The sequence below is a fragment of the Streptomyces sp. MAI_2237 genome (assembly GCF_054189285.1).
Window position 1 is genome coordinate 114,873 of sequence record NZ_JAJPGQ010000009.1, and the last position, 56,028, is coordinate 170,900.

Annotated in this window: 57 protein-coding genes and 4 pseudogenes (2 of these 61 running past the window's edge); 26 read left to right on the plus strand and 35 right to left on the minus strand. The window is 69.5% G+C overall.

Annotation, left to right across the window (positions count from 1 at the left end; all coding sequences use genetic code 11):
- The 3 genes in view from LN251_RS35790 to rfbD are tightly spaced (at most 32 nt apart) and all read left to right on the plus strand, a layout consistent with a single transcriptional unit that may run on beyond the window.
- On the plus strand, positions 1-460 hold the 3' end of the coding sequence (locus LN251_RS35790; RefSeq protein WP_458248330.1) for a glucose-1-phosphate thymidylyltransferase. The gene continues 608 nt to the left of window position 1, outside the view; 460 of the gene's 1,068 nt are visible here — the last part of the coding sequence; the start codon falls outside the window, past its left edge; it ends in the stop codon at positions 458-460.
- On the plus strand, positions 457-1,440 hold the full coding sequence (rfbB, locus tag LN251_RS35795; protein ID WP_458248331.1) for a dTDP-glucose 4,6-dehydratase: 984 nt from the start codon (positions 457-459) through the stop codon (positions 1,438-1,440). Before LN251_RS35790 ends, rfbB begins: the two co-directional genes overlap by 4 nt.
- A 32-nt stretch (positions 1,441-1,472) precedes the next feature.
- Positions 1,473-2,345, plus strand: a complete 873-nt coding sequence (gene rfbD / locus LN251_RS35800) for a dTDP-4-dehydrorhamnose reductase (RefSeq protein ID WP_458249486.1) — start codon at positions 1,473-1,475, stop codon at positions 2,343-2,345.
- 165 nt (positions 2,346-2,510) lie between these two features.
- On the opposite strand, the gene LN251_RS35805 is transcribed toward rfbD, so the two are convergent.
- Together LN251_RS35805 and LN251_RS35810 are read right to left on the minus strand one after the other, a co-directional pair.
- Entirely contained in the window at positions 2,511-3,512 is a 1,002-nt protein-coding gene (locus LN251_RS35805) for a M56 family metallopeptidase (RefSeq protein ID WP_458248332.1), read from the minus strand.
- A 4-nt stretch (positions 3,513-3,516) separates the two neighbouring features.
- Entirely contained in the window at positions 3,517-3,927 is a 411-nt protein-coding gene (locus tag LN251_RS35810) for a BlaI/MecI/CopY family transcriptional regulator (protein ID WP_458249487.1), read from the minus strand.
- Between the two features lie 678 nt (positions 3,928-4,605).
- Here LN251_RS35810 and LN251_RS35815 point away from each other — a divergent pair.
- Positions 4,606-4,851, plus strand: a complete 246-nt coding sequence (locus LN251_RS35815; protein ID WP_458248333.1) for a hypothetical protein — start codon at positions 4,606-4,608, stop codon at positions 4,849-4,851.
- A gap of 162 nt (positions 4,852-5,013) precedes the next feature.
- Here LN251_RS35815 and LN251_RS35820 read toward each other — a convergent pair whose 3' ends face one another.
- Positions 5,014-5,802, minus strand: coding sequence for a hypothetical protein (locus tag LN251_RS35820; protein ID WP_458248334.1), 789 nt, complete (start codon positions 5,800-5,802; stop codon positions 5,014-5,016).
- Positions 5,799-6,125 (minus strand): hypothetical protein, encoded by a 327-nt coding sequence (locus tag LN251_RS35825; RefSeq protein WP_458248335.1) that lies wholly within the window; start codon positions 6,123-6,125, stop codon positions 5,799-5,801. The genes LN251_RS35820 and LN251_RS35825 overlap by 4 nt, the downstream gene beginning before the upstream one ends.
- A gap of 496 nt (positions 6,126-6,621) precedes the next feature.
- On the opposite strand from LN251_RS35825, the gene LN251_RS35830 reads away from it, so the two are divergent.
- Positions 6,622-7,206 (plus strand): DinB family protein, encoded by a 585-nt coding sequence (locus tag LN251_RS35830; protein WP_458248336.1) that lies wholly within the window; start codon positions 6,622-6,624, stop codon positions 7,204-7,206.
- A 160-nt stretch (positions 7,207-7,366) separates the two neighbouring features.
- On the opposite strand, the gene LN251_RS35835 is transcribed toward LN251_RS35830, so the two are convergent.
- The 9 genes and pseudogenes from LN251_RS35835 to LN251_RS35875 form a co-directional block, all read right to left on the minus strand.
- Positions 7,367-7,921: a hypothetical protein gene (locus LN251_RS35835; RefSeq protein ID WP_458248337.1), complete on the minus strand. Its 555-nt coding sequence runs from the start codon at positions 7,919-7,921 to the stop codon at positions 7,367-7,369.
- 92 nt (positions 7,922-8,013) lie between these two features.
- A complete protein-coding gene (locus LN251_RS35840; protein WP_458248338.1) occupies positions 8,014-8,427 on the minus strand; it encodes a DUF1707 SHOCT-like domain-containing protein in 414 nt (137 codons plus the stop codon).
- Between the two features lie 9 nt (positions 8,428-8,436).
- Complete coding sequence (locus tag LN251_RS35845) at positions 8,437-9,006, minus strand: ArsR/SmtB family transcription factor (protein WP_458248339.1); 570 nt, start codon at positions 9,004-9,006, stop codon at positions 8,437-8,439.
- A 140-nt stretch (positions 9,007-9,146) separates the two neighbouring features.
- Positions 9,147-9,444, minus strand: a pseudogene (locus LN251_RS35850) (ATP-binding protein); the annotation flags it as partial.
- Positions 9,445-9,672: 228 nt separating this feature from the next.
- Positions 9,673-10,182, minus strand: coding sequence for a hypothetical protein (locus tag LN251_RS35855; RefSeq protein ID WP_458248340.1), 510 nt, complete (start codon positions 10,180-10,182; stop codon positions 9,673-9,675).
- A gap of 381 nt (positions 10,183-10,563) precedes the next feature.
- A complete protein-coding gene (locus tag LN251_RS35860; RefSeq protein WP_458248341.1) occupies positions 10,564-11,715 on the minus strand; it encodes an ABC transporter substrate-binding protein in 1,152 nt (383 codons plus the stop codon).
- A 117-nt stretch (positions 11,716-11,832) separates the two neighbouring features.
- Complete coding sequence (locus LN251_RS35865) at positions 11,833-12,213, minus strand: nuclear transport factor 2 family protein (RefSeq protein ID WP_126276500.1); 381 nt, start codon at positions 12,211-12,213, stop codon at positions 11,833-11,835.
- Positions 12,214-12,248: 35 nt separating this feature from the next.
- Positions 12,249-12,655 (minus strand): annotated as a pseudogene (locus LN251_RS35870) (nuclear transport factor 2 family protein).
- A 2-nt stretch (positions 12,656-12,657) separates the two neighbouring features.
- On the minus strand, positions 12,658-13,464 hold the full coding sequence (locus LN251_RS35875) for an MBL fold metallo-hydrolase (protein ID WP_458248342.1): 807 nt from the start codon (positions 13,462-13,464) through the stop codon (positions 12,658-12,660).
- A 571-nt stretch (positions 13,465-14,035) separates the two neighbouring features.
- Between LN251_RS35875 and LN251_RS35880 the strand changes: the two genes are divergently transcribed.
- Positions 14,036-14,638, plus strand: a complete 603-nt coding sequence (locus LN251_RS35880; protein ID WP_458248343.1) for a MarR family winged helix-turn-helix transcriptional regulator — start codon at positions 14,036-14,038, stop codon at positions 14,636-14,638.
- A gap of 776 nt (positions 14,639-15,414) precedes the next feature.
- Positions 15,415-15,576, plus strand: coding sequence for a hypothetical protein (locus LN251_RS35885; protein ID WP_458248344.1), 162 nt, complete (start codon positions 15,415-15,417; stop codon positions 15,574-15,576).
- Between the two features lie 18 nt (positions 15,577-15,594).
- Here LN251_RS35885 and LN251_RS35890 read toward each other — a convergent pair whose 3' ends face one another.
- Entirely contained in the window at positions 15,595-16,539 is a 945-nt protein-coding gene (locus LN251_RS35890) for a nuclear transport factor 2 family protein (protein WP_458248345.1), read from the minus strand.
- Positions 16,540-17,270: 731 nt separating this feature from the next.
- Between LN251_RS35890 and LN251_RS35895 the strand changes: the two are divergent.
- Positions 17,271-18,224, plus strand: a pseudogene (locus tag LN251_RS35895) (IS481 family transposase); the annotation flags it as partial.
- A gap of 208 nt (positions 18,225-18,432) precedes the next feature.
- Here LN251_RS35895 and ypfJ read toward each other — a convergent pair.
- Both ypfJ and mscL read right to left on the minus strand, forming a co-directional pair.
- Positions 18,433-19,320 (minus strand): KPN_02809 family neutral zinc metallopeptidase, encoded by an 888-nt coding sequence (gene ypfJ, locus LN251_RS35900; RefSeq protein ID WP_458248346.1) that lies wholly within the window; start codon positions 19,318-19,320, stop codon positions 18,433-18,435.
- A 467-nt stretch (positions 19,321-19,787) separates the two neighbouring features.
- Entirely contained in the window at positions 19,788-20,231 is a 444-nt protein-coding gene (gene mscL / locus LN251_RS35905; RefSeq protein WP_458248347.1) for a large conductance mechanosensitive channel protein MscL, read from the minus strand.
- 325 nt (positions 20,232-20,556) lie between these two features.
- Here mscL and LN251_RS35910 point away from each other — a divergent pair, with 325 nt between their 5' ends.
- Positions 20,557-20,772, plus strand: a complete 216-nt coding sequence (locus tag LN251_RS35910; protein ID WP_458248348.1) for a hypothetical protein — start codon at positions 20,557-20,559, stop codon at positions 20,770-20,772.
- Positions 20,773-21,530: 758 nt separating this feature from the next.
- Here LN251_RS35910 and LN251_RS35915 read toward each other — a convergent pair.
- The 7 genes from LN251_RS35915 to LN251_RS35945 form a co-directional block, all read right to left on the minus strand.
- Positions 21,531-21,905 (minus strand): hypothetical protein, encoded by a 375-nt coding sequence (locus tag LN251_RS35915; protein WP_458248349.1) that lies wholly within the window; start codon positions 21,903-21,905, stop codon positions 21,531-21,533.
- 877 nt (positions 21,906-22,782) lie between these two features.
- Positions 22,783-23,154 carry an SH3 domain-containing protein gene (locus LN251_RS35920; protein WP_458248350.1) on the minus strand — a complete coding sequence of 124 codons (372 nt, stop codon included), beginning with the start codon at positions 23,152-23,154 and terminating at the stop codon, positions 22,783-22,785.
- A 61-nt stretch (positions 23,155-23,215) separates the two neighbouring features.
- Positions 23,216-23,551 (minus strand): SH3 domain-containing protein, encoded by a 336-nt coding sequence (locus tag LN251_RS35925; protein ID WP_458248351.1) that lies wholly within the window; start codon positions 23,549-23,551, stop codon positions 23,216-23,218.
- Positions 23,552-23,880: 329 nt separating this feature from the next.
- Entirely contained in the window at positions 23,881-24,153 is a 273-nt protein-coding gene (locus tag LN251_RS35930) for a hypothetical protein (protein ID WP_458248352.1), read from the minus strand.
- Positions 24,154-24,293: 140 nt separating this feature from the next.
- Positions 24,294-25,010: a hypothetical protein gene (locus LN251_RS35935; protein ID WP_458248353.1), complete on the minus strand. Its 717-nt coding sequence runs from the start codon at positions 25,008-25,010 to the stop codon at positions 24,294-24,296.
- Positions 25,011-25,154: 144 nt separating this feature from the next.
- The gene (locus tag LN251_RS35940) at positions 25,155-25,658 is read right to left on the minus strand and encodes an RICIN domain-containing protein (RefSeq protein WP_458248354.1); all 504 of its coding nucleotides are present in this window, start codon (positions 25,656-25,658) and stop codon (positions 25,155-25,157) included.
- Between the two features lie 52 nt (positions 25,659-25,710).
- Entirely contained in the window at positions 25,711-26,766 is a 1,056-nt protein-coding gene (locus LN251_RS35945; RefSeq protein WP_458248355.1) for a methyltransferase, read from the minus strand.
- Between the two features lie 108 nt (positions 26,767-26,874).
- On the opposite strand from LN251_RS35945, the gene LN251_RS35950 reads away from it, so the two are divergent.
- Positions 26,875-27,891 (plus strand): helix-turn-helix domain-containing protein, encoded by a 1,017-nt coding sequence (locus LN251_RS35950; RefSeq protein WP_458248356.1) that lies wholly within the window; start codon positions 26,875-26,877, stop codon positions 27,889-27,891.
- Positions 27,892-28,345: 454 nt separating this feature from the next.
- A pseudogene (locus tag LN251_RS35955) lies at positions 28,346-28,600 on the plus strand (protein kinase domain-containing protein); the annotation flags it as partial.
- Positions 28,601-29,104: 504 nt separating this feature from the next.
- On the opposite strand, the gene LN251_RS35960 reads toward LN251_RS35955, so the two are convergent.
- Positions 29,105-29,659 (minus strand): TetR/AcrR family transcriptional regulator, encoded by a 555-nt coding sequence (locus tag LN251_RS35960; protein ID WP_458248357.1) that lies wholly within the window; start codon positions 29,657-29,659, stop codon positions 29,105-29,107.
- Between the two features lie 53 nt (positions 29,660-29,712).
- Here LN251_RS35960 and LN251_RS35965 point away from each other — a divergent pair, with 53 nt between their 5' ends.
- Complete coding sequence (locus tag LN251_RS35965) at positions 29,713-30,561, plus strand: patatin-like phospholipase family protein (protein WP_458248358.1); 849 nt, start codon at positions 29,713-29,715, stop codon at positions 30,559-30,561.
- Positions 30,562-30,963: 402 nt separating this feature from the next.
- Positions 30,964-33,363 (plus strand): SpoIIE family protein phosphatase, encoded by a 2,400-nt coding sequence (locus LN251_RS35970; RefSeq protein WP_458248359.1) that lies wholly within the window; start codon positions 30,964-30,966, stop codon positions 33,361-33,363.
- 519 nt (positions 33,364-33,882) lie between these two features.
- Here LN251_RS35970 and LN251_RS35975 read toward each other — a convergent pair.
- Positions 33,883-34,098, minus strand: coding sequence for a hypothetical protein (locus tag LN251_RS35975; protein WP_458248360.1), 216 nt, complete (start codon positions 34,096-34,098; stop codon positions 33,883-33,885).
- 667 nt (positions 34,099-34,765) lie between these two features.
- Between LN251_RS35975 and LN251_RS35980 the strand changes: the two genes are divergently transcribed.
- On the plus strand, positions 34,766-38,068 hold the full coding sequence (locus tag LN251_RS35980) for a S8 family peptidase (protein WP_458248361.1): 3,303 nt from the start codon (positions 34,766-34,768) through the stop codon (positions 38,066-38,068).
- Between the two features lie 361 nt (positions 38,069-38,429).
- On the opposite strand, the gene LN251_RS35985 is transcribed toward LN251_RS35980, so the two are convergent.
- The 3 genes from LN251_RS35985 to LN251_RS35995 all read right to left on the minus strand — a co-directional run bounded on the left by LN251_RS35985 (position 38,430) and on the right by LN251_RS35995 (position 41,391).
- The gene (locus LN251_RS35985; protein WP_458248362.1) at positions 38,430-38,918 is read right to left on the minus strand and encodes a hypothetical protein; all 489 of its coding nucleotides are present in this window, start codon (positions 38,916-38,918) and stop codon (positions 38,430-38,432) included.
- Positions 38,919-39,142: 224 nt separating this feature from the next.
- On the minus strand, positions 39,143-40,024 hold the full coding sequence (locus LN251_RS35990; RefSeq protein WP_458248363.1) for a S41 family peptidase: 882 nt from the start codon (positions 40,022-40,024) through the stop codon (positions 39,143-39,145).
- 488 nt (positions 40,025-40,512) lie between these two features.
- Positions 40,513-41,391, minus strand: a complete 879-nt coding sequence (locus LN251_RS35995; RefSeq protein WP_458248364.1) for an alpha/beta fold hydrolase — start codon at positions 41,389-41,391, stop codon at positions 40,513-40,515.
- 113 nt (positions 41,392-41,504) lie between these two features.
- On the opposite strand from LN251_RS35995, the gene LN251_RS36000 reads away from it, so the two are divergent.
- Positions 41,505-43,442: an AfsR/SARP family transcriptional regulator gene (locus tag LN251_RS36000; RefSeq protein ID WP_458248365.1), complete on the plus strand. Its 1,938-nt coding sequence runs from the start codon at positions 41,505-41,507 to the stop codon at positions 43,440-43,442.
- Between the two features lie 105 nt (positions 43,443-43,547).
- Here LN251_RS36000 and LN251_RS36005 read toward each other — a convergent pair whose 3' ends face one another.
- Positions 43,548-43,925, minus strand: coding sequence for a MerR family transcriptional regulator (locus LN251_RS36005; RefSeq protein ID WP_458248366.1), 378 nt, complete (start codon positions 43,923-43,925; stop codon positions 43,548-43,550).
- A 63-nt stretch (positions 43,926-43,988) separates the two neighbouring features.
- Between LN251_RS36005 and LN251_RS36010 the strand changes: the two genes are divergently transcribed.
- The 11 genes from LN251_RS36010 to hypE all read left to right on the plus strand — a co-directional run bounded on the left by LN251_RS36010 (position 43,989) and on the right by hypE (position 53,703).
- Entirely contained in the window at positions 43,989-44,777 is a 789-nt protein-coding gene (locus tag LN251_RS36010; protein ID WP_458248367.1) for an SDR family NAD(P)-dependent oxidoreductase, read from the plus strand.
- A 52-nt stretch (positions 44,778-44,829) separates the two neighbouring features.
- Entirely contained in the window at positions 44,830-44,967 is a 138-nt protein-coding gene (locus LN251_RS36015) for a hypothetical protein (protein WP_458248368.1), read from the plus strand.
- A 51-nt stretch (positions 44,968-45,018) separates the two neighbouring features.
- Entirely contained in the window at positions 45,019-45,201 is a 183-nt protein-coding gene (locus LN251_RS36020) for an MmyB family transcriptional regulator (protein WP_458248369.1), read from the plus strand.
- Positions 45,202-45,271: 70 nt separating this feature from the next.
- On the plus strand, positions 45,272-45,364 hold the full coding sequence (locus LN251_RS36025) for a hypothetical protein (protein WP_458248370.1): 93 nt from the start codon (positions 45,272-45,274) through the stop codon (positions 45,362-45,364).
- Positions 45,365-45,777: 413 nt separating this feature from the next.
- Positions 45,778-47,496, plus strand: a complete 1,719-nt coding sequence (locus LN251_RS36030; protein ID WP_458248371.1) for an enoyl-CoA hydratase-related protein — start codon at positions 45,778-45,780, stop codon at positions 47,494-47,496.
- On the plus strand, positions 47,493-48,089 hold the full coding sequence (locus LN251_RS36035) for a hydrogenase maturation protease (RefSeq protein WP_458248372.1): 597 nt from the start codon (positions 47,493-47,495) through the stop codon (positions 48,087-48,089). The genes LN251_RS36030 and LN251_RS36035 overlap by 4 nt, the downstream gene beginning before the upstream one ends.
- 50 nt (positions 48,090-48,139) lie before the next feature.
- On the plus strand, positions 48,140-48,883 hold the full coding sequence (hypB, locus tag LN251_RS36040; protein ID WP_458248373.1) for a hydrogenase nickel incorporation protein HypB: 744 nt from the start codon (positions 48,140-48,142) through the stop codon (positions 48,881-48,883).
- Positions 48,880-51,219 (plus strand): carbamoyltransferase HypF, encoded by a 2,340-nt coding sequence (hypF, locus tag LN251_RS36045; protein WP_458248374.1) that lies wholly within the window; start codon positions 48,880-48,882, stop codon positions 51,217-51,219. The genes hypB and hypF overlap by 4 nt, the downstream gene beginning before the upstream one ends.
- 3 nt (positions 51,220-51,222) lie before the next feature.
- Complete coding sequence (locus tag LN251_RS36050; protein WP_458248375.1) at positions 51,223-51,504, plus strand: HypC/HybG/HupF family hydrogenase formation chaperone; 282 nt, start codon at positions 51,223-51,225, stop codon at positions 51,502-51,504.
- A complete protein-coding gene (hypD, locus tag LN251_RS36055; RefSeq protein WP_458248376.1) occupies positions 51,501-52,643 on the plus strand; it encodes a hydrogenase formation protein HypD in 1,143 nt (380 codons plus the stop codon). Before LN251_RS36050 ends, hypD begins: the two co-directional genes overlap by 4 nt.
- Positions 52,636-53,703 carry a hydrogenase expression/formation protein HypE gene (hypE, locus tag LN251_RS36060; protein WP_458248377.1) on the plus strand — a complete coding sequence of 356 codons (1,068 nt, stop codon included), beginning with the start codon at positions 52,636-52,638 and terminating at the stop codon, positions 53,701-53,703. The genes hypD and hypE overlap by 8 nt, the downstream gene beginning before the upstream one ends.
- A gap of 58 nt (positions 53,704-53,761) precedes the next feature.
- Here hypE and hypA read toward each other — a convergent pair whose 3' ends face one another.
- The 6 genes in view from hypA to LN251_RS36090 are tightly spaced (at most 41 nt apart) and all read right to left on the minus strand, a layout consistent with a single transcriptional unit that may run on beyond the window.
- The gene (gene hypA, locus LN251_RS36065) at positions 53,762-54,109 is read right to left on the minus strand and encodes a hydrogenase maturation nickel metallochaperone HypA (RefSeq protein ID WP_458248378.1); all 348 of its coding nucleotides are present in this window, start codon (positions 54,107-54,109) and stop codon (positions 53,762-53,764) included.
- A gap of 7 nt (positions 54,110-54,116) precedes the next feature.
- Positions 54,117-54,302: a hypothetical protein gene (locus tag LN251_RS36070; protein WP_458248379.1), complete on the minus strand. Its 186-nt coding sequence runs from the start codon at positions 54,300-54,302 to the stop codon at positions 54,117-54,119.
- A 19-nt stretch (positions 54,303-54,321) separates the two neighbouring features.
- The gene (locus tag LN251_RS36075; RefSeq protein WP_458248380.1) at positions 54,322-54,528 is read right to left on the minus strand and encodes a hypothetical protein; all 207 of its coding nucleotides are present in this window, start codon (positions 54,526-54,528) and stop codon (positions 54,322-54,324) included.
- Between the two features lie 41 nt (positions 54,529-54,569).
- Complete coding sequence (locus tag LN251_RS36080; RefSeq protein ID WP_458248381.1) at positions 54,570-55,166, minus strand: DUF5947 family protein; 597 nt, start codon at positions 55,164-55,166, stop codon at positions 54,570-54,572.
- Positions 55,163-55,717 carry a NifU family protein gene (locus LN251_RS36085; RefSeq protein ID WP_458248382.1) on the minus strand — a complete coding sequence of 185 codons (555 nt, stop codon included), beginning with the start codon at positions 55,715-55,717 and terminating at the stop codon, positions 55,163-55,165. The genes LN251_RS36080 and LN251_RS36085 overlap by 4 nt, the downstream gene beginning before the upstream one ends.
- Positions 55,710-56,028, minus strand: the 3' end of a protein-coding gene (locus LN251_RS36090) for a nickel-dependent hydrogenase large subunit (protein WP_458248383.1). Its footprint extends 1,475 nt past the window's final position; 319 of the gene's 1,794 nt are visible here — the last part of the coding sequence; the start codon falls outside the window, past its right edge; its stop codon occupies positions 55,710-55,712. Before LN251_RS36090 ends, LN251_RS36085 begins: the two co-directional genes overlap by 8 nt.

Below are 56,028 nucleotides of genomic sequence, written 5' to 3' on the forward strand. Positions count from 1 at the left end.
CGACCAGAACAAGGACGTCCGCTCGACGACCATCTCCGGCTACTGGAAGGACACCGGGAACGTCGCCGACATGCTGGAGGTCAACCGCTCCGTCCTGGAGACGCTCGAGCCCCACGTCGAGGGCACCGTCGACGACTCCAGCGAGATCATCGGCCGCGTCCGCATCGACGCGGGCGCCGAGGTCCGCGGATCGCGCATCGTCGGCCCCGCCGTCATCGGCCCCGGTTCGGTGATCAGCGGCTCCTACATCGGCCCGTTCACCTCCATCTCCGAGGGCTGCCGGATCGAGGACAGCGAGGTCGAGTACTCGATCGTGCTGCGTGACTCCTCCATCACCGGCGTCCGGCGCGTGGAGACCTCGCTCATCGGCCGCAACGTCGAAGTCACCCCCGCGCCCCGCAATCCGGCGGTCCACCGTCTCGTCCTCGGCGACCACAGCAAGGTACAGATCTCCTCATGACGACAAGAATCCTGGTGACCGGCGGCGCCGGTTTCATCGGCTCCCACTACGTCCGCACCCTCCTCGGCCCCGAGGGCCCCGGCGACGTGGCGATCACCGTGCTGGACAAGCTCACCTACGCGGGCAACCCGGCCAACCTCGACGAGGTCCGCCACCACCCGGACTTCGCCTTCGTCCAGGGCGACATCTGCGACCCCACACTTGTGGGCGAGCTGATGGCGGAGCACGACGAGGTGGTGCACTTCGCGGCCGAGTCGCACGTGGACCGCTCCATCGACGGCGGCGCGGAGTTCGTCCGTACGAACGTGGTCGGCACCCACACACTGATCGACGCCGCGCACCGCGCCGGCATCAAGACGTTCGTACACATCTCCACCGACGAGGTGTACGGCTCCATCGACTTGGGCTCCTGGCCCGAAACCCACCCCCTGCAGCCCAACTCGCCCTACTCCTCGGCCAAGGCCTCCAGCGACCTGATCGCGCTGTCGTACCACCGCACCCACGGCCTCGACGTACGCGTGACCCGCTGCTCCAACAACTACGGGCACCACCACTTCCCCGAGAAGGTCATCCCGCTCTTCATCACGAACCTGCTGGACGGCAAGACGGTCCCGCTCTACGGCGACGGCGGCAACGTCCGCGACTGGCTGCACATCGACGACCACGTCCAGGGCATCGACCTGGTGCGCACCCGGGGACGCGCCGGCGATGTCTACAACATCGGCGGCGGCACCGAACTGTCGAACAAGGAACTCACCTCGCTCCTGCTGCAGGCCTGTGACGCCGGCTGGGACAGCGTCGAGTACGTCGCCGACCGCAAGGGCCACGACCGCCGCTACTCCGTGGACTGCACCAAGATCCGCACGGAACTGGGCTACGAGCCCCGCAAGGACTTCGCCACCGGCCTCGCCGAGACCGTCGCCTGGTACCGGGACAACCGCCACTGGTGGGAGCCCCTGAAGGAGCGCGCGGCACTGTGACCTCCACCTGGCTGATCACCGGCGCGGGCGGCATGCTCGGCACGGACCTCATGGACCGCCTGGCGGCGGACGGAGAGCAGGTCGTGGGCCTGACCCGCGGAGACCTCGACATCACGGATCCGGACGCGGTGCACGACGCCGTCGCGAAACACCGGCCGGACGTGATCGTCAACTGCGCCGCCTGGACCGCCGTCGACGACGCCGAGACCCAGGAGGCCGAGGCCCTGCGGATCAACGGCCACGGCCCCCGCAACCTGGCAGCGGCCTGCGCCGAGACCGGCGCCACGCTGCTCCAGGTCTCCACGGACTACGTCTTCGCGGGCGACGCCGACTCGCCCTACGCGGAAGACGCTCCCACGGCGCCACGGAGTGCCTACGGCCGCACCAAACTCGTCGGCGAGCAGGCCGTCCTGTCCGCCCTCCCCGACACGGGCTACGTGGTACGCGCGGCATGGCTGTACGGAGCCGGCGGCGGCAACTTCGTCCGTACGATGATCAGACTGGAGAGCGTCAAGGACACCCTCGACGTGGTCGACGACCAGCGCGGCCAGCCCACCTGGACCGTCGACCTCGCCGACCGGCTCGTCCGCCTCGGCCGCTCCGCCCTGGACGGCCTCGCCCCGGCCGGGATCTACCACGGCACCAGCGGCGGTGAGACCACCTGGTTCGGCCTGGCCCGGGAGATCTTCGGACTGCTCGGCGCGGACACCGGGCGAGTCCGCCCGACAACGAGCGCCACCTACCTTCGCCCCGCCCCCCGGCCGAGTTACAGCGTCCTCGGACACGACCGCTGGGCAGCCGCCGAGGTACAGCCGATCCGGGACTGGCGAGAAGCCCTGCATGAAGCGTTTCCGGCCATGCTCATGGCCGAGCGCCCGCAACCCGACACAAGACGCCCCTTGTGACGTGCGGGGGTTGGCCGGTCCGCTGCTGATCTCAGCTACCCTGCTCGTTCACCTCCAGCAACACCTGCCCGCCGACGCGCCGGACGCCCCGCCAAAGGTCCGGTCGGCGCATTCGGCGTGGCCCCGGCGCCTCGCCGAGGGCTCCCCCAGCGGCTCCGCATGCCTTCAGTGATCATCGGCTCCATGATGATCACAACAAGGCTCCGGCTCATGCAGCCGGCACCCGGCCCCGCCCGTACCGGTCGCCCCGGCGTCCGTGGTGCACTGGGCGCGCTCCGCGGTGTCGACCAGGCTCTCGCTGTCCGAGGCGGCGTTGGCCAGGCACAGGCAGCACAGCGTGAGCAGGAGTGCGCCCGCCACGAAGGGCAGGGAGCGACGCGGAGGCGGCGGAGACAGCAGGGCCTGCACCCGCTGAGGCACCGCCCCGCCGGTCGCGGCCAGGGCGGCAGGCCGTGTCACGGCCGCGGACGCGAGCGCCGCACGTCCGACGGCGCGGGCGACGACCGTACGGCTGCCGACGCGGTCGGCGGCCTCCTCATCGGCCCAACGCTCCAAGGCGAACCCGCCGGCCTCGGCCAACGGTCGCAACAGCGGATTGACGGCCGCCGTCAGCCGCCACACGGTCTGGAACAGATGGTGGCGGCCCCGGAGATGGGCCCGTTCGTGCGCCAGCAACGCCTCCCGCTCCGCGTCACCGAGGCAGCGCAGCATCCCCCGGGACACCACGATCCGCCCAGGCGCCCCGGGCAGCGCGAATGCGTGCGGAACGTCGTCGTCGAGCACCGCCAGTTCGGTGTCTCCGGGCACCCGGCCGCATTCCCGGCGGGCCCACACAAGGTGCCGGACCTGCCGTACGGCCGCCACGCCCAGCGACATCAGCCCGGCCACCAGGGCCAAGGCGCTGACGGCCGCGACGGACAGGAGGACCGGGTCGTGAGTGCGCAGCGCGGCCACCGACCAGTGGCCCTCCTCCGCGACCTCCGGGATCTGCGCGAAGCCGGTGAACGCCAACAGGGCCAGCGAGCCGAGCCAGCCGATCACCGTCACGACCGCCGCGCACGCCAGGGACCACGCGGCGGCCCGCGGTGCGCGCTGCCGAACCATCCGAGGAGCGAGGACCGCGAGGACCGCGGTGACCACGAGGGGGACATAGACGCTGATCGTCACCGGCTCACTGCCCGTCGTCGCGGCCGGCGTCCTGCTCGCCGAGCAGACGGTGCAGCAACTGCTCGTCCTCCCGCGACAGCTCGGACACGAAGCGGGACAAAACCGCCTCTCGGTCCGAGCCACGCTCCAGCAGGCTGTGCATTCGTACGGCTGTCTCCGTGGCCTCGTCCCGGACGGGCGCATAGGCGTTGCCGCGCCCCACGGAGTGACGTACGAGCATCCCCTTGTCGTACAGACGCGACAGGATCGTCAGTACCGTCGTGTAGGCGAGGTCCCCAGGGAGCCGTTCCATGACCTGCCGAGCGGTCAGCGGCTCCTTCGCCGCCCACAGAGCGGCGAGAACACCGCTCTCCAGCTCCCCTCGTGCCCTTCTACCGGTCACCCCGCCGCCGTCCCCGCTCCTTCGGTCGCCCACCTGCTTCACCGCCTTCCTGCTCGGCTGCCACCCTACCGGGAGGTACTACGTGCTGTAGAAGACTGCCTCCCGTTCCTCGTGCTCAAGCTCGGTGACTGCTGCGTGGGCGCAGGACAGGGGCTGCGGGTGACACCGACGGAATCACACGGTTGTTCGCTTCATGGATCGGGGGCAGATCCCGTCCGCCTGACGGGACGACGTGTGCAGCAGGTCGCCGCCGCCTGGTACCGCCACGCTTCCGAGGACGCGGCCAACCTGCTGGAGACATGACTCGTCGACGACGTCGATGACCGCATCCGCGTGACCTGCGGCTCCGACTGGCGCCTGATAGTGGATGGCGCGGCGCCCTTCACGGGCTACGATCTTGGCGAGAGTGGACGGGCTTCAGCGAGCCGACCAAGTCCCGTCCGGAGTCGCGAAGCCAGGCTCCGTTCATGCCGCCTCAGCACCAGCCCAGAGATCACGCTGACGTGACTTGTCGATCATCGACAGCCTGAGCGCACAGCCCTTCCCCGACAAGAACGGCCGACCGGGAGCGGCCGGTCAGTGAAGCGGACCCGGCTTTCACCTGGCCGTACTCCGTGAAAGTCAGGACTTTGGGAGGAACGGAGCACCGAGATCGTTCAGGCAGCCGAACGGGAACTGGAAGCCGACCTTGCCGCGCTGTCGGTCAGCCTCGTGGAACGCTGGGGCACCCCGGAAGCTGTCGACCTGTGGCCCTATTTCGCATTCGACGACCCCGACTCAACTGCCACGAGTCGCGGCCCACTGTGCTTCCTCTGCGGTGTCGCCAGCAGCATGCAGGTGTGGCGGTTGCCGAGCTCGGAGCTATGGGTCGGCCTGACCATCGGCCAAGCCGACCCGGAATGGCCGTTCCAATTGCCGGCGGGCATTGGTGAAACGTCCTCGCTGGACGGCGGGTGACGACTTCTGCGCCCAAGCGGTGACAACCACCGTGCTCAGCTGGGCGGAGAGGTGCAGGTCGCCGCAACAGTCCGGTTGTCCCGTCTCGTCGACCTGGTCCCCGTCTCATATGGTCCGCCCGGTTCGCCCGGGCATCTCAGATCATCTGGTCCGCCAGGGCCATCAGCAGGTGTCGGATCCGGGCGGTTCCGAAAAATGCGTGTCGTGGGAGTCGGCCTGCATGGAGCGGGCCAATTCGAAGACGTGCTGTGCCTGGGCATCGGACAGACGCCGTGCCTCCCACAGCAGTGCTGCGGCATCTGCCGTCTCCGATGACGGAGGCGGCGGAAGCTCGGTCAGATCGACGCTCGTCAGCGCGGCCAGGTCGCCTGTCTCGATCCCCAGCAGGGCAGCGAAGTCCGTCACCAAGCGCGGGGTCAACTCCTTGCGGCCAGAGCCGATCACACCGTAAGTGGCCGCCGACAGATACGTGGGCGTCATGAACGCGAGAGCCATCGCCATGCCCGTCCAGTTCAGATTGCGGTACTGGAGCATGCGGATGACCCAAGCACCCGGGCCGCCGGCGAGGGGCATGATCGGTTTTGGGGCGAAGCTGGAATGCCGCTCCTCCTGCGGCAGTGAGCGGACCAGACCCAGTAGGTCGCGGCGTCCGGCTGCGGGGAGACGCACCGCCTTCGCCACCATGTTCTTCACCCAGATCGCGGCTCCGGCGTCCAGCGGCGCCATGTCGTCCGGGACCGCCAGCCCCGCGAGGATGAACAGATCGACGGCATGGAAGCCCAGTGCGGACCCGAGCCGTCGGAGGATTTCCTGGCTGGGGCTGTCCCCTGCGAGCACAGCGCGGAGCTCGACTGGGTTCAGCCCAGCGCGATCGGCCAGTTCGCGCGCGCCGAGCTCTCTGTGCTCGGCCAGCCGCGCCAGCATCGCGCCGAACCCGAGGTGCTCCGTCATGCCCGCAGACTACTGACCTTTTCGGATTGCCTTCGGGTGGCCTGGTGCGAGGGGCAGTCCGGTTTCGCTGAGCAACCGTCGAGCAGATCGGGATGACGCTGGATGTGAGCGAGGCCGCGGCGGAGGGTGCGGGTGAGGTGGTCGGGGTCGGTGAAGGCGGTGTTGGCCTGGCTGTTGCATCGCAGCAGCCACCAGATGCCCTCGACGGGGTTGAGGTCGGATGCAGAGGCCAGCATAAAGTAGCAGCTGATCCAGTCATGGCTGTCGACGAACTGCCGCATCCGGGCGTTCTTACGGACGTTCAGCCGCGACAGCTCGCCCAACCTGTAACAGGCAAGGGCGGCAATGGAGAGGCGGCGCTGAGAACGCCCCCGCACCCGGGTGACGGGGGTGCGCCCGCGTCGGACCAGGTGCGGGTGGTGGGCGGCGTGACCGAGAACCCCTCCGTGGCAAACACAAGCGACGTCTCCTGCGCAGACTGCTGTGCAGCGCCACTCGCGACACCGGCCTGGTGCGGACAGTCCTCGTGCTGCACATCGAATGGGCCTGTGGTTGAAAAGGCTCAGTACGTCACGGAGATACTGCCCAGCTCGCCGGCGACGCTATGAACACGTAATGGTGGACCCTCGGATGACCAGGAAACCTCCACGAAAAATCACGGCCAAGAAGTGGCCAAGAAGTTGTCTCACGTGGCAAGTTCCACGACACCGCTTTGTAGCGGCTCAGGGCCGTGGCCATGCCACGTTAAGCTCTGCCGGTCGTTGCGGTCCACGTACGGGATCTTGAGGCCGTGAGCAGCCCGTGGCAGGCTCCTACCGCATGATCGACGAATTCGCGAAGGACAACCTGCACGGGAGACTGCGGCGGGACCGCAAGGCGCTGCTCTGGAAGCTCGACGGCCTGTCCGAATACGACGCGCGCCGACCTTTGACAGCGAGCGGGACCAACCTCCTCGGCTTGATCAAACACGTGGCCAGCGTCGAGGCCAGGTACTTCGGCGAGGTCTTCGACCGGCCGTCCCCGGAACCGCTGCCCCGGTGGCAGGACCATGACGGCAGCGATCTGTGGGCGACCGAGGACGAGACGCGCGATCAGATCATCGGGTTCTACCGGCGTACGTGGGAACACTCGGACGCGACGATCAACGAGCTTCCCCTCGATGCCCCCGGCTGCGTGCCGTGGTGGCCTGAGCCTTATACGGACACGAACTTGTTCGCCATCCTGATCCACGTCCTCGGCGAGACGAACCGGCATGCCGGGCACGCCGACATTCTGCGCGAAGGCGTCGATGGCCGAACCGGGATGCGTCCCGAACACGAGGTTAAGATCGACGGGGAAGCCCGCGCCGCCTACTGCAAGAAGATCGAGCAGGCCGCCAGATCGGCCGCATCAGTCAAGGAATAGAAGGCTGTGCGGCGTGACGTGATGTTCGAGCGGCATGATGCCAGCCGTAAGTGCCGGCCTGTCGAAGCCTCCGGTTCCTGACGAGCTCTGGGAGCTGGCTGCCCCGTTACTGCCGTCGTTCACGGCTCGACCGCAAGGCGGCGGGACCGCAGCAGGTTGGCTACGACTCCTCTCTCAGTCGCGCCCAGGTATGAGTGTCCAGGCTGTCATGGGGGCCCATGCGGGAGAGCTCGGCGCCGTCGCGTCCCAAGGCCACGATGACGGGACGGGCTCCACGGCTGCTCTGGGGCGACTTCCATACAGCAACGAGACGGCGCTGCGAGGAAACCTCGATCCGGCGGGCACCGATAAGGACCTGGCCCACGTCCTGTCCGAGGCGTACTTTGACGCAACTGATCCATGGGGCCGCAGCGAGGGAGTGCGGAGGGTCAAGGCTGCGGGTGAGGCTGAGCACGCCCCCGCCATTGCACACGTCGAGCACATCAACGTCGACAGGGTCGTCTCCCGAGCCGCCGCCGCCCCCGACGTACCGCCACTGCTTGCCGAACCACTCAAGAAGCACGATGTGCTCACGCATCCGCGACGACTTCGGACGCCACAGGATCCAGATCGCCCCGACACCGGCAGTGTCGTCGACATCGGCCGACACCACGGTCAGCACGCGCCGCGGCACCCACCACGGTTGCGGCTCCTCTCCCGCCAGCGCCCGCTTCACCACACCCCTCAGAAAACTCTCCCACCGGGGTCCCGCCCACACGGCCTCTCCCCATGCCTGCATGCGCCTGCGATACCCGGCGCGCGAGGGCATCAAGCGCGATGCTGCTGAGGCAAGACCTCTCTGCCTCCAACCAAAAGATCATTACTGGACAGCCCTTCCACGGCCTGGGGTCGTGGGTCTCTTCGATGTGCCGCGCGTTGAGAGATGAGCCAGTAGATGAGCGCCGCAGGTGGCGAGACGCACAGCAGGACGATCAGCAGGCGGGAATCGATCACGTGAGTGTGTGACGTAGGCTGTTCCGCCTCGCCTGGCAGGTCCCTCAAGAGGGCATGGAGTTGCTCGCGGGTGCGCGCTTCGTAGGCCGCGGCCACGCGTTCTTCGAGTTCGGGAAGTGTCAGTCGGCCAACTGCGTAGTGGTGTTGCAGTTGTGCTTCGACCTGATCTCGTTCGGCGTCCGAGGCTCGTAACGCGGGGCTGGTGGTGTGCTCCTCGCTGTCATTCATGGCGGCCTCTCAGGCGGGGGTAGCGGTGTCCGGGGACGGGCGATCTTGCAGGTCGACAACCGCGATGACCACCCGCGTCCAGACCCCTGGGGCGTCGCGGTCGCCGAATCGAGTGGCGAGTTGTTCGATGTGACCGCGCAGCTCGGCGAGGGCTTCGTCGGTCAGTCGCAGCGCACCGCGATGCAGGTCGATTTCCCGGCGGCCTCCGGTCTGCTTGGACCGGTAGGCAGCGTTGATGTCGGCCCGGGTTGCGTCCAGCATCGAGCCGAGGAACTCGGCCATCTCTTCCGGGTTCGCAGCATCGCCGGGGGGTTCTGTGACCGCGGGGGTATACACACGCTCGACCTTGCCGCGGGCCAGCGGCCGGTATTCGGCGACCTCGATCAGCCCGGCCCGTTCGAGCTGATTGAGGTGGTAGTAGAGCCTGTCAGCTGGCAGGTCGATCCGTTCGGCGAGTTCGCGTGCGGACTGAGGCATCTCCCACAACGCCTCCAGGAGCCGGATGCGCAGGGGATCGGCGAGCGCCTTATGCACACCGTGCCACCGCCGGGTCGGTGCACCAGAGCCCTGTGTGCTCATCGATCACCCCTTCATTGCATTGGTCTTCACTCGTTGGAAAATTCTACAACCATCGAGAGCGCGCAGCCGGTTGGAGCTGTGGAGATTGAGCCAGCCAGGGATTTCCCTCCCGGACGGGTCGATGCGATTGGGCGATCGCGTCAGCCGGCTGCGGCTTGCTGGGCTTGTGCTTTGGTGTGTGCGAGCCTGTATGACTCGGTGCCGGTCTGGATGATCGCGCCGTTGAAGGTCAGGCGGTCGACGATCGCCGCGCAGAGCCGAGGGTCGGTGAATGTCTTCGTCCAGCAACTGAAGGACTCGGTGAAGGCGATCGCGACGCTTTCTTTCCTCCCGCTCGGTCAGCACCTTGAACAGCAGCTCAGCGCCGCGCCGGTCGAGTTCCATGTAGCCGAGTTCGTCGATGCCGAGAAGGTCAACGCCGCCGTAGCGGGCAACTGAAGGATGCCGCGGCTACTTCTTCGACCGCGGCGGCCAGCACCGCTTGCTTACGGCCACGAACGGCAACGCAGGCGGTACGACAGCCTGCCTCAGCGCACCCACAATCGGCCGAACCACGATCACCGAGTCAGCGTTAATTGGTTGCACCACGTTCCACGGCCCGTGAACACCGTTGGTCCAGCGCAACCGAGGTCTTTTCAGCGGGAACGACGAAGCTGTCGATGTGCTTCAGGTCGGTGGATCCGTGGGTGTGTGTGTAACACGAGGAAGCTGAGTGAGCCGAAGAGCTTCGGTGACAACGTCGGCGTCGACCTGTACCGGTGTCCTGTCGCCGTACTCGAGGATGTCGTACTCGTCGTCCAAAAGGGCGAGTTGTTCGGCCACAGCGAGTTCATGCCCAAAACGATGGTGGATCTGCAAGGTCAGCTCACGTGGTGTCAGCTCGCCGGCCAGCATGCGGGCAGCCAGTGCTCGAACCGCAGCTTCCTGTCCGGCAACGCTTCCCGCCGGGTGGAAGACGAGGCCCAGTTCGTCGAGTGCCGGGGGAAGCAGGTCGGGGACGTCGTAATCCGCCTCCGAACGTGTGCACGCGGCCAGGATCCGCAGGGCAGGACTGTCCAGGCCGGCAACGAGTGCATCACAGGCGGTAGCGACGACATCGGCTGCCGGGATCTCGCGCATGCTCCACAGAACGGCACGGTCTTGAAGTTCGCGCTCTGCTGATTCCGTCAACGACATGTGCCCCATCATCTCGTCAGGGAGCCGAACGCGTCGAACAATTTCCATGCCACCGCCCCGCAACCACCCAACACCGACTCCCCCCGAGATGTGACCCCGAACTCCTCCAAGCCCTTTTGACGCCCCGCCAGGTCATCGCCGTCACCCAGCTCCGTGAAGCAGGCGACCGGTACAGAGCCGTCGGCGCCGCCGTAGCCTCCGCCTCTGTCAGTGGCGGTCGATAGATTGGCCAGGGGTGAGCAGATGGGACGGGCAGCGGACCCAGCCAGGCGGCAGGGCCGGAGTCGCCGAGTCTGTCCGTCGCCTGTGAGGCGGCCAGGAATTGCCGGGCCGCCGGCCCATCGCGCGGAGAGTGCGGGGCCGGGCGGCACCGGTCGGCGGTCAGGCTCCGGGGTGCAGGCCGAGCCAGCCCGGTGAGGGGTCGCCCTTCACCTCGCCGAAGTACAGGGCGAAGGTCTGCTTCCAGCGCTCGATCGCCGCGCGGTCGGCCATGAAGCGAGGGAAGCCATCGAGGTTGCCGTTGGGGTACTCCCAGATGGGCTTCAGCCCGCTCGGCGGGGTGACATCGGTGCGGACCGACCAGCCGTTGGTGGCGGCCTTCTGCTGCTCGACGGAGAGCCGCCAGTTCAGGTACAGCTTGGCGGCGGTGGGGTTCTTGGCCTGCCTGAGGATCGCGGCCCGCTGTCCCCAGGACATGAACGGCACCTGCTCGGGCAGCACCCACTTGACCGGCCCGGTGGACAGCGGCGCGCCGGACCCGCCGATGCCGATGGCCTTCTGGCCGCTGGTGACGGCCGCGCTCGGGGTGTAGCTGCCGCGGGCGAACTGAAGGTCCTGGGTGGCCAGTCGAGCGAGCCAGTCCCAGCCGTACTTCTCCACGTAGAGGGTGTAGAGGTAGAGGACCGCGTCGTCGTCGTGCGGGTAGGAGGAGGCGATCTTCCCCTTCCAGCGGGCGTCGGCCAGGTCGAGCGGACCGCTGGGGATGTCGGAGCCGACCGCGGCGGGACCGTACATGTAGCTGAAGGCACTGACCTGGACGGCGACCCACGCGCCGTGCGGGTCCTTGAAGGGAGCGTAGAGCTTGGAGAAACCGGCCGGCTTGTAGGCGAGCAGGCGGCCCTGCTCCTTCCAGCGCACGAAGTCCTGCACGGTCTGGAGCTGTACGACGTCGGGTATCAGGGTGTCGGTCGCGAACTGGTTGTCGACGCGGACGTCGTGGAACTTGCTGTAGTCGACGACCACCGTCAGGTCGATGTCCGGGAAGCGGCTCTTGAAGCCGTTGCGGATCCCGTCCGCCTGGCTGGAGACATCGCCGCCGGCGTAGATCACGAGCTTGCCGCCCTCGGCGAGGGCTGCCTGGTAGAGCTCGTCAAGAGTCCGGTTCTCCTCGGCGCCGCCCGTTGCCACGCGGCCCGCAGAGGCTTGGCCGGTGGCGGCCTGAGCGGGGGTGACGGAGGCAGCGGCGACACCGAGACCGAGAGCTGCGCCCGCTCCGGTGGCAAGCAGGCGGCGTCGGCTGGGAAGGCTGGTCATGGTGGGGGGAGCCTCTCTGACTGTTCTGTTCGGTTGTCTGTGGGGTGCGCCTGGACCGCGGCAGCGGAGCAGCACGGCATCCGGGTACGGCACGAGTGCCGTGCTGCTGCTGTGGGGTCAGAACATGGTGTTGTCGTTGGCGCTCTTTTCGGGCACCTCCTGGATCACGTCCCAGTGCTCGACGATCTTTCCGTCGGCGACGCGCCAGAAGTCCGCGACGGCCATGCCCCGGTCGCCGGGCTTGAGGTGCAGGTTGCTGTGGGTGACCACCAAGTCCCCTTCGGCGATCACCCTCTTGATGTCCAGGCGCAAATCGGGAAACTGCCCGCGCAGCCAGTGCACATAGCCGACGAAGGCTTGCGGGCCGTCCTGCGCCTCGGGGTTGTGCTGGGTGTAGCTCTCGCCGAGGTGTGCGGTGGCGGCCGCCTCGGGCTGGTAGTCGTTGAATGCCTGCTCGTAGAAGGCGGTCACGAGTGCCTTGTTGTCCGCAGCGGACATGTCTGTCTCCTGCCTCGCGGTGGGTGCGGTACGACTCAGTTGTTCATGGCGTCGCGGATGAGTGCGGTGTCGGCGAATTGTTCGAAGCGGACGATGAGTCCGCCTCGTACGACGAAGTGGTGGGCGACGCGGGCGTCGATGGGTTTGTTGGTGGTCTTGTGGGTGGCGGTGTAGCGGGCGAGGACGACGACGTTCTCGCCGTGGACGATGTAGGTGTCGTCGTGGGCGGTCCAGTCGTCCCAGTCCTGGCCGAGTTGTTGACGTTTGTGGTGACGGCGTCGGGGGTGCGGTAGGTGCCGGCGAGGGGGAAGCCGGCCATCTCCGTCCATTCCACGTCGGGGGCGAGGGTGGCGCGCAGGGCGTCGAGGTCGCCGGCGGCCGAGGCCAGGTATTGGCGGCGGACGACGTCGGCGGGCGCGGTGGAGGTGGCGAACTCGTTCATGGTCAGCCCCACTTCATCTCGCCCTTGGCGACTTTGGCGCCGATCTGGGCGGCGATCAGCATGCCGTTGTCGGGGAAGCGCTTGATCAGGGCGTCGTTCAGCGTGGCGCCGTCGGGGGCCTTGGCGAGCTCTTCTTCGAAGGCGGTCAGGTAGTCGCGGGTGGCGGTGATGGCGGAGGCGTCGGCGGCGGTGCCGGGCAGGCGGTGGCCGGGGACGACCAGGTGCGGGTTGAGTGCGGTCATCTCGTCGAGGAGGTCGATCCAGGCGGCGCGGTCGCCGGGGGTGGGGGTGTCGGCGACCCAGACGTGCTCCTGCTGGAAGAGCAGGACACCGCCGAGCAGGGCGCGGTGTTCGGCCTGCCAGAGGTAGTGGCGGTCGGGCAGGCCGGCCGGGCCGCCCTTGAGCTGGAAGGTGTGGCCTTCCAGGGTGAGGTCGCCGGTCAGCGGCTCCAGGTCGACCAGGCGGGTGGGCAGGTTCGGGCCGAGCGCGGCCCAGGCCTTGAGCTTGCCTTCGTAGGAGTGCTTGATGTGCTCGATGACGAGGGGGGTGGCGAGGAACCTCGCGTCGGGGAAGGCGTCGGCGATGACCTCGGCGCCGAAGTAGAAGTCGGGGTCGCCGTGGGAGACGAAGACGGTGGTCAGCGTCTTGCCGGAGTCGAGGATCTCGGCGGCCAGGCGGTGGCCGTCGGCGCGGGTGAAGGCCGCGTCCACCAGCAGGGCCTCACGCTCGCCGGTGACGAGAGTGGCCGTCTTGTTCCTGGACCCGGCCGGGAAGTCGAGATCGCAGACCTTGAAAGAGAGAGTGCTCATGCGTGCTTCCTCGGGTGAAGGGTGATGGTCGGGGAAATCGCCTCGCGGCGAGGTGTACGTGAACCGGGTCGAGGCGGGCAGCCCGTGTCGAGGGGGGTTCAGCCCTGGGTGCCCTGCTTGGTCGATCGAGTGGAGGCAGAGGACGTGGGGTCGGATGAGTCGGCGCCGTGTCCATCGCCGATGCAGAGGCTGAGGCGGGCCTTGTATCGGTTCGGGGGCAGCGCGGTCGCTCACGAACTGGCCGAGGCCGAGCGGGTTCATGGTGGCGGGGTCGAAGGTGCCCTTGCGGCCGGCGGGCGGGGCGATGTCCGTGCGAGCGCGATTGCGTGCCCCGACGACGATGCGGCCCTCCGCCTGGGGGAACGTCTTCGCACACGCGTTCTTGAGGTAGTCGTCCTGCCAAGACCTGTCACCACCGGTAAAGACAATGAGCCGGCCGCCTTCGGCCACGGCCTCCTGATAGAGCGTCCACAACCGGGCCTTCTCGCTTGAGCCGGTCCGTTCGGCGGTGGAGGGGGCGGAGTCCGCCGAAGTAGGCGCACCAGACAGGCGCGCCGCGAGGACGCCGTCCATGGAAGCCGCGACGCCCAACGCGGCCAAGACTCGCTCTCCCATGGGGCGGACTCCACATCTGGGGGGACACAAGAAGTATCTGCCGATGCAGACAATATATCTGCCGAAGCAGATATTGCAACAGCAGTTTCTTCCAGTCGTGTCCTTCTGTCACCCTTACGGAGTGAACGAGCAACTGCTGAACGACGACGACGTGACACTCTTCGGTCTCTTCGTGGAGGCCTACAGCCGTATCAAGCCCCTGGTGAACCGCGATCTCGAAGTACCACACAGCTGGTTCGAGGTGCTGCTGCGCCTGGGCCGCACCCCCGGCCACCAACTCCGCATGACGGACCTGGCAGAGGCCGTGTCCTTCAGCTCGGGCGGCTTCACCCGGCTCGCCGACCGGATGGAAAAGGAAGGACTCATCCGCCGCGACCCCGATCCTGCCGACCGCCGAGCAGCACTCGCCGTACTGACCGACAAGGGCGGTCAGGCGCTCGACCACGCACTGACCGCCCACGTCGCCCACCTACGCAACCACCTCGCCGGCCCCCTCTCAGCCGAGGACCGCCGCCACCTCGAGCGCATCCTGCGCACGCTCCGCGACGCGAACGCGTAAGTTCCTGCCCTTGATCGGGACCGCCGTCACGGGCTTCGGACGCCGCGGGAGCCTGCCTTTGGCTCCATATGACGGTCGTCGGTCCAGTGGGTGTTTTCGATCCCTGGCCGTGAGGTGTGTACGGCTGGATCATCTGGGTTGTGGGGACTGACAGGACGGCTCGGTTGTATTGCCAGGAGTGCGGTGGTCCACTGCCGCAGACGATGGCGGCGGAGACGTCAGCAGACCCATGAACGAGTCATCGCGATGCAGTGTGGCGAGCAAGCGGCGTGCCCGGTATATGGCAGGTCGCGGACGGTGGGGGCAGCGGTCGAGGGCGGCTGTGTACCGCTTGGACCGTTGCCAGGTGCGGGCATGTCGTCAGCGACGGGGGGCGCGGAACGGCGTTACGGAAACGCCGCGTCCGAACGCCTCGCGCGCGAACACCCTCTGCTCTGCTGCACAGTTGGGAAGGACTGACGCGGGCTTCGAGTGACTGGGCTCAGTGATCTGGGGTGTTCGGCGTCCAGCCTGCGACCGATCTTGGTGAGCACGCTGCGGTAGCTGCTTCCCGGCGTCTTGGGCCCCCGCCGGGCCTACGACGGCTGTCACGACCCGGTGCTGTACACCCAACTCCTCGCGCCGATCGAGGGCCGCGGCCAGGCAGAGACTCAGAGCCGCACCGACACCCCCGACCACGAGGTCACCCGTCCCTGCGCGGGCGCCGTTCCCCCTTCCCCCTCGTGGCACGTCGAGGTCACCGACGGCGAGAGGAGCACCGTCCTGACAGTCGCGGAGTGCAGGGCCCTGCGCTGCACCACGTCGTGCACCCCACCGCACCCGACACCCGCTCCGAGACGACGGCCGGCCAGGTCAGCGGGGCCTGGGAGGTGGCCGACGACACCCGCGCCCGGGCGGTGTTCGCCACCTTGCACGTCGACGGACCGACACGGGGCTGACGGGCGGAGCCCCGACCTCTAGAACATGCCGTTGCCGTTGGTCGAGGTCTCCGGGACGTTCTGGATGATGTCCCAGTGCTCGACGATCTTGCCGTTTCGCACCCGGAACAGGTCCAGGATCGCCGCGCCCCGGTCTCCCGGATAGTTGACGTAGTGGCTGTGGACGGCCACCAGGTCGCCCTCGGCGATGATCCGCTTCGGGGTGACCGTCAGTTGCGGTGCCGAGGCGAAGTAACCGCCGAGGCCGGCCTTCGCGGCGGGCACGCCGCTCTGCATCTGTGGGTTGTGCTGGAGGTAGCCGGGGTCCCAGTAGCGGTCGAGGGCGGTCAGGTCCTTGTGGACCATGAGCTCGTCGAAGGCCTTGGTCACCAGCGCCTGGTTGGCCTGGGTGAGCCGGTGGTCCAGGGGCTGCGAGACCTGAGGTGAACTCAGCGTGGAGAACATGTCGTTGCCGCTGGCCGTGGTGTCCGGCACGTTCTGGATCACGTCCCAGTGCTCGGCCAGCTTCCCGCCCTGGAAGCGGAAGATGTCGATGACGGACGCGCCCTTGGTGCCCGGCACCAGCACCACGTTGGAGTGGAGCAGCACGAGGTCGCCCTGTGAGACAGCCCGCTTGACGTCGTACCGGGCGTCGGGGAACTGCTTGTGGATCGAGGTGCCCAGGGCCTTCAGGCCCGCCGAACCGTCGGCCGCGGTCGGGTTGTGCTGGATGTAGTCCGCCCGTACGAAGCGGTCGACGACCGTGGTGTCCCCGCGCTCGAACACCCCCTTGGCGACGGCGATGGCGACGGCCTTCTGGTAGCCGAGGCGGGCGGCATCGGCGTTGCCGCCATAGCCGTGCGCCGTCTGCCCGGCGGCCGGGCCGTGCGGGGCCGCCACGGCGGGCACGGCGGCCGCACCCAGGACCGTGGAGGCGGCGAGGAGGGCGACGACGGCCCGGCGGGCGGGGGCAGTGGGGGGCATGGTGCGCTCCAAACGTCTTATGCGTGCAAAACCGGAAAATAACTTGAAGCCTCAAACTCTGTAGCAGCAGATAATCACCGCGGAGCGGTCCATGTCAACCGTCTTTCCCGCCCCTTGGCGTTCCTTGACACTCCCCGACGCTCTCGCCTCGAGCGCACTCGAAGCCATGGGTTAGTTGGTCATGCAGTACACGCAGCGCGAACGCATGGACCTCAAGATCAGCCGACTGACCCTCGGCACGATGCACTTCGTCGGCAACGGCTTCGCCAAGGGGAACTGCTACGCGATCCCGTGACGTGGGCCTTTGGTGGGAGCCGGTTAGCAGACGGGTGGGCGCGGCGGCGGCTGGGGATTGCGGTTCAGCGAGAACCCCGGAACATCGAGTTGCGGGTGCCGTACGTGAACGTCGCCCCGCAGCACTGGGGCGCGGTTATCCCCTGGGCGTGTGCCTCGCTGATCAGCGCCGCTACTACGCCGCCGGCACCCTTGAGGCCAGCCGTATCACCGGGCTCGAGACGCTCGGCATGGTGTGGTCGATGCAGGCCTTCGGGTGGGAGGCAGGACTCGCCGTGGCACGGCATGTGGGACGCACGGCCACTGCCTCCCGCCGGCCACTGCGGTCTAGGTGTACTCGGCCGTCACGTTGGTGACACGTAGCCGTCGGTAGTTGATCAAGGAGGGACCTCCGGGCGTAGTGGAGATAGCCGTCTTCACTCACCTCGGAGGTCCTGGTGGCCCACGCTAATGCCCGGCTGACCTTTCACGGCAGATGTCTGCTGGTGCGTCGCGTCGTGCTCGACGGGCGTCCGGTCGCTCACGTCGCGAAGGAACTCGGCGTATCCCGCCAGTGCGCCCACCGCTGGGTGAACCGCTACCGCGCCGAGGGCTGGTCCGCACTGCACGACCGCAGCAGCAGCCCGCACCGCCGTCCCACCCGCACGCCTGCACCCGTCGAACGCCGCGTGCTCAAGGCCCGCCGCGCCCTGCGACGCGGACCGGACGTCCTGGCCGAGCACACCGGCGTTCCCGCCCGGACGGTCAGTCGGATCCTGCGCCGCCACCAGATGTCGCCGCTCGCCGCCTGCGACCCGCTGACCGGTCAGGTCATCCGTGCCACCAGAGCCAGCGGCCGACGCTACGAACATTCCCGGCCCGGCGACATGATCCACGTGGACGTCAAGAAACTCGGCAAGATCCCCGCCGGCGGCGGCCATCGCGCTCATGGCAGAGGCGAACGGCCCGGATCGCTTCGAGGCCTGGGCTACGACTACGTTCACGCGGCCGTCGACGATCACTCCCGCCTCGCCTACGCCGAGATCCTTCCCGACGAGAAGGGCGCAACCTGCGCGGGCTTCCTCACCCGCGCGGCCGAGTTCTTCCACGCCCACGGCATCACCCGTATCGAGCGGGTCATGACCGACAACGCCAAGAACTACCGGCTCTCGCACGACTTCCAGGCCGCCTGCCAAGCACTCGGCGCACGGCAGAAGTTCACCCGCCCGCACTGCCCGTGGACCAACGGAAAGGTCGAGCGGTTCAACCGCACCCTGCAAACCGAATGGGCCTACCGGAAGGTCTTCACCAGCAACGCCCAACGCACCCGAGCACTCGCACCCTGGCTCGACTTCTACAACACTGGCCGCCGACACACCGCGCTCGGCGGCCAGCCACCGATCAGCCGACTGCTTCACCAACGTCATGACCGAGTACACCTAGGGCAGAGACGTCCTCCCCACGAGGTCTGGGCGAAGAACCAGCGCGCAGCAACCATGGTACGAAGCAGGGCGGTTGGGCCCCGCTGCCCGGGCGTCAGCTGCTCCCATCCGACCCGCTGCGCGGCGATCCAGGCGCCTGGGTCTCCACACTGGACGATGAGTTCACCTGTCAGCGTGGTCAGCTGAACGTGTTGCAGTCGGCGACGCGGCCGGAGCGGTAGCCGGTGGAGAACCATTGCTGGCGCTGGCTCGCGGAGCCGTGGGTCCACGTGTCGGGTGTGACCTTGCCCTGGTAGCGCTGTTGGATGCGGTCGTCTCCGACGGCGGCGGCCGCGTCCAGCCCGCGGTTGATGTCGTCCCTCGTCAAGTCGGTGATCAGCGGCTCACCGCTCTTGGGGTCGGGGGTGGTGGTGGCGTGGTGGGCCCACACTCCGGCGTAGCAGTCCGCCTGCAACTCGAGTTTCACCGAGCCGCTGTTCTGGCCCTTTCCGCTGCCGCGGGAGATCGTTCCGCTGAGGTCCTGGAAGTGGTGGCCGTATTCGTGCGCGATGACGTAGGCCTCGGCGAACGGGCCGCCCTGGGCTCCGAACTTGCTGCTCAGGTCGTTGAAGAAGCCGAGGTCGAGATAGACCTTGTCGTCGGCTGAGCAGTAGAAGGGGCCGACGTCGGACGTCGCGTTCCCGCAGCCGGTGTTCACACTGCCGGTGAAGAGGAACGTCGGGGCCTGCTGGTAGGGCTTGCCGGCGGCGGTCTCCGTCTGCTTCCAGAACGCCTGCACGCTGTCGACCACGGCGACGATCCGGCACTCCTCCTGGCGGTTGGCGTCGGCACCGGTCCGGCAGTCCGACGCGAGGTCCGCGGCGGACTTGCCGGACGAGGACGTGTCGCTGCTGCCGGAGTCGAACATGCCGGGGTCGACGCCGAAGATCACGGACGCGACCAGCACCACGAGCCCGACCAGTCCCCCGCCGACGGTCTTCCCGCCGCCCGGGACCCCGCCCAGCGCACCTCCCCGACCGTCCTCGACTTCGGACGTGTCCAGAGCAGCATCGTCGTCGAATTGCATGCGTTCACCTTCCCTCAAGCAGCGCGCCGGACCGCCCCGCATCGTCCCGCCCGTCTACCCCGTCCAGGGACATCCCCATCCCGTCCTCTTTCTGCTCCGCCTCTCGAAGGAGCGGGCGAGCGACGCGGCGACGCTGCTCTGTGGTCTTCTCCCAGCGGCGGCCGGGCGAAGCGCGGGGTGAGGGGCACGGCCCGGACGGCCTGGCCACGTTGGCGCGGCAGCAGACCCAGCTGGACCACGAACCCGAGCAGGGCGGCACGGACGTCGGGGCCGCCCAGTACATGCCCGGTCGAAGGCGCGGCTGACGGCAGCCGTAGCGGGCAGCGCGTGGAGCAGGACGCGCGAAACCGCACAAATCCGTTGAAGCCGACATTTCAGGGATCGTCGGCGAGGGCGGCCGCCGCGGCGCCGGTCATGAAGCCCCGCAGCCGGCTCGGCAACTCAGGGCGGGCCATGGAGAGGCCAGGTCACCCGGCGCGCTGGGTTGTCTCCCCGGCCTGAACGGGTACGGCGGGCAGGGAGACGGTGCAGGAGGCGCAGCGTCGGGCCTGGGCGGGTACGGGGCTGAGGCATTCGGGGCAGTCCCGTTTGGGGGCCTGGACGTCTTGATGCGGGGCGAGGCGTTCGTGGAGCTTGTTGATCGGGAGCACGACCAGGAAGTACAGGGCGCTGGCGAGGAGGAGGAAGCTGATCGCCGCGTTGATGAAGGTGCCGTAGGGGAATTTGGTGGCGCCTACGGTGAAGGTCTTGTGGTTCATGTCGCCGGTGGCGCCAGTGGCCAACCCGACCAGTGGTGTCAGGAAGGCGCTGACGAAGCCGTTCACCACGGCGGTGAACGCTGCCCCGATGACGATGCCCACGGCCAGGTCGACCACGTTGCCGCGCAGGATGAAGCTGCGGAAGCCCTTCACCTACTCACTCCTAAAAGGCTCTTGACGTCGACGGGCGGCACCGCAAGCGCGGCTGGCCCACTGCCTCACCTCGGATGCCCTGCCACCCCTCACCCATGCCGGCTCCGCCGCGCGGCGCGGTGCATCGGGGTCAGCCGCTGGCTGTGCCGGCCGGGGCGGAGAGTGTCTGGTGAGCATGGGCGCAGAGCGGGCCAGAGGTCGTGGTGGGAATACGCATCCGGCGCAGGAGACCACGGGTGGTGCGCTTGTGCAGCGTGCTGCGCCAGGTCAGTCCCGGATGGCGGGACCGTAGGTGTGACAGCGCCCGAGTGCCCAGGCCAGTGCTGTGGAAGCGCTCGTCGATGACGACGGCGGTGATCACAGCCTGGGCGCAGTCAGTGCAGATCCGATACCGGACCTGGCCGACGACCTGGCGCGTGTGCACGAGGAGCAGGCATTCCTCGCCCGGGCCCGGGTCGTCCGGGATGTGCGTGGACAGGAAGTCGATTGCCCGGTAGGCGAGGACGCGGCGGCGCAGGCGGCCGGTGCACCGGCCTCGTGAGTGCTTGGCGCCGTCGTGACCGGGCGGCGGTGTTTCGTCTGCGGAGGTCTGGCCGAGGAGACCGTTGCTGGTGGGGCGCGCATGTAGTCCGTGCATGATGTCTCGGGTGCCCGAACAGCCGACGGATACCCGTTCCAGTGACTCCCGTCAGCCGGATGCATGACACCCCGCGCGACCGCCGGGGCGTCGCCGCGGCCTTCCTTCGCCGGCCGGCCATCCCGTTTCTCGGCGGCACGGCCCGGACAACCTGTCGGCGCCCGCGGCGGCGCGGCAGGCGGCGTGCGAGTCGAAACCGAGGTGCCGTGCAGGTCCACCCGGGTCAGACCGGACTCGAAGGGGGCGTTGACCGCGACGTCCGCGTCGGCCGCGCGGGCGGCCGAGGAGCACGCGGTGAGACCGGGCACGGCCAGCAGTGCGGCCATGAGCGCGGCGAAGACGGATCTGGGACGTCGGGCCGCGATCCGCAAGGGCTACCGGGATCGGGGAAGTTAGAACAGTGCTCTCGTCAGGACGTCCGGGCACTATCCGCGTTCGCCCCCCTTTTCGTCCGGCCGCTCCCGAGACGGCTGCCGGAAAGCGCCGGTCTCGGTCCGCGTGCGGGCCCCCTGCTCCCACCCCCGGTGCAGGTCGCCGGTCGGGCGCCGGCGCAACGTGCGACCGGCCGGCGACCTTGGCGACATCGGCGAACCTCGTCGGAGATCATCCGCCCGTGCGGCCGCGCCCCGCCGCTGAGTGGTGGAGCGCGGCCGGCGTGCCCGCTACGGGCGGTTCAGGACGATGGAGTTGATCGGCGTCAGGTTGTAGTTGACGTTGTAGTTCATCTGGATGGTGGCCACGCAGTTCACGCCGTTGTAGCCGGTGCACAGTTGGGCGGTGGCGCCGGCGCCGCCGTACTGGTTGTTGAGCACCACGTGGTAGCCGTACTGGTTGCTCAGGTTGTGGGCGCCGTAGCTGTAGAAGATGTCCGTCGGGGTGCTCGACTCCGTGGCCGCGCCCTCGGGGTAGATGCACACCGCACCGCCCGGACAGCCGTACACGGGCTTGTCGCTGGCTTGTGCCGTACCGGTGCCGACGGTTGCCACGGCGGCCGTGACGAGTGCGAGCGCGGCTGCGCCCCGCGTGATCCTGCGCATGGACCTGTCCCTCCGTTTGTCCGCCCTGCGGCGGGTGTTCCCTGGACCGTCCCGCTGCGACGAGATGTGCCGCGGTGGTCCGTACGTGCTGACGCGTAGGACCGTAGGTCCTTCGGGCGGGAGGCCACCAACGTTTCGAAGGCGGCCGAATCGCGGGGGTGGCCGCCCGAGGCGTTGCGGTACACCGCCTCGGTGCCTCCGGGACGGACGACGGCGTCGTGCTCGCCGTCGCCGTGCTCGTACAGGGGTCCGTCACACTGGTGTCCCCCACCCTGCAGGAGGGGCCGGTACCCGTCCGTCGGCCGGGTCCTGGAACGCCGAGACCGGGAACGGGGAAGCCGAGGAGCGGGGCAACAACGAGCTGCAGTACTAGACGGACGACGCGGCCAACTTCGCTCTCGACGGCGCAGGACACCTCCTGATCGCGGCACGGCGTGCCCCGCAGGAGCACGACTGCCTTGCTACACCCAGGAGTCCTGCCTGTGGACCTCCGCCCGGTTCACCAAGGAGGGGAAGGGGCGCGCTCACCCGTGGACGGGCGGAGATCCGCGCGAAACTGCCCATCGGCGCAGGGCTGCTGCCCGCGATCTGGATGCCTGGTCCGTCGCCGGAAAGCCGTACTTCACACTGACCTCGTCGAAGCTGCCCCGGCCGGACGACCGGGTCCTCGAACAGGACCTGTACCTCCTGCTCGAGGTCGCCGTCGGAGGCGACTGGCCCGGCCCTCCCGACAACGCCACGCCCTCCCCCGCGACGATGACCGTGGACTACGTACGCCTGTACGGCGAGGGCCGCAGGCGACGGTCCGGCGTGCCGCGCCCGGTAGACCTGGCCCCCGTCGCACACCACCCCCTTTCGACGCGGAGCTGCGGAGGGCTCAGCACTGAGCAGAAGCCGGCAGCCCAGCGCGCTCGTCTCCGCGCAGATAAACCGCGCTGGCATAGCCGTAACCGATGTCCGTGCCGCCGAACGTGTAGATCCAGATGTTGTTCCGGTACCCGTTGTCCACGACCGTCTCGCCGTAGACCCAGCAGTACGCCGTGTAGGTGTGACCGGGCTGCAGGGTGCTCATCGACCGGTATCCCGTGCCAGGCCCCGAGCGGAGGTTCAGCGCGGTGTAGGGGGCGACGGTGTACGCGGCGGCAGGCGAACGGACGGTGGTCGGTGCCGCGGGCGTGGCCGCCGAGGCGGCGGGAGCGGCGGCGACCAGGAGTCCGGCGGTGAGCAGCACTCCGGCGGCTGCTGCCATGGCCTTTGTCAGGTGCGTCGTCACAGTTGACACTCCGGCTCCCCTGTGTGCTGGCGAGAGGTCAGCACTGCGCGGAAACCGGCAGGTTGGCGTACTCGTTGCCGCGGAGGTACACCGCGCTGGCGTAGCCGTCGACGAAGCCGATCCAGATGTCGTTGGTGTAGCCGTTGTCGGTGATGGTCTGACCGTGTGTCCAGCAGTAGGCCTGGTAGGAATGGCCGGCGGTGAGGGTGGTCAGGTAGGCGCTGTCCTTGGTGGGCAGCTTGCGGACGTTCACGTTGGTGTAGGGCACGACGGTGTAGGTCGTCTCGGCCGGCGCCGCCACGGCAGCGGCGCCCGGGATGCTCAGCGTAAGAGCGCCGGCCAGTGCGGCGATGACGGCAGTCCTTATACGCACGACTGTTCTCCCTTGAGTGTCGACGACGGCGCCGGCAGGGCCGGCCCCGTCGCCCGTCCAGTTCGTCGCGATCATGCCCATGCCCGAGGGGTGCGGCAATGTATTCGATCCTCGTCGAAAGGGCGTCTCGGACGGTGGCGCAGCCCGGCCACACTCGTGGTGTCATCCGCGCGGGACCGTGAGGGATGGACGAACGGCGTCTGATCGCGCCCCAGGTGGTGACGGCGGTCGCCTGAACGCCCACCGGTCGGCGCCAAGAGCCCGTCTGCGCGACGACGGGCTCCCGGTGGTCGGCGGCGCCACCGGGCAGGCCCCCGGGCCTGAGCCGCTCAGTACAGCTTGTTCACCGCCGTGACGGTCATCGCCTTGAACTCCGCCACCTGCGCGTCCCTGAAGGTGCCCATCCGGCCCTGGCGGACGGCCGGGACAGCGGCTGCGGCAAGGCTGGCGACGGCCGCCGGCGCGGCCAGGCCGACCAGGGTGGTACGGGTGGCTCGGCGCGGATCTGCCTGGTCTCCCCCAGCGGTCGTGCCCGGTTCCCCGGGCGGATGCGCGGGCTTGTACTCTCGCCCGCTGTACGGCCCATGGGCGACCGTGTGCATTGCCCGCGAGCTTGCTACGCATCCGCCCGAATGTCACCGACCGTTCCACTACGGCGAGTTGGCCCCCCACCACACCTTCACGGAGGACCGGCTGGGCCGGGCCGCCGGGGCTGTGCGGAGACTCCGCGCCGGCTGGGCCGTCAGTGCAGGATGCTGACGGCCCGGGCGATCACCAGGAGCGAGGTGAGCAGAGCCGAGACGCTCTGGATACTCATCAACAGCTTCGCGCGGGTCGACAGGGGCATCGTGTCGGTCGGGCTGAACGCCGTGGAGTTCGTGACGGAGACGTAGAGGTAGTCCACGAGCGTGGGGACCCAGTCCGACGTGCCGCTGGCGCCGTCGGCCACCTCCTGAATGGCGTCGTCGTTCTCGTCCTGCGAGAAGCGGAAGTCCGCCAGCGGCAGCGCCGAGCGGGGCAGCTGGGTGCGGCTGACCGGGCCGCCGCGGTCCAGCTCCCAGTAGGCCAGGCCGAAGACGATGATGTTGGTCAGCCATACCTGCAGCGCCGCCACCAGCAAGGACCGGCCGTCCTTGACCCCGGCGTAGACCAGCTCGTGGACCAGGATGACCAGCGCCACCAGGTTGCTGACGGCGATGATGCCCACGAGGGTGAGGGACAGCACCCGGAACGCCTTCGTCTGCCGGGTCAGACGCCTGGGGTTGATGGCGACCAGCGGCACGAGCAGCAGGCACTCCAAGGTGGGCAGCACGTACCGTGGGGCGACGAGCAGCCGCTCCGGCAGGAACAGATACAGGGCGATCGCGGTGAGCGTCGCGACGACCGCGGGCAGCCGTGCCTCGCCCCTGCGTTCGTGCCGGGGATGCCTGATGCTCGCCTCCGCACGCGTACGTGCCATACCGACTGGTCCTTCCCCTCGCCGCCGCTGACAGCTCCAGGAGGCCTGCGCCCCTCATTCGGTGCAGGTCACCTGGCACCTCCAGCATGTACCCCAAGTACGGCGCTCCCCGACACCGCGCCCGGCGGCCGGCCCGGCGTCGGGTCAGGCGGTGGTCGCCGTGAAGCTCTGTGCGGCCGAGCCGTCGCACGTGCGCTGGGTGAGTTGCGTACTGTTCACGGCAGTGGCCGCCGCGGTCAGGCACTTGCCGCTGTGGCGGCCGGTGAAGTCGTAGCGTCCCGCGGCTTCCTTCACGGGGAGCCGCTGCCGGTTCTGGCCGCCTGTGTACGCCCACAGTTGCAGCGCTGCGCTGTCGGCGCCGGACGCGTCGGTCACGTCGATGACCTGGGGGCTCGGGCCGCCGATGCGCCGGTATCTGCTGTCGGTCGCGGCGAGCCGGAACTTGCTGGGGCCTGGGCGCCGGTGCAGGTGTACTGCTGCATCGCGGTGCTGTAGGCGGTGGCAGCGGCGCGGGCGTCGACGCAGGCGCCGCTGCCGATGTTCCTGAGGGAGTACCAGGACGTCCCCCGGGAGCGTGTCGTCCGGCGCGGTGGTGGTGCCGGCGCCGCCGAGCCACTTCAGCCCGTGGGAGACGTCAGAGTCTCCCACGGTCCCGCAGCGGCTCAGCCGCGCTCGCTTCGCGCGACCGGTAAAGGGCCGGTCAGACCGCTTCGAGTTCGAGGCCGAAGTACCCGCCGCCCACGGGGTAGGTGCGGTCGAGGCGCCAGCCGGAGGCCGCGAAGAGCACGCCGAATTCGTCCAGGTCCCGCTCGACGCCGCCGGTGATGGCAAGCATGGCCATGTCCGACATGGTGGCGAAGTCGGGCTTGCCGATCTCACCGACGACGGTCTCCACGACCAGGGCACGTCCGCCCGCGGGGGCGGCGGCACGGCAGTTGCCCAGGATGGCCAGGCACCGCTCGTCGTCCCAGTCGTGCAGGACCGTCTTGAGCAGGTAGAGGTCGGCGGCGGGCACCTCAGTGAAGAAGTCGCCGGCCACTGCGGAGAACCTGTCCGTCAAGCCGCGCCGCTCGGCCTCACGGGCAGCGCCGTCCACGGCATGTGGCAGGTCGAGCACTCCACCGCTCAGTTCGGGGGCGATCGCCAGCAGCGCCAGGACGAAGTGTCCGTCCGCGCCGCCGACGTCGAGCACGCTGCTCACGCCGTCGGTGTCGACGGCCGCGGCAGCTCCCTGGGTGACCGCCTCGGACAGTTCGCCCATCGCCTCGGCGAACAGCCGGGGCTGGTCCGCGTTCTCGGGCCGGGCGAGGTAGTCGAAGATGTCCGAGCCCAGCGCGCTCTTCGTCTGGCTCGTGCCTCGTCGTACCGCCTCGGGCAGCAGGCCCAGGGACTGCCAGTGTGCGTGTCCGGCCTGCTCGAGGAGGAGGGAACGCAGGGAGCCGGGCACGCCGGTACGCAGCAGTTGGCCCCGGCCGGTGAGGCCGAAGCGGCCACCCCCTTCATGGCTGAGCACGCCCAGGGAGGCGGCCGCACGCATCAACCGGTAGACGGCCCGCTCGTCACAGCCCTCACGGTCGGCCACCTCGCCCGCCGTACGGGCCCCGGCGGCGAGATGGTCGGGGATGCGGAGCGCGGCGACCGCGTGCAGGGTCTGCACGGTGACTCCGCCGCCGATCAGGTTGATCAGGCTCGCGATGTCCGCTGCCGGATCGGCGGTGGTCTCGTCCGTCGCCTGGTGGGGGGTCGTTTCAGTCATGGAAAGGGAACCTCGTTCAACTGACGTGTAGTTGGAAGCTGTAGTTTCATCTCCTCGGTGCGGGGAGCGCTTGGACCTGAGCGTCACGCCGGTGGATCTCCCTGCCTGATGGAAGAGGAGAGCGTGGAGAAGGCTCAGGCGGCGGGTCGGCAGGACAGGACGTTCACCCTGGACGTCACGGGGGCACGGACGGGCAGGGACGGCTTCGACGCCTTCCGGCAGTCCTTCGAGGCGCAGACCGGCGAGCCCTGGCCCCTGCCTTCGCTCGACCTCGGGAAGCGCGGAGGCTTTCGGATCAGTGTCCGCGGTGCCGTCGCGCACGACACGCTGATCTCCGACGTCCACAGCGAACACTTCCTCGGCCAGCCTACGGTGGCCCGGGAGAGCGGCGACCGGTTCGAACTGCACCTGGTGCGGCGCGGTTCCTGGCGCTTTTCCTCACCCAGCGGGCGAGGGGACGACGTCACCGTCTCGGCAGGGACGTTCATCGCCCGTCGCAACAACCCGCCCCTGCTGTTCGACGTGCGGCCCGGTACCGAGGCGACCGTTCTGCTCCTGCCTCCCGATGTGCTCGGCCGGGCCACCGGCGGGAGGCCGGTCGTCGGTCCGGCCGACTCCGGAGAGATGCGCCTCCTGACGGCCCACGCGGCGATGGTCCGCGAGACTGCGGACGAAGTCAGCCCCGTCGGCCTGCGCGGCGCGCGTGACGCCCTGATCGAACTCGTCAGGGCGGTCCTGCGGCGCGAGTTCGACGACACCGAACCCCGGCTGGCACGCGCGCTCGCCCGTGCCGCCATGGATCTCGCGGACGAGCACCTCACCGACCCCGAGCTCTCCCCCACGACACTGGCCCGTCGCCTCAACGTCTCCGTGCGCACCCTGCACCGGGCGTTCACCACCGCGGAGGAGTCGGTATCGGCGTACGTCCGCCGCAGGCGGCTGGAGCGCGCCCGACAGGAGCTGCTCGCGCCCTTGGGCCGGCCGACCGTCTCGGAACTTGCGGCACGCTGGCGCTTCTCGGACAGCAGCCACTTCATTCGCGCCTTCAAGAAGCAGTACGGGCAGACGCCCGCCAACCTGACCGCCATTTCCGAGGAACACGCGCGCCGCCCTCCGGTCAACTGACGGTCACTCGGATTCCGCGTGTCCACATACACACCGCTGACTCGAGGCCGCGGTGGGAAGCCACTTCTTGGCCGCGCCGCATTCGGGCAGGTACGGGCCCGCATCTCCTCGAAGGTGCTGCGGCCCCCAGGACGGAGGGCCTGGAATCCTGCCATCATCGGGGAGTGACGGCGGACAGCGCAGGGCGGGGGACCTGAGAGTGCGTTGAAGTCCGTGAACTGTTGAGCGGGCGCTATCAATTGTCGAGGCGCTCGGAGTGAAGGACACGGTGAGGTCGGGCGCGCGGAGGACCAGGAATTGCGCCGCCCTGTTGCGTCGTAGAACTGCTAAAGGGCAGGGACCTGGCACACGTCCTGCGCGGCGACCCAACGGGGCTGCCGATCCGCCGTGTGATCGATATGGCTCGCCGAGCCCTTGAGGCCGTCGCTGCCACGCATGAGGGGGTGTCGTCAACCGCGATCTCAAACCGGCAAACCTCTTCCTCCAGTCGGACGGGCGCATCAAGATCTACGATGTCGGCAGCGCGTATTCGTCCGACTCCACTACGGGCTTGGCCCCGAACTACCAGGTCATGGGTGTCTTCGCATACGTGTCGCCGGCGTGGTGCCAGGCCAAGCAGGTGGACGCCCGCTGCATCCTCTACTCCTTCGGCTGCGTCCTCTGCGCACTCCTCACCGGCGCGCCACCCTTCACGGGAGTCCGTGTTTAGACCCCTCTTCACCCTCAACGACCTCAAGGCCCCCATGGCGGACGACTACGCCGAGCACGACTTCGAGTACCTGCCCAACGGCGGCCGGAGCGCGCCCTCCAAGCGGGCTGATCCCGCGGCCGAGCAGCTCAGCGAAAGCCGCCAGAGCTACGCCGGCAGGCACCACCCGGTCGACAACAACAGCAGCAGCAAGTTCTACCTCGACGTGATCTATCGATCAATCACCCGGGAAGGTACGGCTTCCCCGAGCCGATCCACAGGTCCTGAGCATTGCTCCGCGGCCGCCTGGTGCCCGTCAGCCGGCCGCGCCCAGCACGCCGTTGCCGTTGCCGTTGCCGTTGCCGAACAGAACCTCGCGCTGCCAGCAGGAACCCGGGCGCCGGATAGCCGCCGCAGGGCTGCTGATGGTCAGGGCAGGCCCCCCTTTGAGAGGTGGTCGCGTTCCGCACGCGGCCAACCTGCGAATACAAGACCTGCTTTGTTCGTCAGACCTGCTTTGTCCGCCTACGGCGAGGTCACTCCCATGATGCTGAGGGCCTGGTCACGCAGGGATTGTGCATCACTGTGCTCCCGCGCGACGGCCGCACTCCAGATGAGGTAGGCCAGCCCGCTTTCGGCGCGCTGTCGAGCGTCCGGCACCGGCCCGATCACCTTCTCCAGGCGGGCGGTGAGGCCGTCCGCCATGGGCGCGAGCTTCGCGTTCCTCACCACGCGTGCGAGCTCGGAGTCGGGCTGGCTCAGGCAGGCGGCGATCAGGCGGCCAAGGCCGTTCGGCAGGGCGTTGGCGATGCGCCCCAGGGCGGCGTCCAAGTCGGCGAGCGGGTCGCCGCTCTCGGCCTCCTCGTGCTGCGTCATGTCTGCCCGCAGAGCAGCCATGACCAGCTCCTCTTTGCCTGCCCAACGCCGATACAGAGCGCCGAGTCCGATCCCGGCCGACTCAGCCACGTCCTTCATCCGCAGCCCGTCGTACCCGCGCTCCTCCAGCAGGCCCAACGCATGTTCGAGGGCCAGGCGATCGATGTCAGAGCGGCGGGGGCGGCCGCGGGGCACGTTCTGCATGTCGATATGATAACGTCGATTATCGAAAATAACGGTTCTCGTAAAGGGCTGATATGGCTTCCAAGGGCACGACCCGAGCACTGGTCCTGGGCGGCGGCGGCGTAACCGGCATGGGATGGGAGATCGGCGTGCTGGCCGGTCTGCTCGACGAGGGCGTCGACCTGCGCGACGCGGACACGGTGATCGGAACGTCTGCCGGCTCGTTCATCGGCACGAACTACGCCTCGGGCACGGACTGGGAAGCTCTCTATGCCGACCAGGCCCATGCCGACGACCACGAGCCGGTCGTGCGCACCAATCCCGCCGTGTACGCGGGCTGGGCCGAGGCGTTCCGCTCCGGTGCGGGCGATCCCGAAGCAGTGGGGGCAGGATTCGGCCGCGTGGCCCGTAAGTTCGCCCCGAACGTCGATACCGAGACCCGGAGTGGCATGGTGCGGGCCCGACTGCGGACCGACCAGTGGCCGATCAACGTGCGCGTCACTGTGACCGACGCCGACACCGGCCGCCTGGAACTGCTGGGCCCGGACTCGGGTATCTCGATCGAGACCGCCACCGCGGCCAGTGCCGCCGTCCCCGGTATCTGGCCCAGCGTCCCGTTCAACGGCCATGAGTGGATCGACGCGGGCATGGTCTCCGCCGCCAACGCCACTCTCGCGGCCGGGCACGACCGCATCGTCGTCCTCGCCCCCATGCACGAGGGGTACGCAGGTATCCCCAGCGCCCAGGACGACGTCGACCGTCTCCGTCAGGATGCCTTCACTTACCTGGCCATTCCGGACGAGGACAGCCGCGAGGCGATCGGCCCCAATCCCTACGACCCCCACCGTGCGCAGGCCGCTGCGGAGGCCGGACGTCGCCAGGGCCGTGCCATTGCCGCCGACATCAAGGTGCTGTGGGCCTGAAGCACCGTCGCCGGCCGCCAGGTCCCGGTGTGTGGTCGACTCCTCCCCCGCAGGCTCTGAGTGGAGGCGGCACACGGGCCCTCGCCGGTCGCCCCAGGAGGTGCCCGCTCCAAACACCACCTGATCACCGGCGGGCAGTCAGCCCTGGTACAGCCTCGCGCGGCAAGAACACCCGACGGGATGGCGCGCCTGCGGTAGACGAGGATGCAAATGCCGCTGCCTGATCATTGTGACGGTGCGCTGACGTTTGTGTCACACCCGCGCTGGGCTGATCCTTGAGGTAAGGGCGGTCTGCCGGACGGCGGACGCGGGGCGAGGACGGATGCGATGAGTGCGCCATCGAGTGAACCTGCACCCGCCGGCTTCGGCGGTTTTTCGTGGGTGCCGGGGGTCGCCACAGTCATGCTGGACAGCGAAGGGCTCGTGGCCGGCTGGAGTCCCGAGGCCGAACATTTGCTCGGTTATCGTGCACAGGAGGCCCTTGGGCAGCCCGTCGACAACTTTTCGGTGCACGTGGACGGGCAGAGAGCGGGCGAACGGCTCACTCAATCAGGACCAGAACGCTGGCTTGACGTCGTCTTCCGGCACCGGTCCGGCCGCCTGTTGCGGTTGGCGGCAGCGTGCCGTCAGCTGCCCGCCACCGTGGTGGGCCCCACCACGGTGGTGTTCCTCGGGGACCCCGAGCACGTGCGGGACCGGCAGTTGCAGCAGGCGATGCTGCACGGCATTTCGACGCACTCCCCGGTCGGGATGACCATCTACGGACCGGACTTGCGCGTGGCGTGGGCGAACGCCGCAGCCCGGCAGGAGCTCCCCGGGGCGTTCGCCCAGTACGTCGGGCGCAGCGAGGACGAGCTGTACCCGGGGAGCGAGATAGTCTCAGCGCAGTATCCCGCCACGATCACGCAGCTCATGGGCAAAGTTCTTGATTCCGGACAGACGGTTACAGGGGTGCATTACCGGGGGCGCCCCCCTTCTGACCCCGATCGGGAACATGTGTGGTCCCTGTCCTATTACCGGCTGCAGGATGCGGACGGCAGACCGCTGGGAGTGTGCGAGGAGTCGGTGGATGTCACCGATCTGCACCAGGCACAGCAGCGGCTGGCTCTGCTCAACGAGGCCAGCGTCCTGATCGGAAGCACCCTGGACCTGCACCGCACAGTCCAGGAACTGACCGAGGTCTTGGTCCCCCGTGTCGCTGATTTCACCGCTGTCGACCTGCTCGGCGACGTACTGGCCGGACGGGAACCCGACGCACGGTCCGCCCGTAGGACCGGTGACCTTTGCCGGGTGGCTCATCGTTCGGTCAGGGAAGACCTGCCCGAGGCCGTCGTCACGCCTGGGCAGCGGGTCGGCTACTCGCAAGGGTCCCCACATTGGCAGTGTCTAACGAGCGGACAACCCGTCCTGAACGCCGTCCTGGACCTGTCACTACCGTGGCTGCTCGAGGACCCGGTGCGCGGCGAGCGCCTGCGCAAGCTGGGTATTCACTCCCACCTCGTGGTGCCGTTGCGTGCCCGCGGAGTCACCATGGGGGTGGCCACCCTCATGCGCTGGCGCACCCCGGACCCCTTCGCCGCCGAGGACCTGCTGCTCGTCGAGGAGCTCGCTGCCCGCGCCGCCGTGTGCATCGACAACGCACGTCGGTATACCCGCGAGCACCAGAGCGCGCTCACCCTGCAGCGCAGCCTGCTGCCCCACGAGCTACCCACCCAGGAAGCCGTGGAGGCCGCCTACCGCTATCTGCCCGCGGACACTGAGGCAGGAGTAGGCGGTGACTGGTTCGATGTGCTGCCCCTGGCATGCGCACGGGTAGGGCTGGTCGTCGGAGACGTCATCGGCCACGGCATCCACGCCGCGGCGACGATGGGACGGCTGCGTACCGCCGTCCACACGCTGGCCGACCTGGATCTGCCGCCCGACGAGCTGCTGACCCATCTCGACGACCTGGTCAGCCGCCTGGCTGCGGAGGCCGAAGCTGCGCACCCATACGGAATCGAGGGCGTGCTCGGCGCTTCCTGCCTGTACGGCATTTACGACCCGGTAACGCGCCGTGCCATGTTCGCCCGCGCTGGACATCCGCCCCCTGCTCTCGCCCACTTGGACAAGGCGGTGGAATTCCTCGACATACCGGCGGGGCCCCCGCTGGGCGTAGGCGGACTGCCGTTCGAATCGGTCGAGGTGAGGATCCCCGAGGGCTGCGTCCTGGCGCTTTACACCGATGGCCTGCTTACGGCCTCCGACGGCGATGAGGACACCGGTCTGGAACGGTTGGGCTTCGCACTCGCCCACCCCGACCGACCCCTGGAGGAAATCTGCGACACCATGGAACGCCTCTTGCTGCCCGCCCGCGCACACGATGACGTGGCCTTCCTCGTCACCCGCCCCCGCGCACTTCCCGTTGAGAACGTCGCCACCTGGGAGCTGGCATTCGATCCAGCCGCCGTAGGGCGAGCCCGGGAACTGGCCAGCGACCGCCTTACCCAGTGGGGGCTAATGGAGCTGACCTTCTCCGTAGAACTGATCGTCAGCGAACTGGTCACCAATGCCATCCGCCATGCCATGGGCCCCGTCGCGCTGCGCCTGATCCGGACACAGAACCGGCTGATCTGCGCGGTCTCCGACCACAGCAGTACCTCTCCCCATCTACAGCGGGCCAATGTCGGTGAGGAAGGCGGGCGAGGCCTGTTTCTCGTCGCTCAATTCGCCCAGCGCTGGGGCACACGCTACACGGGAGACGGGAAAGTCATCTGGGCGGAGCTACCCCTTGCCGGCCCTTCCGCAGGCAACCCCTACCCATGAGCGCCGAAACGGCCAGCCGCGTGGCAGACAGCCTTACGCGGCGCCGGCTCAGACAAGCAGACCTACCGCTACGGCTTATGACTGAGGTGGAGGGGCCGCCGAGTGCAGGCCAGGCGCAGGTTGGCGACGGCGGACGGACTACTCACACTGAAGGACGGCTCCCATTGTCAACCGGTGCACGAACGCCTCGCGGCGGTCCTCGGATGGCTTGTACTGACGAGCTCATCGGCGCCAGGAGCGGCGTCAACCCGCGCTATTGCAAGATAGGTTGGGCTCCGTAAGCTCTGCCCGATCTCGAAGCAGAAGCGGGGCAGAAAGCACCGAACACCACAGACGCCCCGCGCCAGTCCTCGATACCGCGTCCCGGACTGCAGTCCCGGTTCTGCAAGGTGGTGGGCTTCGCCTGCGCGGCAGCCTGGGCGAGACGGGCGCCGCCTTCCGGCCGTCACCACGCAGGCCCTGCACGCACTGCTGCTTTTCGAACAGCGCAACCTGACCGCACGATCCGCCCCCTCCTCCTCACGCTGTTCGCCGCCGCAGCCCGCAGCATACGATCGTCACCCCGACGAGACCGTAGACCGCCAGGCCGCTGCCGGTGGTGAGGTTGTCGAGGCGATCTTCGTGCTGAGCCGCCCTTTGCTCCTCGTACGTCCGTTCACCCAAAGACACGTTGCCGCGCAGTGCCGAATCCTGGCGGCCCGGAACGAAGCGGGTGTCTGGGACCAGCTGCACCAACTGCTGCTGAACAAGCTGGCGCCAGCAGGTCGTGCCCGAGCCGAAGCCCAGCTCCTGGGGCAGGTGCTCCTACTGGATGCCGGTGTGGCACGAACGGGATCTCGCACCGAGCCTGCCGGTCGGGAACCTGCGGCCGCCCCTCGACCTGCTTGGGCGGTGGTGCGGGCAGCAACGGCTCGATCAGCGACGACAGTTCGTCCGACACGATCCACGGCCGCGACTGACCCTTCCCCATGCCCTCACCTACGAGCGATCAAGCCGACAGTCACATGATCAAGCGCCTTTGTTGGAACCAGTAAGAGCACTGCCGTGCGGGCAACCGAGAGCGCACAGGCTGCCGTTGATCGCGGCCACCTCCGACTCAACGATCGCGCACGAGGTCCCGCGCGGGGAAGATCACCATGCACGAGAACGCGGGTGCCTGACGTCGCTTAACACCGTTGCGGTGGGCGGGACTTCGCGATTCTGTAACGGTGTCTGCCCGGGCGCGTAACAGTTGTAGGCAGCGCTTTCACACCGTCCCCTCAACTCTTGAGTCGCCTCATCAACCCCCGGCATACTTCGTCGTCCGGGGGGTCGGTGTACAGCTGTACGAGATACCCCTCGGTCGGGTGAACGGGGAATTCGCCCGATACCTCATCTCCAGGGGGAGATCTTGCGCAGACAAGTGAAAAGAGCAGCTGCGGCCACAGTGGCCACCGCCGCAGCCGTCGCCCTCGCAGCGGGTATGACCAACCCGGCGTCGGCGAAGCCCGCGCAGCAAGTGCACGCCGCCGGCTCCTCACTCACCGCCGAGCACCACGTCACCCTGATCACCGGGGACCGAGTCGACGTCGACGCCAAGGGCCGCGTCGTCGGCCTGCGTCGGGCCAAGGGCCGGGAGAACATACCCGTCCAGGTCCGCAAGGCCCACGGCCACACGCTGGTCGTCCCGGCCGACGCGGCCCGCCTGGTCGCCTCCGGCACGCTGGACCAGCGCCTGTTCGACGTCACCGAGCTGAACAAGGCCGCCATCCGCAAGGCCCAGAAGAACGGCCTGAAGGTCATCGTCGGCTACAGCGGCGCCGCCGCGGACGCCAGGACCGACGTCCGGGACGCCGGCACCCTGCGCCGCAGCCTGAAGGCGCTGAACGCCGACGCCGTGCAGACTCCGGTCAAGGACACCGCCGAGCTGTGGAACGCCGTCACCAACGGGGACAGGGCCGCCTCCGGCATCGCGCACGTCTGGCTCGACGGCGTCCGCAAGGCCGCCCTCGACAAGTCCGTGCCGCAGATCGGCGCCCCCGTCGCGTGGGCTGCCGGCTACACCGGCAAGGGCGTCAAGGTCGCCGTCCTGGACACCGGTGTGGACACCACCCACCCGGACCTCAAGAGCCAGGTGGTCGCGTCCAAGAATTTCTCAGCGGCCGCCGACGCCACCGACCACTTCGGGCACGGCACGCACGTGGCCTCCATCGTGGCGGGTACCGGCGCCAAGTCGGGCGGCAAGTACAAGGGTGTCGCACCCGACGCCCAGATCCTCAACGGCAAGGTCCTGGACGACTCCGGCTCGGGTGACGACTCCGGCATCCTCGCCGGCATGGAGTGGGCGGCCGCGCAGGGCGCCTCCGTCATCAACCTCAGCCTGGGCGGCTACGACACGCCCGAGATCGACCCGCTCGAGGCCGAGGTCAACAAGCTCTCCGCCGACAAGGGCGTCCTGTTCGCGATCGCCGCGGGCAACGAGGGCCCCCACTCGATCGGTTCGCCGGGCAGCGCGGACGCCGCGCTCACCGTCGGCGCCGTCGACAAGAAGGACAAGCTGGCGGACTTCTCCTCCACCGGTCCGCGGGCCGGCGACGGCGCCATCAAGCCGGACGTCACCGCGCCCGGCGTGGACATCACCGCCGCAGCCGCCAAGGGCAGCGTCATCGACAAGGAGGTCGGCGAGAAGCCCGAGGGCTACCTGACCATCTCCGGCACGTCGATGGCCACCCCGCACGTCGCGGGCGCCGCCGCCATCCTCAAGCAGGAGCACCCCGACTGGGGCTACGCCGAGCTGAAGGGCGCGCTGACCGGCTCCGCCAAGGGCGGCAAGTACACGCCGTTCCAGCAGGGCTCGGGCCGTATCGCGGTCGACAAGGCCATCAAGCAGTCCGTGATCGCCGACCCGGTCTCGGTCAGCTTCGGGGTGCAGCAATGGCCGCACACCGACGACAAGCCGGTCACCAAGCAGCTGACGTACCGCAACCTCGGCGACAAGGACGTCACGCTCAAGCTGACCAGCACCGCCACCGACCCCAAGGGCCATGCCGCCCCGGCCGGCTTCTTCAAGCTGGCCGCGACCTCGGTGACCGTCCCGGCGCACGGCAAGGCCGCCGTCGGCTTCACGGCCGACACCAAGCTGGGTGGCACGACCGACGGCGCCTACTCGTCGTATGTGACCGCGACCGGCGACGGGCAGACCGTCCGCACGGCCGCCGCGGTACAGCGCGAGGTGGAGTCCTACGACGTCACGCTGAAGTTCGTCGGTCGTGACGGCAAGCCGGCCCCGTACTACAACGCCGATCTGATCGGTGTGGCCGGTCTGGCCAACGGCCAGCAGCTGAACGGGTACGACAAGTCGGGCACGGTGAAGGTACGGGCGCCCAAGGGCACGTACATCCTCAACGCCGCCGTCTACGGGGACCCGCAGGACGCGAGCAAGGGCATCGACTCGATCGCCCAGCCGAAACTGACGGTCGCCAAGAAGCAGACGATCACGATCGACGCACGCAAGGCCAAGCCGGTGGACATCACCGTCCCGGCCTCGGGTGCCAAGTCCGTGTTCGCCTCGCCCGAGTGGGACGTGACGATCGGCGACGGCCAGTACGGCTTCGGCTGGTTCCTCGCCACGTACAAGAACTTCCACACCGCCCACCTGGGCCCGCAGCTGCCGGCCGGTACGCTGACCCAGCAGTGGGACGGCCACTGGACCAAGGGTGCCACCGAGCAGTACGACGTCACCTCCGGCGGCCCGGTCAGGCAGCTCGCCACCGGTTACACCAAGCACTACAAGGCGAGTGAACTGGCCACGGTGAAGGCGCGGCTCGGCGCCTCCGTGAGCGGCAAGAAGGGCTCCGTCGCCGCCCTCGGCTGGCTGCCCGGCGCCTCCGGTGCCTCCGCCGTCTCCATCCCGCAGAAGCTGCCCGGCACCCGCACCCTGCACCTGGCCGCCAAGGGCGGCGTGAAGTGGGAGCTGGAATTCGAACAGGACGGCGGTCTCGACCAGGACGGCTTCCCGATCGGCGAGGCAGGCTACGCCCTGGGCGCCCAGTCCTACTCGGCCGGCAAGTCGTACACGAAGACGTTCAACACCGCGGTCTTCGGCCCGCATCTGAACGCCGACTTCGGTGTCTACCGCGACGGCAACCAGATCTACGGCATGCTGCCGCTGTTCGCCGACGGGGCCAAGCACGCCGGCTCCTCGCTCTTCAGCTCGGTGAACACCACCCTGTACCGCAACGGCAGCAAGGTCGCCTCCAACCACGACCCGCTGTTCGGCGAGCCCTTCAACGTCCCCTCCGCCGACGCCGCGTACAAGCTGACCACCTCGGTCAAGCGTTCGCCGGACGTCGCCGCGGTCTCCTCGCGGATCGACGCCACCTGGACATTCCGCTCCAAGAAGCCGTCGGGCGGCGGTATCGCCAAGCTCCCCGTGTCCGCCCTTCACTTCGGCGCCACGACCGGCCTGGACAGCCGGGTCGACGCCGGCAAGAAGGTCACCTTCCCGGTGACCGTCGAGGGCGCGGCCGCGGGCGGCAACCTGAAGTCCTTCTCGGTGTACGTCTCCTACGACGGCAAGACCTTCAAGAAGGTCACCGTCCGCGGCGGCAAGATCACCGTGAAGAGCCCGGCGAAGAACAAGGGCATCTCGTTCCGCGCCAAGATCACCGACAAGAAGGGCAACACGTCGGCGATCACCATCTACAACGCCTACCTCGGCAAGTGAGACGCCGATAGGCCGATGACGGACGGCCCGCGGGAAGCACCACTTCCCGCGGGCCGTTGTCGTGCTCCGCCCCTGACGACAGCGGGCCCGCCTCTGACCACAGGCACTGCCCCAGTGGCCACGGGCACCACCCAGACGACTCCGGACCGGTCGCCGTGGACAGCAGCTCCGGTCCCGGCGGCAGAACGCTGAGCGGTTGCCCAGCCGTTGCGCCTGGCAGGCGACTGCTGCCGCTTGTGCCACCGACGAGGGGGCATTCCAGGCCGCCAAAGGGCCTTACGCGCTTGTCCGGTGACGAGGAAGAGCCGCGAGCGAAGTTCTCACGAGCGGCTCCTGGCACTTTCGCAGGCAAACCCGGCGCTTACGGGGCCACGGGGTCTCCGTCGCCTAGTTGCAGCCACCACACGTGATCGTGGTCGCGGCTGAGGTCCACCGTTTGCCGTTGCCCATCTCTGAAGCGGAGTTCGACTTGGGCGAGGTAGGGAACCACGGGGTCCTGAATGGTTGCCTCGACGGGTTCGTCGGCGTGTGCGCCGTATCGGGCGATCAGCGTTCGGGCGGCCTGTGTCCGTCCGGTGTACCAGGGGGCGCCGATGCGAGCCAGGTCGGTGGCGTCGCCGGCCTTCAGACGCTGGACGTACACCTTGACGAGCAGATCGACGTCACCGGCGATCTGCTTCGCATCGGGGTACTGCGATTTGGCCGCTTGTACGGTGACCGTCACCGACGGTGTCTTGTGCAGGGAGTACGGGGAGGGATCCCGCAGCAGCCACCAGGTGACGGCTGCCGCTGCCAGCATGGCCAGTGCTACCGCCGCTGTGCACAGGCGCTTCTTGTACGACTGGGTCATCAGTACCATCCCGGAACGACGTGAAAAGTGTCCGCCCACGTGCCCCTCGACGTGGCGATGTAGTAGTCGAGGGCTGGTTCAGGCGGGCGCCGGTGTACGCACTCACGTAAGCCCGGCCGTTGGCCATTTGGGTGATGACGCCCGGACGGTCCCGGACGCTGCGTGACGGTGCGTTTGCTCAGCCCCGCTCGCGGCTGACGAAGCCCCAGGCCGCCTGGCGTGGTTCACTGCTGACACGCGGGTTGCCGGAGGAGCCACTTGGTCGCCGTGTCCAGGGTTTCGTCCTGGTGGCGGGCTACTGGCCGTGGGTCGTTGACGATCTCTTGGTCCGGAGGGATCGAGGTGTCGTAGGTCCGGCCGGTGCGGTCGGCTTCCTTGACCACTGTCAGCACGATCACGGCTCCGTCGGACAGGTGGTAGGGATTGTTGCCTGTGGGGACCCCGTAGGTGGGCTCACCGAAGGACCGAGTGTGCGGGCGTCCACGGAAGGCCACCGCGACGGCTTCACCGGCACTGGCCGTCTGCTTGCCGGTCAACACCGCGACGGGCGGTGTGGGCCCCGACAGGGGCCGGTTGCCGGCCCAGCCGGCCGACGTACCATCCACGGAGAAGTCGCCATGCCGCACGGACCAGACGCCTTTCTTTGTCCCGTCAGCGTCGACGAACATCCCGACGTTGCCGTCACCAAGGATCGGTCCCACGACGGCGAACATCGGGTCCATGCTGCCGCCCGTGTCCGAGCGCAGGTCCACCACCCAGCCGCACGCACCGTCCCGCTCAGCCTTGGCCAGGGCTGCCCGGCCCTGCCGTACATACGCGTCGTAGGTCTTGCCAGAACCCTGCACCCCGGGCAGAGAGATGTAGCCGGGACCCCCCTTCAGCGCGCGGCCTTCCAGACCGTCGAAGGCCGTCGCGGAGAATCCGTAGCGATCCTTGGCCTCGTCGGGCTCCCAGAAATGACTGTGTTGGTCGCCCAGCGACGCCACCGCCCCTTCGATTGCCCGGTAGGTGTCGGCCGGCTTCCGCGCGCCGTGTGCCTGTGTGAACGCCTTGGCGCGCAGGGCCCGCCAGTCGATGCGATGCGTGAGAAGGGAGTGCTTCTGCATCGTGTCCAGTGCCTTCGTCAGGTAGGCGTGCGCCGTCGGCGATATGTCATCGTCTGGTCTGGGTTGCCCGCGGTGTGCGCACCCGGCTGTCGCGAGGAGCATCAGGGCGGCCAGCCAGCCGACAGCCGCACTGTGTAAGGAACGGTTCCGCCCCACTTGTCCCCCTGGTAGTCGAACGCCGCGCCTGCTTCATCAGTCGACATCCTGCCGCACCCGTTGCTCTCCACGCCCGCGGGTCCTCTCCATGGCGGCTGAGAAGAGAATTCGTGTTGATCCTCAGGGTGGCAACCGTAGTTCTGGGCTGTAGTCGGAACTGCCGTGCTGTACTTCGCTGCCGCGGGAAGGGGCGTCGCGAAGACTGCTGTCTTTCCCGTGCGGTGCACCAGCCACGCCGTGGCAGCCGGCACCAGCAGGGCCCCGCCGCGAGAAGCGGGACGATAACACGCGCCCTCAGATCGACGAACCCCCGACGAGTCCAAGCGGGACGCTCAGCGGGCCAGCAGGCCCTTGATCGCCGACGCGATCTCGTCGGGTGCCTCTTCGGCCATGAAGTGCCCGGCGCGGGTCAGCCGGTGGTCCAGGTCCGGCGCCCACGCCTTCCACACCCCGGCAGCGTCGTAGCCCAGCTGCGCGCCCCAGTCCTGCTGGACGACCGTCACGGGCATGGCCAGTTGAGACCCGGCGTCCAGATCCGCCTGGTCGTGCGCCACGTCGATGTCCGCCGAGGCCCGGTAGTCCGCGACGATCGACGTCACCGCCGCGGCGCTCGCGCGCAGGTACTCGGCACGCACATCGGCGGGCATGGCGGTCGGGTCGTTGGCCCAGGCGTCGAGGAACGAGCCGAAGAACGCCTCCGCACTGCCTGCGATCATCGCCTCCGGCAGGCCCGGCGGCTGCGCCATCAGGAAGAGGTGGTAGCCGACTGCCGCCGAGACGCCATGCAGGACGTTCCACATGTCGAGCGTCGGCACGATGTCGAGGATGCCCAGGTGCGTGATGGTCTCAGGGTGGTCCAATCCCGCCCGGAAGGCGACCAGGGCGCCTCGGTCGTGGCCGACGAGGGCAAAGCGCTCGTGGCCGAGCGCCGCCGCCAGGGTCACGACATCGGCGGCCATGGTGCGCTTGGCATACACACCGGGGCCGGTGGCCGCCGGCTTGTCACTTGCGCCGTAACCCCGCAGGTCAGGACAGATCACCGTGTGCTCGTCGCAGAGCCGCTCGGCGACGTGTCGCCACATCAGGTGGGTCTGGGGAAAACCGTGCAACAGCACGACCGGGCTGCCACTGCCGCCGACGGCTGCAGCCAGCTCCACACCGTCCGCACTGGGCAGACGCACGTGATCGAAGCCGGGAATGGTGAGCGTCATGAGGGACCACCCCTTTCGGGTCGGGGACTTGACCGGATCAGCTTGCGCGACTGCGATCAGCAGCCGATCAGTACGGTTGGGCGCAACCGGCCCCCGGCACGGAGGATGGGGGCATGCAAATCGACGTGCTCGGTGCGGTGCGGGCCCTCCGCGACGACGGCAGCCCGGTTGACCTGGGCGGACCCCGCCATCGTGAGGTACTCGCCCGGCTCGTCGCAGCCGAAGGACGGATGGTCACCACCGACACCCTTGTCGATGACCTGTGGACCGATCCGCCGGCCCGGGCCGTGGGTGCTTTGCGTACGTTCGTCGCTGCGCTGCGCCGCGCGCTCGAACCCGACCGGCCGCCCCGCAATCCGCCGCGAGTCATCGTCACCGAAGGTCCCGGCTACGCACTGCGCCTGCCGCGCGATGACGTGGACGTCCATCGGTTCCAGGACACCCTGGCCCGAGCCCGCCGCAACCCCGACGCGGTGACCGACCTCAGCGCGGCACTCGCGATGTGGCGCGGACCCGCCTACGCCGATGTGACCGGCTCGGCCTGGGCGCAGCGCGAGCGGACCCGACTGGAGGAATTGAGGTTGGAGGGGGTGGAACTGCGCGCCCGCATCCTCCTCGATTCCGGCGAAGGGGCCGACCTCGTCGCCGAACTGGGTGCCCATGTCGCCGAACACCCGTGGCGCGAGCCGGCCTGGGAGCTGCTTGCCCGCGCGCTGTACCGCGCGGGCCGCCAGGCCGACGCACTGGCCGTCCTCCGCCGCGCCCGCACGATGCTCGTTGACCAGCTCGGACTCGACCCCAGTGCCGACCTTCAGCGCCTGGAGACGGACATCCTCAACGGGGCCGCTCCCCTGGAAGAAACACGTACCGCGTGGACCGGCCATGGTGTCCGGCTCGGCCCGCGCACCACCATGGACCTGGCCCGCACCCTCGCGCTGGCGGGGGGCGACGCCCTCGTCCACTCTCGGCGCGACCGCCTCACCGCAATCCACGCGGCGGAGCGCACAGGAGACCTCTCTCTGACCGCCAGAACCATCGGCGCCTACGACGTACCCGCCCTCTGGAGCCGGGCCGACGACCCCGAGCAGTCCCGCGCCGTCGTCGCTGCTGCCGAGCGCACGCTCACCGCGCTTGGCCCAGAAGGCCCCGCCGATCTGCGCGTCCGCCTCCTGGCCACGGTCGCTGTCGAGAGCCGTAGCGCCGATCTGTCCAAACCCGAGCTGAAGCACGCGGAGCAGTCGGCGCGACAGGCAGAGGAGTTGGCACGGCACCTGGCCGATCCCGCCCTACTGGCCTTCGCCCTCAACGGGGTGTTCCTGCAGTCCTTCACCCGTCCCGGGCTCGCGGCGGCACGGGACAGGACCGGCGCGGAGATCCTCGACCTGGCCACCCGGCACGAGCTGCCGAACTTCGCCGTACTGGGCCGACTCGTCCGTCTGCAATCCGCCTCGGCCCTCGGCGACCTCGACGCCGCGACCTCGCACGCCCACGCAGCCGACCAGCTCGCGGCCACCACCGAGGCGCCCCTCGTCCCCGTCCTCACCGGCTGGTTCAGGGCCCGGGCAACAGCCGCCCGCAGCGCCGAACCCGGCGGACCGACCGCCGCCACGGCAGCAGCGCACTACCGCTCTGCCGAGGACGCCCTCCGCACGGCCGGAATGCCGGGGCTGCACCGCGGCCTGTTCCCGCTCGCCCTCCTGGGACTGCGCCTGCTGCACGACCGGCCGGCGCCCACCGACCTGCACCTCGGCTGGGGCCCCTACAGGCCCTGGACGCTACCCCTTGTACTGCTCGCCCAGGACAGCCGCGAGGAGGCCCGTACCGCCCTCGCTGCCGTGCCCGAACCACCGCGGGACCACATGCAGGAGGCCATGTGGTGCCTGACCGCCCGCGCCGCCGTACGCCTCGGCGAGCGCGAAATCGCCGCACGCTGTGTGGCTGCCCTGCGCGATGCCTCTGCAGAACACGCCGGCGCCGCGAGCGGCATGCTGACCCTGGGCCCGGTGGCGCGGTACCTGGCAGAGGCGGAGGCGTGCGCCGCAGTGGGGTGAGCGACCGCAATCCGCGCACCCCGAGCCCGTCCGCGCTCACCCCTCGGCCCCGTCGCGAGGGTCGGTCTGCTCCAGGGTGCCGACCTCGCACGCGTTTCAGCCGCCTCAAGGGGAGCGGTGGGGTTGGCCCGCGGGGGCGGCCGTGCCCGTGAGGTACCGGTCGAGCATCTCGCGGCGCTCAGCGATCTGCTGCTCTTGGCGGGCGAGTTCGTCGCGGACCTGCCGGACACGGGCCAGGAGTTGTGTGCACTCGCCCGCGGGCGGTGCCGGTTCGGTGCTGCAGGGAAGGATGTCCCGGATGATCTGAGAAGGCAGCCCCGCGCGGTAGAGGTCCTGGATGAAGGCGACCTGACGTACGGCGTCCTCACCGTACTCCCGGTATCCGTTGGAGCGACGGCGGCTGGAGAGCAGCCCTTGGGCCTCGTAGTACCGGAGCGAACGGGTGCTGGCCCCGGTGGCCTTGCTGAGTTCCCCAATGCGCACGCCGTCTCCTCCACCGATCCATGCTTGACATTCACGTCAATGTCAAAGTTTACGGTTCTGAGCATGAAGACGAAGGAACAGGCGAATTGGCGAACTGCGGTCGTGACCGGCGCCGCGACAGGCATCGGGGCCGCGATCACCGAGCGGCTGGCCGGGCAGGGCATGCACCTGGTCCTGGTCGCACGGGACGGCGCACGCCTGGAGGCGGAGGCCAAGCGACTGCACGCCGAGCACGGGGCCCAGGTGTCGACGCTCGCTCTGGACCTGTCGCACCAGGGTGCTCCTTCCCGGCTGGCCGAGTGGCTGGCGGATGCGGGAACCGAGGTCGACGTGCTGGTCAACAATGCCGGAGCCAGTCTGTTGGGACCGGTCGCCGACAGCGATCCCGCGCTGGTGCGGGGCCTGGTCGACCTCAATGCCGGCGCGGTGGCGGAGTTGACGGCGCTCTTGCTGCCCCCCATGGTCGCGCGAGGAAAAGGTGCGATCGTCAACATCGCGAGCACCGGTGCGTACGCGCCCGCTCCGTATGCGGCCGCCTACGCGGCCTCGAAGGCGTTCGTGCTGTCCTTCACCCAGGCGGTATGGGCCGAGACGAGGGCAACGGGAGTGCGGGTCGTGGCAGTCAGCCCCGGTCCGACCGACACGGCGATGAACACACGGCGCATGCCGGGCAAGCGCGGGCCCGGTTCCGTGGCGGACACCGTCATGTCCGCCCTGCGCGGCCGGGGCCCGGCGGTCGTGGACGGCCGTCTCAACACTGTCCAGGCCTTTGTCTTCGGTCACCTGCTGCCCGCGTCAGCGGCTGCACGTATCGCGGAGCGATCCCTGCGCAAGGCGGCGCTGGGCAGCTGAAGTCCCCCATCCGCCACGCCCCCATGACGTCCCATCAGGGAGCCGCCCGATAGTGGCAGACACCCCTACCAACAGCGCCTACGCGGCTCCGGGCGACAGCATCGGCATGAAAGTGTGCAGCGGACACGGCGACGACGCCCCGGCGCCCCATGCATGCATCTCCTACACCTTCACCAGCGTCGACGGCTAGGACGCGCCGCCGGCCCAGCAAGACCGTCACCTCGGTGCGGGCGAGGGCAGTGTGTTCGTCGGGCACTCGGCCAATGGCCGCGGGCGCAAGGTGATGGACCATCCCGGCGCCGGTGTGATCGCCGTGGATTTCGAAGTCCTCACGCCACTCCAAGACCCGGACCAACGGTTGATGATCTGCCGCCCCGCGGACGCCGCGAGCCGGTCGGCATTGGACAGGCTGTACGCACGGTGAGGTCGAACCGCGACAGCGGATTTGGACCCCCTTCACCCTCGGGGCCGAGGAACTGCCGCACCGGCTGGCCATGGCACCCATGACCCGCGGCCGCTCCCAGGCGGACGGCACACCCAGCGACCTCGACGTCGAGTACGACCGGCAGCGGGCCTCGATGGCCTGATCATCACCGACGGCACCAACCCTCCGACGATAGCCAGGGCTACCTGCTGACCCCGGGCATCTACACCGATGCCCACGTAGCCGGCCGGCACAAGATCACCGACGCCGTGCACGCCGAGGGCGGAGGACGGGGCGGTCCCGGGGATGGCGGTGGTGCATCGGTGGGGTGGTGAGGGCCGGCCCGCGGCGCGGCCGATTCGGATCACTTCTCCGCGTACGCCTCCGATCCCCCCGCCCTCCCCTCCACGCGATCGCCGCCTTTCTGAAAGTCCCTCAGAGCGGGCCGAACGAGGCCGCGAGCCGTTGGAGAACCTGCGGAATGCGATCCGGATGGAGGAAGAGACCTCACGGAGGACGACGAAACGCCGCCGGGGTCCTTCTCGACCTCCGGTGAACCGACGAACATGCCCCGTCATGGACATCTTGCTCGTCGCCAGCGCGTTCAACAGCCTGTCCCAGCGTGTGTACGCGGAACTGTCCGACGAAGGGCACCGGGTCGACGTCGTTCTCGCCTCGCACGGCGCCGAGGCGGTCCGGACCGCCGTACACGAAGTGCGTCCGGAACTGATCATCGCTCCGATGCTGAAGACAGCGCTGCCGGAAGACGTCTGGCAGGCGCACACCTGCCTCGTCGTACACCCGGGGCCGCCCGGCGACCGCGGCCCGTCCTCCCTGGACTGGGCCATCGCCAAGGATGTGCCCCAGTGGGGAGTGACCGTGCTCCAGGCCGAGGCGGGCATGGACGCGGGCGACGTGTGGGCGTCCCAGTCCTTCCCGATCGCGCCGGTCGGCAAGAGCGGCCTGTACCGCAACGAGGCCTCCGACGCCGCCGCGGCCGCTGTCCGGCTGGCCGTACGACGGTACGCCGAGGGGTCCTTCAAGCCGCAGGCGCAGAGCGATCCCTCGGTCCGTGTGGTCTGGCGCGACGTCTTCCGCCAGGAGCAGCGCAGGATCGACTGGGAGACCGACGACACCGATACGGTGCTGCGCAAGCTCCGCGGGGCCGACTCTCAGCCGGGCGTCCTGGACGAACTCCTCGGCCACGAGGTGTTCCTGCACGGCGGGCATGCCGAGGACCGGCTACGCGGCCACCCCGGGGAACTGCTCGCGACGCGCGCCGGGGCGCTCTGCCGGGCCACCCGGGACGGCGCGGTGTGGATTCCGGAGCTCAGGCCCCGCAAGAACTCCGGCGACCCGGCGCCGTTTCGCCGTCCCGCGGCCTCCGTGCTGGCCGCCTTCTCCGCTCCGCGGCTGCCCGAGATCGCGGCCCCGCTCGAGCTGCCTACCGGCCGCACCACCTGGGCCGACATCCGGTACCGGCAGCACGGTGACGCCGGGTTCCTGACTTTCTCCTTCCCCGGCGGGGCCATGAGCACCGGCCACTGCCGCAGGCTGCTCGCCGCCTACCGGTACGCGCTCACCCGCCCCACCCGGGTGCTGGTGCTCGGCGGGTCCCGCGACTTCTTCTCCAACGGCATCCACTTGAACGTCATCGAGTCGGCCGCCGACCCCGCGGGCGAGTCCTGGTCCAACCTCAACGCCATGGACGACCTGGTCGAGGCGGTCCTGCGCACCACCAACCGCCTCGTGGTGGCGGCACTCGGCGGCAACGCGGCGGCCGGCGGCGTCATGCTCGCCCTGGCCGCCGACCAGGTGTGGTGCCGCACCGGCACCGTGCTCAATCCGCACTACCGGCGGATGGGTCTGTACGGGTCGGAGTTCTGGACGTACACGCTGCCGCGCCGCGTCGGAGCCGAGACCGCCCGGCGGCTGACGACAGAGGCTCTGCCGGTGAGCGCCGCCACCGCCGCGCAGCTCGGGATGGTGGACCGTCTGGTGCCGGCCTCAGCCCAGGAGTTCACCGTCGAGGTCGAGAACCTGGCGATCGCGCTCGCCGATGACCCGGACCTCGCGCGGCATATCACCGCGAAGGCAGCGGCCCGCACGGCGGACGAGGAACAACGACCCCTCGCCGACTACCGGCGGGCCGAACTCGCCCGTATGCGCGCCATCTTCTTCGATCCGCACGCCCCGTACCACGCCCTGCGCTCGGCGTTCGTCCGCAGGCTGCCGGGCAGCTCGGCCCGGCCCCTGTCCGCGGTGGGCGACCCGATCGCCGGGGGTGACCTGTGACAAGGCCCGCAACCCGCCTGCTGGTGGCGGGCGTCGGCAACATCTTCCTCGCGGACGACGCCTTCGGCCCCGAGGTGATCCGCGCCCTGGACCGGCGACCGCTGCCCGCCGACGTACGGGTGCGGGACTTCGGCATCCGTGGGATGGATCTCGCCTACGAACTGCTGGACGGCTACGACACAGCCGTCCTCGTCGACGCGGCCGCGCGGGGCCACCGGCCGGGCACCCTGTCGCTGATCGAGCCGGACCTCCCGGACGCCGGCACGGACGCCGCTCCGCCGGAAGCACACGGCATGGATCCGGCGAAGGTGCTGGCCCTGGCCGCCCACCTCGGCGACAAGCCGCTGCCACGCGTCCTCGTCCTGGCCTGCGAGCCCGAGGTACGGCCGCACGGAGACGAGGACATCGCCCCGGGCATCAGCGCGACGGTCCGCGACGCGGTCGAACGGGCCGTCACGGCTCTGCACACCATGGTTCCGGTGCTGCTCGCCGACCCCGCGGCCACGCCCCCGTTGAGCCGCCCGGACGAATCCACCGGCCCGTCCGCGGCCGGGCTCCCGCAGCCGGTGCCCGGCGGCGTCGAGGATCGGTGACGCACCGACACCCGGTCACTCCCCCACACCGACCGCGAGGAGCACAGCCCATGTGCGAGTCCATGGAGGATGTCACCCAGGCCGTTCTGGCGAAGAACGACGGACTGGCCGCGAGCCTGCGCGAGGAACTGACCCGGCGCGGGGCAGCCGTGGTCAACCTCCTGTCCAGCCCGGGCAGCGGAAAGACCGAATTGCTCGGACGGGTGCTGGCCCTGGCGGTGGAGCGGCGCATTCCGGTGGCCGCTCTCACCGCCGACCTCGCGACCGAGAACGACGCCAAGCGGCTCGCCCGGTCGGGAGCACCGGTGAAACAGCTGCTGACCGACGGGCTGTGCCATCTGGAGGCCCGGCAGCTGAGCACCCATGTGCACGACTGGCTGCCCGAGGACACCGCGGTGCTGTTCGTCGAGAACGTCGGCAATCTCGTCTGTCCTGCCTCCTACGACCTCGGTGAGAGCCTTCGCATCGTCCTCATGGCGGTGACGGAGGGGGAGGACAAGCCGCTGAAGTACCCCACGGCCTTCGGCTCCGCCCATCTTGTCGTGCTCACCAAGGCCGATCTGGCCGAGGCCGCCGGTTTCGACGAGGCCGCCTTCGTCGCTCATCTGCAGCGGGTCAACCCCGGGGTCGAGGTCGTACGGTCCTGCGCCCGTGACGGCGACGGCGTGGGCACCCTGCTGGAACGGGTGCTGGCCGCGCGGGACGGGGCTCCCCCGCACCGTCCGCCCCTCGCGCCACACCCCCACCAGCACGTGCAGAAAGGCCCCGGCCTCGCAGCCGGCCGTCTCTCGTGACAGCGCCCGCCACGCAGGCGGTGCGCTGCCGTGTCACCGTGCGCGGCACCGTCCAGGGCGTGGGCTTCCGACCGTTCGTGCACCGCCTGGCGACCGAACTCGCTCTGTCCGGGTTCGTGAGCAACACGGCGAGCGGTGTCCTCATCGAGGTGGAGGGCCCGCCGGAGGGCGTCGCTGGTTTCTGTGACCGGCTCGCCACCGAGCCCCCGCCGCTGGCCACCGTCACCGGCGTGGGCGTCGAGGACCTGCCTGCCACCGGCACCGACGGCTCCTTCACCATCCGAGCGACCGAACGCTCCCCGGGCCGCACCCAACTCCCGCCCGACACCGCGACCTGCGCCGACTGCCTGCGCGAACTGGCCGATCCGGCCGATCGCCGCCACCGGCACCCGTTCGTCACATGCACCCACTGCGGCCCCCGCTTCACGATCGCCACCGGGATGCCGTACGACCGGGCGCTCACGACGATGGCCGACTTCCCGATGTGCCCCGCCTGCGCCCGGGAGTACGGCGACCCCGCCGACCGCCGCTTCCACGCCCAGCCCGTCGCCTGCACGGACTGCGGCCCCCGGCTGCGCCTGGTGCCCGCGGCCGGTAGCGGGCTGCGACCCGCGCGGGACGCCGACGCCCTGGCGGCGGCCCGGGCTCTGCTGGCCGCCGGACGGATCCTCGCCGTCAAGGGCCTCGGCGGTTATCACCTGGCCTGCGACGCCGCCGACGCACGGGCCGTCGACACGCTGCGCACCCGGAAGGAGCGTGGCGGCAAGCCGTTCGCGGTGATGTGCGCGGACCTCGACACCGTGCGGTCGATCGCCGAGGTCTCCGCCGCCGAGCGGACGGCTCTCACCGGTCCCCGCCGGCCCATCGTCCTGCTGCGTCGGCGGCCGGAGTTCGCGGGTCTCCCACTCGCTTCCGGAGTGTGCCCGGGCAGCCCCCACCTCGGCGTGATGCTGCCCTACACACCCGTGCACACGCTGCTGCTCGGGCTGCCCGGGGACCCGCCGGGTCCCCGTGTGCTGGTCATGACGAGCGGCAACCGCTCGGGCGAACCGATCGTCACGGACGACGAGGAGGCGCTGACCCAGCTGGACGGCCTGGCCGACGCCTGGCTCGCCCATGACCGGGTCATCGCCTCCCCGTGCGACGACTCGCTGCTGCGGGTGCGCGCCGACGGCACCGAGCAAGTGCTGCGCCGCTCCCGCGGGTACGTGCCGCGCCCGCTGCGTCTGCCGGTGGCCGTGCGGCCCGCGCTCGCGGTGGGCGGCGACCTCAAGAACGCGCTGTGCGTCGGCGAGGGCGACCAGGCCTGGCTCGGCCCGCACATCGGCGACATGGGCGACCTGACCACGCTGGAGGCCGCCCAACGGGCGGAGGGACACATGCGGCGGCTGAGCGGCGTCACCCCCGAGCTCGTCGCCGCCGACCGGCACCCCGGCTACCACTCCTCCCGCTGGGCCCGCCGCCGCGCCGCCCAACTTCCCCTGCCCGCACCGGTGTTCGTCCAGCACCACCACGCGCACATCGCCTCGACGATGGCCGAGCACGGCCTCGACGGCACCACACCCGTGATCGGCGTCGCCTTCGACGGCACGGGCTACGGCGACGACGGCACCGTCTGGGGCGGCGAGATCCTGCTCGCCGACTACACGGGGGCCCGGCGCCTCGCCCACCTCTCCCCCGCGCCGCTGCCCGGCGGCGACGCGGGGGTGGCCAACCCGTGCCGTCTGGCCCTGGCCCGGTTGTGGGCCGCGGGAGTGCCGTGGGACTCCGACCTGCCCTGCGTCGCCGCCTGCTCGCCCACCGAACTCGCCGTTCTGAAAGCGCAGTTGACGCGCGAAGTGGCCTGCGTGGCGACCTCCAGCATGGGACGGCTCTTCGACGCGGTGTCGTCCCTGGTGGGTGTGTGCCACCGCGCGGGATACGAGGCCCAGGCCGCCCTGGAACTGGAAGCCGCGGCCGCTTCGGCGGGGAACGCCGACACCTCGGCGTACGCCTTCGGCATCGCCTCCGGCACGTGCGACCCGGCACCCGTGCTCGGCGCGCTGGTCGCCGACCTGCGGCGTGGCGCACCGGTGCCCCTGCTCGCGGCGCGTTTCCACCGCGGTGTGGCGCGGGCCGTGGCGGAGATCTGCCGACGGGCGCGACGAGACACCGGTGCGGCCACCGTGGCGCTCAGCGGCGGGGTCTTTGCCAACGCGCTGCTGGAGGAGGAGTGCACGCGGCTTCTCGCCCAGGACGGCTTCGCGGTGCTGCGGCACGGCGAAGTTCCCCCGAACGACGGCGGTTTGGCCCTTGGACAACTCGTGGTCGCGGCGCACGAACGACAAGAGGAGTGACCCATGTGTTTGGCAGTGCCCGGCAAGGTCGTCTCGATCGACGACAGTGCCGACCCGCTCACCGGGCTGATCGACTTCGGCGGTGTGCAGAAGCAGGCGTGCCTGGAGTACGTGTCGGACGTACGGGTGGGTGAGTACGTCATCGTCCACGTCGGGTTCGCGCTCCAGCGCCTGGACGAGGAATCGGCCCTGGCCTCCCTGAAGCTCTTCGAGGAACTGGGGCTGCTGCAGGAGGAGTTCGGTGACGCCTGGGAGCAGGCGGCGAAGGAGGCGGGTACCGCGTGAAGTACATCGACGAGTTCAACGACCCTGCTCTGGCCCGGCGGCTGCTGGAGGAGATCCGCGCGACCGTCACCCGGCCATGGGCCCTGATGGAGGTCTGCGGTGGCCAGACCCACTCCATCATCCGGCACGGCATCGACCAACTCCTGCCCGAACAAGTGGAGTTGATCCACGGGCCCGGCTGTCCGGTGTGCGTCACCCCGCTGGAGGTCATCGACAAGGCGCTGGAGATCGCCTCGCGTCCCGAGGTGATCTTCTGCTCCTTCGGTGACATGCTCCGGGTACCGGGCACCGGCCGGGACCTGTTCCGCGTCAAGGGCGAGGGCGGCGACGTACGGGTGGTGTACTCACCGCTCGACGCCCTGGAGCTGGCCCGCCGCAACCCGGACCGGGAAGTGGTCTTCTTCGCCATCGGCTTCGAGACCACGGCCCCCGCCAACGCGATGGCCGTGCACCAAGCCCGCCGCCTGGGCCTGACCAACTTCAGCCTCCTGGTGTCGCACGTACGGGTGCCCCCGGCCGTCGAGGCCATCATGACGGCCCCCTCCTGCCGGGTGCAGGGCTTCCTCGCCGCCGGGCACGTGTGCAGCGTGATGGGCACGGCCGAGTACCCGCGGCTCGCCGAGCGGTTCGGCGTACCGCTCGTGGTGACCGGCTTCGAGCCGCTGGACATCCTCGAGGGCATCCGCCGGGCGGTGCGCCAGCTCGAGCGCGGGGAGCATCGGGTGGAGAACGCCTACCCGCGTGCCGTACGCGAGGACGGCAACCCGGCCGCCGTACGCATGATCGAGGAGGTGTTCGAGGTCACCGACCGCAACTGGCGCGGCATCGGGCCCATCCCCGCCAGTGGCTGGCGGCTGACCGAGGCGTTTCGCGCGTTCGACGCCGAGCACCGCTTCCAGGTCACCGACATCCGCACCGAGGAACCCGCCGAGTGCCGCGCCGGCGAGGTGCTCCAAGGGCTGATCAAGCCGACCGAGTGCGCCGCTTTCGGCACCAGCTGCACCCCGCGCACTCCGCTCGGCGCCACCATGGTCTCCAGCGAGGGCGCCTGCGCGGCGTACTACCTGTACCGCCGGATGAACGCCGGAACACCGCAGGCCACCGGGGCCGCGGACAAGGAGATGAACCCCGTTGGCTGAACTCGCCGAAGCCGTCGACCCCGCGAACTGGACCTGCCCGGCCCCCCTGCGCGACCAGCCCGTCGTGGTCATGGGACACGGCGGAGGCGGGGCGCTGTCGGCGGAGCTGATGGAGCAGGTCTTCGCCCCCGCCTACGGCAACCCCACGCTCGCCGCGCTCGCCGACTCCGCCGTCCTGGAACTGGGCGGCACAAGGCTGGCCTTCTCCACCGACTCCTACGTGGTCCGACCGCTGTTCTTCCCCGGCGGCAGTCTCGGTGACCTCGCGGTCAACGGCACCGTCAACGACCTCGCGATGAGCGGAGCCCGGCCCGCCTACCTGTCGGCCGCCTTCGTGCTGGAAGAGGGCGTGGAGCTGACCGTCGTCGAACGGATCGCGCGCGCCATGGGTGCGGCGGCCGAGGCGGCGGGGGTCACCATCGCCACCGGCGACACCAAGGTGGTGGAGTCCGGGCACGGCGACGGCGTGTACGTGAACACCGCCGGGGTGGGGCTGGTCCCCGACGGGGTGGACATCCGCCCCCAGCGGGCGCGGCCCGGTGACGCCGTCATCGTCAGTGGGCCGATCGGCCTGCACGGAGTGGCGATCATGAGCGTCCGAGAGGGGCTGGAGTTCGGCGTCGAGCTGGCCAGCGACACCGCGCCCCTGGCTGACCTGGTGGCGTCCATGCTGGCGGTCACCCCGGACATCCATGTCCTGCGCGACCCCACCCGCGGAGGTCTGGCCGCGTCCCTCAACGAGATCGCCCGCGCCTCCGGAACCGGCGTCCGGCTGCGGGAGCGTGCCATTCCGGTGCCGGACGCGGTGGCGAACGCCTGCGGCTTCCTCGGGCTCGACCCCCTCTACGTCGCCAACGAAGGCCGGCTGGTGGCCTTCGTACCCCCTGCGGAAGCGGAGGAGGTCCTCGCGGCGATGCGTGCCCACCCGCAGGGCGCCGGGGCCGCGCTGATCGGTGAGTGCGTCGCCGACCACCCCGGCATGGTCGTGGTCGCGACGGGACTCGGCGGCACCCGGGTGGTGGACCTGCCGCTCGGTGAGCAGTTGCCGCGCATCTGCTGACCCAGGACGCCAGCGGGGGCCCGCCGACCCGCAAGGGGTCGGCGGGCCCCCGCTGGTGTCAGCGCCGGGCCTCGATCCCGGTGATCTCCAGTTCCCGGCCGCTGCGCAGTTCGGTGGAGGGCCGGTCGCAGCGCGGGCACCAGAAGAACGGGGGCATGCCCACCGGGAACTCCTCGGCGCACGGGCCGCAGTAGGCCTGCGCGGGGACCTGCTCGACCACGAGCCGGGCGGCGGCGAGGGCCGTGCCGTCGCGGGCCACCTCGAAGGCGAAGTCCAAAGCGTCGGGAACGACTCCCGACAGCTCGCCCACCCGGACGGTCACCGCCGAGACGGAGTCCGTCCCGTCCGCCCGGGCCAGTTCGTCGGCCCGCTCGATGATCGCGGTCGCGATCGACAGCTCGTGCACAGCCGGCTCACGGATACCGGTGGCCCGCGCGCAAGCCGCCGGCCATCCGGTAGATCCGCAACTCGCGCCGCAGACTCGGGAACTCGCGGATGACCATCGCCAGGGCCACGGCCCCGGCCAGGGCGGCCTCGGCCATCAGCAACCGACGTCCCGACGTCCCGTCCTGTGCGCGCTCTCTTCGTTGGACCTTCATTCCGGCTCCCTGCTGTTCCTCATCCCGGCGGGATGTTCGGCATGACGTCCAGCAGGGCGTCGTGCCGCTTCCAATGGATCCCGGTGGAGCGGCGCGCGTCGGCGGTGCCGTCCTCGTGATGCCCGGTCTGGTGGCCGTACGGCCCTGCGTTGCCCTGGTGCATACCGCGCACGTGCCCGTTCGAGTCGGGCTTGGCCTGGGGTCGGCCGACTCTGATGCTGCCCATGGGTGCTCTCCTTCCTCGCCTCCGTGCCGCGGAGTGCGGGCTCATGGCCGTTCGGTGAGGTCGTCGAAGAACCGATCGACGGCGGGCCAGATCCGGCCGCCGCCGGACAGGCCCCGCCATTCCCGGCGTACGACGGCGACCATCCGGTAGCAGTCGTCGACGGGGACGATCCAGTGGTGGTCGTTGCCGTGGACGGTGTTCACGAGCAGCGCCTCCACGTCGGGTTCCACGGAGGCGAGCTGCGGTGACGCGGCGGCCAGCCGCTGCCAGGCCTCCGCATCGACTTCCCACCGCATGGCCCCGGCCGGGCTGGGACCCTCGGCGGTGACCGTGCCGTCGGCCCGGGGCACGAAGAAGACCAGGCCGACCGGCACGCCCAGGACATCAGTGTCCACCCGGGGCAGGCGGATCCGCCTGCGGGGCACGAGCCGGTAGCGTCCCTGCTCGGCACTCCCGTCGGCGAACAGCACCGAGCACGGGCCGCAGGCGCAGCACACCTGCTCGTCCCCGGTGTCGTAGAGGTGAGGGTGCTCGTCGGGCACGGGCGCGGCGCACAGGTCACACCGCTCCGCCTCGGGCTCCGCCGTGCGGTCGGCCGAGGAGCGGATGAGGCGGGCCAGGGCGCCGTCCGTGGTCACGGTGCGCCTCGGTGGGTGAGCGTGGTCAGCGGCACGAAGGCCGGGGGCGCCGTGGTCGGCTCCGGTTCCACCCCCGTCAGCTCCGGGGCGACGGCGAGCACCGCCTCGCGGACCGCGGCGGTCACGTCGCTCGTTCCGCCGCCGCATCCGGAGCCGCAGCCGCCACCGGCCGTCAGCCGCACGCGGCCCACCCCTCCGTCCACGCCGGCCCACTCCACGTCGCCGCCGCGTTCCCGGACGGCCGGCCGCAGCCGCTCGACCGCGCGGGCCGCCCGCTGCTCGACGGGCTCCGGGTGGACCCCGTGCAGCACCAGGAGGTGACCCAGCAACTCGTCGTCGGCCAGCCGTTCGGACAGCTGCGAGTCCGCGTGGTCCATCACCCGGGCCAGTGCCTCGCCGTAGACCTCGGTGAGCAGCCGTACCGCCTCGATCGCGGAGCGGGTGGTCGGGCCGGGAGCGGACTCGATGCCCTCCAGGACCTGGTCGAGACGGGCGAGCCGGGACTCCACGGCCGGGTCGGCGAGGCGTTCGGCGGCGATGGCGTCATCCATGGTTCGCCCCGTAGGTCGGCGAGTGCAGGGTGGTCAGCGTCTTGCCCTTGCCGACGTACATGTGCACTCCGCACGGCAGACAGGGGTCGAAGCTGCGGACGGTGCGCATGATGTCGACGCCCTTGAAGTCGTCGGGCCCGTTCTCCTCGAAGATCGGCTGGCCCTGCACGGCGTCCTCGTACGGGCCGGGGGTGCCGAACTTGTCGCGGGGACTGGCGTTCCACGGCGTGGGCGGGTACGGGTGGTAGTTGGCGATCTTCTTGTCCTTGATCACCAGGTGGTGGGAGAGGACACCACGCACCGCCTCGTGG

Excerpts from the sequence above, each read along its gene's own strand:
- rfbB (WP_458248331.1), top strand. The coding sequence starts at position 457 with ATGACGACAAGAATCCTGGTGACCGGCGGCGCCGGTTTCATCGGCTCC.
- rfbD (WP_458249486.1), top strand. The coding sequence starts at position 1,473 with ATGCTCGGCACGGACCTCATGGACCGCCTGGCGGCGGACGGAGAGCAG.
- LN251_RS35820 (WP_458248334.1), bottom strand. The coding sequence starts at position 5,802 with ATGACGGAGCACCTCGGGTTCGGCGCGATGCTGGCGCGGCTGGCCGAG.
- LN251_RS35830 (WP_458248336.1), top strand. The coding sequence starts at position 6,622 with ATGATCGACGAATTCGCGAAGGACAACCTGCACGGGAGACTGCGGCGG.
- LN251_RS35840 (WP_458248338.1), bottom strand. The coding sequence starts at position 8,427 with ATGAATGACAGCGAGGAGCACACCACCAGCCCCGCGTTACGAGCCTCG.
- LN251_RS35845 (WP_458248339.1), bottom strand. The coding sequence starts at position 9,006 with ATGAGCACACAGGGCTCTGGTGCACCGACCCGGCGGTGGCACGGTGTG.
- LN251_RS35855 (WP_458248340.1), bottom strand. The coding sequence starts at position 10,182 with ATGTCGTTGACGGAATCAGCAGAGCGCGAACTTCAAGACCGTGCCGTT.
- LN251_RS35860 (WP_458248341.1), bottom strand. The coding sequence starts at position 11,715 with ATGACCAGCCTTCCCAGCCGACGCCGCCTGCTTGCCACCGGAGCGGGC.
- LN251_RS35865 (WP_126276500.1), bottom strand. The coding sequence starts at position 12,213 with ATGTCCGCTGCGGACAACAAGGCACTCGTGACCGCCTTCTACGAGCAG.
- LN251_RS35875 (WP_458248342.1), bottom strand. The coding sequence starts at position 13,464 with ATGAGCACTCTCTCTTTCAAGGTCTGCGATCTCGACTTCCCGGCCGGG.
- LN251_RS35880 (WP_458248343.1), top strand. The coding sequence starts at position 14,036 with ATGGAAGCCGCGACGCCCAACGCGGCCAAGACTCGCTCTCCCATGGGG.
- LN251_RS35890 (WP_458248345.1), bottom strand. The coding sequence starts at position 16,539 with ATGCCCCCCACTGCCCCCGCCCGCCGGGCCGTCGTCGCCCTCCTCGCC.
- ypfJ (WP_458248346.1), bottom strand. The coding sequence starts at position 19,320 with ATGCAATTCGACGACGATGCTGCTCTGGACACGTCCGAAGTCGAGGAC.
- LN251_RS35915 (WP_458248349.1), bottom strand. The coding sequence starts at position 21,905 with ATGCGCAGGATCACGCGGGGCGCAGCCGCGCTCGCACTCGTCACGGCC.
- LN251_RS35920 (WP_458248350.1), bottom strand. The coding sequence starts at position 23,154 with ATGGCAGCAGCCGCCGGAGTGCTGCTCACCGCCGGACTCCTGGTCGCC.
- LN251_RS35930 (WP_458248352.1), bottom strand. The coding sequence starts at position 24,153 with ATGCACACGGTCGCCCATGGGCCGTACAGCGGGCGAGAGTACAAGCCC.
- LN251_RS35935 (WP_458248353.1), bottom strand. The coding sequence starts at position 25,010 with ATGGCACGTACGCGTGCGGAGGCGAGCATCAGGCATCCCCGGCACGAA.
- LN251_RS35945 (WP_458248355.1), bottom strand. The coding sequence starts at position 26,766 with ATGACTGAAACGACCCCCCACCAGGCGACGGACGAGACCACCGCCGAT.
- LN251_RS35950 (WP_458248356.1), top strand. The coding sequence starts at position 26,875 with ATGGAAGAGGAGAGCGTGGAGAAGGCTCAGGCGGCGGGTCGGCAGGAC.
- LN251_RS35960 (WP_458248357.1), bottom strand. The coding sequence starts at position 29,659 with ATGCAGAACGTGCCCCGCGGCCGCCCCCGCCGCTCTGACATCGATCGC.
- LN251_RS35965 (WP_458248358.1), top strand. The coding sequence starts at position 29,713 with ATGGCTTCCAAGGGCACGACCCGAGCACTGGTCCTGGGCGGCGGCGGC.
- LN251_RS35970 (WP_458248359.1), top strand. The coding sequence starts at position 30,964 with ATGCTGGACAGCGAAGGGCTCGTGGCCGGCTGGAGTCCCGAGGCCGAA.
- LN251_RS35985 (WP_458248362.1), bottom strand. The coding sequence starts at position 38,918 with ATGACCCAGTCGTACAAGAAGCGCCTGTGCACAGCGGCGGTAGCACTG.
- LN251_RS35990 (WP_458248363.1), bottom strand. The coding sequence starts at position 40,024 with ATGCAGAAGCACTCCCTTCTCACGCATCGCATCGACTGGCGGGCCCTG.
- LN251_RS35995 (WP_458248364.1), bottom strand. The coding sequence starts at position 41,391 with ATGACGCTCACCATTCCCGGCTTCGATCACGTGCGTCTGCCCAGTGCG.
- LN251_RS36000 (WP_458248365.1), top strand. The coding sequence starts at position 41,505 with ATGCAAATCGACGTGCTCGGTGCGGTGCGGGCCCTCCGCGACGACGGC.
- LN251_RS36010 (WP_458248367.1), top strand. The coding sequence starts at position 43,989 with ATGAAGACGAAGGAACAGGCGAATTGGCGAACTGCGGTCGTGACCGGC.
- LN251_RS36025 (WP_458248370.1), top strand. The coding sequence starts at position 45,272 with ATGGCACCCATGACCCGCGGCCGCTCCCAGGCGGACGGCACACCCAGC.
- LN251_RS36030 (WP_458248371.1), top strand. The coding sequence starts at position 45,778 with ATGGACATCTTGCTCGTCGCCAGCGCGTTCAACAGCCTGTCCCAGCGT.
- hypB (WP_458248373.1), top strand. The coding sequence starts at position 48,140 with ATGTGCGAGTCCATGGAGGATGTCACCCAGGCCGTTCTGGCGAAGAAC.
- LN251_RS36050 (WP_458248375.1), top strand. The coding sequence starts at position 51,223 with ATGTGTTTGGCAGTGCCCGGCAAGGTCGTCTCGATCGACGACAGTGCC.
- LN251_RS36070 (WP_458248379.1), bottom strand. The coding sequence starts at position 54,302 with ATGAAGGTCCAACGAAGAGAGCGCGCACAGGACGGGACGTCGGGACGT.
- LN251_RS36075 (WP_458248380.1), bottom strand. The coding sequence starts at position 54,528 with ATGGGCAGCATCAGAGTCGGCCGACCCCAGGCCAAGCCCGACTCGAAC.
- LN251_RS36085 (WP_458248382.1), bottom strand. The coding sequence starts at position 55,717 with ATGGATGACGCCATCGCCGCCGAACGCCTCGCCGACCCGGCCGTGGAG.